The 55785-nt window shown below is 72.6% G+C and carries 56 protein-coding genes (2 of these 56 only partly in view); 18 read left to right on the top strand and 38 right to left on the bottom strand.

Annotated elements, in window-relative coordinates:
- Positions 1–1260: the start of an ATP-dependent Clp protease ATP-binding subunit gene (locus ESG85_RS30815; RefSeq protein WP_128984447.1), read on the bottom strand. It extends 1260 nt beyond the left edge of the window; only the first 1260 of its 2520 coding nucleotides appear in the window; its start codon is at positions 1258–1260; its stop codon lies off the left edge, out of view.
- Between the two features lie 496 nt (positions 1261–1756).
- On the opposite strand from ESG85_RS30815, the gene ESG85_RS30805 reads away from it, so the two are divergent.
- A complete protein-coding gene (locus ESG85_RS30805; protein ID WP_128984446.1) occupies positions 1757–2389 on the top strand; it encodes an SCO3374 family protein in 633 nt (210 codons plus the stop codon).
- Here the strand turns inward: ESG85_RS30805 and ESG85_RS30800 are convergent.
- The 10 genes from ESG85_RS30800 to ESG85_RS30755 form a co-directional block, all read right to left on the bottom strand.
- On the bottom strand, positions 2368–2706 hold the full coding sequence (locus ESG85_RS30800) for a histone-like nucleoid-structuring protein Lsr2 (RefSeq protein WP_128984445.1): 339 nt from the start codon (positions 2704–2706) through the stop codon (positions 2368–2370). The two genes, ESG85_RS30805 and ESG85_RS30800, sit on opposite strands and share 22 nt — an antisense overlap.
- A gap of 144 nt (positions 2707–2850) precedes the next feature.
- Positions 2851–3417, bottom strand: coding sequence for an amino-acid N-acetyltransferase (locus tag ESG85_RS30795; protein ID WP_128984444.1), 567 nt, complete (start codon positions 3415–3417; stop codon positions 2851–2853).
- A gap of 9 nt (positions 3418–3426) precedes the next feature.
- Entirely contained in the window at positions 3427–3900 is a 474-nt protein-coding gene (locus ESG85_RS30790) for a BlaI/MecI/CopY family transcriptional regulator (protein WP_128984443.1), read from the bottom strand.
- A gap of 133 nt (positions 3901–4033) precedes the next feature.
- Complete coding sequence (locus tag ESG85_RS30785; RefSeq protein WP_128984442.1) at positions 4034–4213, bottom strand: hypothetical protein; 180 nt, start codon at positions 4211–4213, stop codon at positions 4034–4036.
- Positions 4214–4278: 65 nt separating this feature from the next.
- A complete protein-coding gene (locus ESG85_RS30780; protein ID WP_128984481.1) occupies positions 4279–4890 on the bottom strand; it encodes a hypothetical protein in 612 nt (203 codons plus the stop codon).
- Between the two features lie 395 nt (positions 4891–5285).
- Positions 5286–6092, bottom strand: coding sequence for a type III pantothenate kinase (locus ESG85_RS30775; RefSeq protein WP_128984441.1), 807 nt, complete (start codon positions 6090–6092; stop codon positions 5286–5288).
- Positions 6092–7111 (bottom strand): carboxylating nicotinate-nucleotide diphosphorylase, encoded by a 1020-nt coding sequence (gene nadC / locus ESG85_RS30770; protein ID WP_128984440.1) that lies wholly within the window; start codon positions 7109–7111, stop codon positions 6092–6094. The genes ESG85_RS30775 and nadC overlap by 1 nt, the downstream gene beginning before the upstream one ends.
- Positions 7108–8799: an L-aspartate oxidase gene (locus tag ESG85_RS30765; protein WP_128984439.1), complete on the bottom strand. Its 1692-nt coding sequence runs from the start codon at positions 8797–8799 to the stop codon at positions 7108–7110. The genes nadC and ESG85_RS30765 overlap by 4 nt, the downstream gene beginning before the upstream one ends.
- Before the next feature lie 19 nt (positions 8800–8818).
- Positions 8819–9883, bottom strand: coding sequence for a pantoate--beta-alanine ligase (gene panC, locus ESG85_RS30760; protein ID WP_128984438.1), 1065 nt, complete (start codon positions 9881–9883; stop codon positions 8819–8821).
- Positions 9880–10953, bottom strand: a complete 1074-nt coding sequence (locus ESG85_RS30755; RefSeq protein ID WP_246095432.1) for a Rossmann-like and DUF2520 domain-containing protein — start codon at positions 10951–10953, stop codon at positions 9880–9882. The genes panC and ESG85_RS30755 overlap by 4 nt, the downstream gene beginning before the upstream one ends.
- 127 nt (positions 10954–11080) lie before the next feature.
- Here ESG85_RS30755 and ESG85_RS30750 point away from each other — a divergent pair, with 127 nt between their 5' ends.
- The gene (locus ESG85_RS30750) at positions 11081–12340 is read left to right on the top strand and encodes a threonine aldolase family protein (protein ID WP_128984437.1); all 1260 of its coding nucleotides are present in this window, start codon (positions 11081–11083) and stop codon (positions 12338–12340) included.
- Between the two features lie 691 nt (positions 12341–13031).
- Here ESG85_RS30750 and ESG85_RS30745 read toward each other — a convergent pair.
- On the bottom strand, positions 13032–13238 hold the full coding sequence (locus ESG85_RS30745; RefSeq protein ID WP_128984436.1) for a hypothetical protein: 207 nt from the start codon (positions 13236–13238) through the stop codon (positions 13032–13034).
- Positions 13239–13338: 100 nt separating this feature from the next.
- Between ESG85_RS30745 and ESG85_RS30740 the strand changes: the two genes are divergently transcribed.
- The gene (locus ESG85_RS30740; protein ID WP_128984435.1) at positions 13339–14427 is read left to right on the top strand and encodes a DUF5937 family protein; all 1089 of its coding nucleotides are present in this window, start codon (positions 13339–13341) and stop codon (positions 14425–14427) included.
- Positions 14428–14487: 60 nt separating this feature from the next.
- Here ESG85_RS30740 and ESG85_RS30735 read toward each other — a convergent pair whose 3' ends face one another.
- The 3 genes from ESG85_RS30735 to ESG85_RS30725 form a co-directional block, all read right to left on the bottom strand.
- Positions 14488–15096 carry an AAA family ATPase gene (locus ESG85_RS30735; RefSeq protein WP_128984434.1) on the bottom strand — a complete coding sequence of 203 codons (609 nt, stop codon included), beginning with the start codon at positions 15094–15096 and terminating at the stop codon, positions 14488–14490.
- Between the two features lie 13 nt (positions 15097–15109).
- Positions 15110–15808, bottom strand: coding sequence for a response regulator transcription factor (locus tag ESG85_RS30730; RefSeq protein WP_128984433.1), 699 nt, complete (start codon positions 15806–15808; stop codon positions 15110–15112).
- Positions 15809–15889: 81 nt separating this feature from the next.
- Complete coding sequence (locus ESG85_RS30725) at positions 15890–17107, bottom strand: sensor histidine kinase (RefSeq protein WP_128984432.1); 1218 nt, start codon at positions 17105–17107, stop codon at positions 15890–15892.
- 148 nt (positions 17108–17255) lie between these two features.
- Here ESG85_RS30725 and ESG85_RS30720 point away from each other — a divergent pair, with 148 nt between their 5' ends.
- A complete protein-coding gene (locus ESG85_RS30720) occupies positions 17256–18206 on the top strand; it encodes an SAM-dependent methyltransferase (protein WP_128984479.1) in 951 nt (316 codons plus the stop codon).
- 5 nt (positions 18207–18211) lie between these two features.
- A complete protein-coding gene (locus tag ESG85_RS30715) occupies positions 18212–19354 on the top strand; it encodes an NADH-quinone oxidoreductase subunit D (protein ID WP_128984431.1) in 1143 nt (380 codons plus the stop codon).
- 97 nt (positions 19355–19451) lie between these two features.
- On the opposite strand, the gene ESG85_RS30710 is transcribed toward ESG85_RS30715, so the two are convergent.
- From ESG85_RS30710 to ESG85_RS30695, 4 genes are all read right to left on the bottom strand, one after another.
- Positions 19452–20501, bottom strand: coding sequence for a hypothetical protein (locus tag ESG85_RS30710; RefSeq protein WP_128984430.1), 1050 nt, complete (start codon positions 20499–20501; stop codon positions 19452–19454).
- A gap of 131 nt (positions 20502–20632) precedes the next feature.
- Positions 20633–21628, bottom strand: a complete 996-nt coding sequence (locus tag ESG85_RS30705) for an ABC transporter substrate-binding protein (protein ID WP_181019160.1) — start codon at positions 21626–21628, stop codon at positions 20633–20635.
- On the bottom strand, positions 21625–22299 hold the full coding sequence (locus tag ESG85_RS30700; protein ID WP_128984428.1) for an ABC transporter permease: 675 nt from the start codon (positions 22297–22299) through the stop codon (positions 21625–21627). Before ESG85_RS30700 ends, ESG85_RS30705 begins: the two co-directional genes overlap by 4 nt.
- Before the next feature lies 1 nt (position 22300).
- A complete protein-coding gene (locus ESG85_RS30695) occupies positions 22301–22990 on the bottom strand; it encodes an ABC transporter permease (RefSeq protein WP_128984427.1) in 690 nt (229 codons plus the stop codon).
- Between the two features lie 222 nt (positions 22991–23212).
- Between ESG85_RS30695 and ESG85_RS30690 the strand changes: the two genes are divergently transcribed.
- Positions 23213–24349, top strand: a complete 1137-nt coding sequence (locus ESG85_RS30690; RefSeq protein WP_128984426.1) for an ABC transporter ATP-binding protein — start codon at positions 23213–23215, stop codon at positions 24347–24349.
- Here ESG85_RS30690 and ESG85_RS30685 read toward each other — a convergent pair.
- Entirely contained in the window at positions 24336–25448 is a 1113-nt protein-coding gene (locus ESG85_RS30685; RefSeq protein ID WP_128984425.1) for an alpha/beta hydrolase, read from the bottom strand. The two genes, ESG85_RS30690 and ESG85_RS30685, sit on opposite strands and share 14 nt — an antisense overlap.
- Positions 25449–25623: 175 nt before the next feature.
- Between ESG85_RS30685 and ESG85_RS30680 the strand changes: the two genes are divergently transcribed.
- From ESG85_RS30680 to ESG85_RS30655, 6 genes are all read left to right on the top strand, one after another.
- The gene (locus ESG85_RS30680; RefSeq protein ID WP_128984424.1) at positions 25624–27465 is read left to right on the top strand and encodes a phosphatidylglycerol lysyltransferase domain-containing protein; all 1842 of its coding nucleotides are present in this window, start codon (positions 25624–25626) and stop codon (positions 27463–27465) included.
- A gap of 165 nt (positions 27466–27630) precedes the next feature.
- Positions 27631–28491, top strand: coding sequence for a dihydropteroate synthase (gene folP, locus ESG85_RS30675; protein ID WP_128984423.1), 861 nt, complete (start codon positions 27631–27633; stop codon positions 28489–28491).
- A 62-nt stretch (positions 28492–28553) separates the two neighbouring features.
- Positions 28554–28964 (top strand): nuclear transport factor 2 family protein, encoded by a 411-nt coding sequence (locus ESG85_RS30670; protein ID WP_246095442.1) that lies wholly within the window; start codon positions 28554–28556, stop codon positions 28962–28964.
- A 121-nt stretch (positions 28965–29085) separates the two neighbouring features.
- Positions 29086–29445, top strand: a complete 360-nt coding sequence (gene folB, locus ESG85_RS30665) for a dihydroneopterin aldolase (protein WP_128984421.1) — start codon at positions 29086–29088, stop codon at positions 29443–29445.
- Positions 29442–30041 carry a 2-amino-4-hydroxy-6-hydroxymethyldihydropteridine diphosphokinase gene (folK, locus tag ESG85_RS30660; protein ID WP_128984420.1) on the top strand — a complete coding sequence of 200 codons (600 nt, stop codon included), beginning with the start codon at positions 29442–29444 and terminating at the stop codon, positions 30039–30041. The genes folB and folK overlap by 4 nt, the downstream gene beginning before the upstream one ends.
- Positions 30042–30108: 67 nt before the next feature.
- Positions 30109–30594 carry a DUF3180 domain-containing protein gene (locus tag ESG85_RS30655; RefSeq protein WP_128984419.1) on the top strand — a complete coding sequence of 162 codons (486 nt, stop codon included), beginning with the start codon at positions 30109–30111 and terminating at the stop codon, positions 30592–30594.
- 16 nt (positions 30595–30610) lie between these two features.
- On the opposite strand, the gene ESG85_RS30650 is transcribed toward ESG85_RS30655, so the two are convergent.
- The 7 genes from ESG85_RS30650 to dacB all read right to left on the bottom strand — a co-directional run bounded on the left by ESG85_RS30650 (position 30611) and on the right by dacB (position 39238).
- Positions 30611–31600: a hypothetical protein gene (locus ESG85_RS30650; RefSeq protein ID WP_246095430.1), complete on the bottom strand. Its 990-nt coding sequence runs from the start codon at positions 31598–31600 to the stop codon at positions 30611–30613.
- Between the two features lie 70 nt (positions 31601–31670).
- Positions 31671–32276, bottom strand: coding sequence for a GTP cyclohydrolase I FolE (gene folE / locus ESG85_RS30645; protein ID WP_128984418.1), 606 nt, complete (start codon positions 32274–32276; stop codon positions 31671–31673).
- 99 nt (positions 32277–32375) lie between these two features.
- Entirely contained in the window at positions 32376–34400 is a 2025-nt protein-coding gene (ftsH, locus tag ESG85_RS30640) for an ATP-dependent zinc metalloprotease FtsH (RefSeq protein WP_128984417.1), read from the bottom strand.
- Between the two features lie 189 nt (positions 34401–34589).
- Positions 34590–35129 carry a hypoxanthine phosphoribosyltransferase gene (gene hpt / locus ESG85_RS30635; protein WP_128984477.1) on the bottom strand — a complete coding sequence of 180 codons (540 nt, stop codon included), beginning with the start codon at positions 35127–35129 and terminating at the stop codon, positions 34590–34592.
- 42 nt (positions 35130–35171) lie between these two features.
- Positions 35172–36212, bottom strand: a complete 1041-nt coding sequence (gene tilS / locus ESG85_RS30630; protein ID WP_128984416.1) for a tRNA lysidine(34) synthetase TilS — start codon at positions 36210–36212, stop codon at positions 35172–35174.
- Positions 36213–36409: 197 nt separating this feature from the next.
- Positions 36410–37549, bottom strand: a complete 1140-nt coding sequence (locus ESG85_RS30625; protein WP_128984415.1) for a zinc-dependent metalloprotease — start codon at positions 37547–37549, stop codon at positions 36410–36412.
- A gap of 120 nt (positions 37550–37669) precedes the next feature.
- Positions 37670–39238: a D-alanyl-D-alanine carboxypeptidase/D-alanyl-D-alanine endopeptidase gene (dacB, locus tag ESG85_RS30620; protein WP_128984414.1), complete on the bottom strand. Its 1569-nt coding sequence runs from the start codon at positions 39236–39238 to the stop codon at positions 37670–37672.
- 105 nt (positions 39239–39343) lie between these two features.
- On the opposite strand from dacB, the gene ESG85_RS30615 reads away from it, so the two are divergent.
- Together ESG85_RS30615 and ESG85_RS30610 are read left to right on the top strand one after the other, a co-directional pair.
- On the top strand, positions 39344–39835 hold the full coding sequence (locus ESG85_RS30615; RefSeq protein WP_128984413.1) for an inorganic diphosphatase: 492 nt from the start codon (positions 39344–39346) through the stop codon (positions 39833–39835).
- A 156-nt stretch (positions 39836–39991) separates the two neighbouring features.
- Positions 39992–41647: a threonine/serine exporter family protein gene (locus ESG85_RS30610; RefSeq protein ID WP_246095428.1), complete on the top strand. Its 1656-nt coding sequence runs from the start codon at positions 39992–39994 to the stop codon at positions 41645–41647.
- 332 nt (positions 41648–41979) lie between these two features.
- On the opposite strand, the gene ESG85_RS30605 is transcribed toward ESG85_RS30610, so the two are convergent.
- Positions 41980–42711 (bottom strand): DedA family protein, encoded by a 732-nt coding sequence (locus ESG85_RS30605; RefSeq protein WP_128984411.1) that lies wholly within the window; start codon positions 42709–42711, stop codon positions 41980–41982.
- Positions 42712–42983: 272 nt separating this feature from the next.
- Here ESG85_RS30605 and ESG85_RS30600 point away from each other — a divergent pair, with 272 nt between their 5' ends.
- The 3 genes from ESG85_RS30600 (at position 42984) to gad (ending at position 46239) form a co-directional block, all read left to right on the top strand.
- On the top strand, positions 42984–43352 hold the full coding sequence (locus ESG85_RS30600; protein WP_128984410.1) for a YbjQ family protein: 369 nt from the start codon (positions 42984–42986) through the stop codon (positions 43350–43352).
- A gap of 104 nt (positions 43353–43456) precedes the next feature.
- Positions 43457–44764 carry an ion channel protein gene (locus ESG85_RS30595; protein ID WP_128984409.1) on the top strand — a complete coding sequence of 436 codons (1308 nt, stop codon included), beginning with the start codon at positions 43457–43459 and terminating at the stop codon, positions 44762–44764.
- A gap of 59 nt (positions 44765–44823) precedes the next feature.
- Positions 44824–46239 (top strand): glutamate decarboxylase, encoded by a 1416-nt coding sequence (gad, locus tag ESG85_RS30590; protein WP_128984408.1) that lies wholly within the window; start codon positions 44824–44826, stop codon positions 46237–46239.
- A gap of 116 nt (positions 46240–46355) precedes the next feature.
- Here the strand turns inward: gad and ESG85_RS30585 are convergent, their stop codons facing one another.
- The 5 genes from ESG85_RS30585 to ESG85_RS30565 form a co-directional block, all read right to left on the bottom strand.
- Positions 46356–47600, bottom strand: a complete 1245-nt coding sequence (locus ESG85_RS30585) for an exo-alpha-sialidase (protein ID WP_246095426.1) — start codon at positions 47598–47600, stop codon at positions 46356–46358.
- A gap of 213 nt (positions 47601–47813) precedes the next feature.
- Complete coding sequence (locus ESG85_RS30580; RefSeq protein WP_128984407.1) at positions 47814–48467, bottom strand: PadR family transcriptional regulator; 654 nt, start codon at positions 48465–48467, stop codon at positions 47814–47816.
- A gap of 83 nt (positions 48468–48550) precedes the next feature.
- On the bottom strand, positions 48551–49096 hold the full coding sequence (locus ESG85_RS30575) for a DinB family protein (protein WP_128984406.1): 546 nt from the start codon (positions 49094–49096) through the stop codon (positions 48551–48553).
- 278 nt (positions 49097–49374) lie between these two features.
- Complete coding sequence (locus tag ESG85_RS30570) at positions 49375–50871, bottom strand: aldehyde dehydrogenase family protein (protein ID WP_128984405.1); 1497 nt, start codon at positions 50869–50871, stop codon at positions 49375–49377.
- Between the two features lie 93 nt (positions 50872–50964).
- Positions 50965–51837 carry a helix-turn-helix domain-containing protein gene (locus ESG85_RS30565; protein ID WP_128984404.1) on the bottom strand — a complete coding sequence of 291 codons (873 nt, stop codon included), beginning with the start codon at positions 51835–51837 and terminating at the stop codon, positions 50965–50967.
- A gap of 324 nt (positions 51838–52161) precedes the next feature.
- Here ESG85_RS30565 and ESG85_RS30560 point away from each other — a divergent pair, with 324 nt between their 5' ends.
- The gene (locus ESG85_RS30560; RefSeq protein WP_128984403.1) at positions 52162–52677 is read left to right on the top strand and encodes an ATP-binding protein; all 516 of its coding nucleotides are present in this window, start codon (positions 52162–52164) and stop codon (positions 52675–52677) included.
- Between the two features lie 147 nt (positions 52678–52824).
- On the opposite strand, the gene ESG85_RS30555 is transcribed toward ESG85_RS30560, so the two are convergent.
- From ESG85_RS30555 to ESG85_RS30535, 5 genes are all read right to left on the bottom strand, one after another.
- Positions 52825–53037: a DUF397 domain-containing protein gene (locus ESG85_RS30555; RefSeq protein ID WP_164986359.1), complete on the bottom strand. Its 213-nt coding sequence runs from the start codon at positions 53035–53037 to the stop codon at positions 52825–52827.
- A gap of 238 nt (positions 53038–53275) precedes the next feature.
- Positions 53276–54073 (bottom strand): hypothetical protein, encoded by a 798-nt coding sequence (locus tag ESG85_RS30550; RefSeq protein ID WP_128984401.1) that lies wholly within the window; start codon positions 54071–54073, stop codon positions 53276–53278.
- On the bottom strand, positions 54070–54966 hold the full coding sequence (locus ESG85_RS37075) for a SigE family RNA polymerase sigma factor (RefSeq protein WP_425471299.1): 897 nt from the start codon (positions 54964–54966) through the stop codon (positions 54070–54072). The genes ESG85_RS30550 and ESG85_RS37075 overlap by 4 nt, the downstream gene beginning before the upstream one ends.
- A gap of 62 nt (positions 54967–55028) precedes the next feature.
- A complete protein-coding gene (locus ESG85_RS35195; RefSeq protein WP_164986356.1) occupies positions 55029–55631 on the bottom strand; it encodes a hypothetical protein in 603 nt (200 codons plus the stop codon).
- Between the two features lie 88 nt (positions 55632–55719).
- Positions 55720–55785 carry the final stretch of a DUF2786 domain-containing protein gene (locus tag ESG85_RS30535; RefSeq protein WP_246095424.1) on the bottom strand. It continues 1194 nt past the right edge of the window, so 66 of the gene's 1260 nt are visible here — the last part of the coding sequence; its start codon lies off the right edge, out of view; it ends in the stop codon at positions 55720–55722.

Genomic DNA, 55785 nt, shown 5'->3' with positions numbered 1-55785 from the left:
GAACTCGCGGAGGTCCGGCGGCGCGGTCATCCGGCGGATGCGCATCCGGGAGCCGGCCTCGTCGATCAGGTCGATCGCCTTGTCCGGCAGGAAGCGGTCCGAGATGTACCGGTCGGCCAGGGTCGCGGCCTGGACGAGGGCCTCGTCCGTGATGGAGACCCGGTGGTGGGCCTCGTAGCGGTCGCGCAGACCCTTGAGGATCTCGATGGTGTGCGGCAGCGACGGCTCGGCGACCTGGATGGGCTGGAAGCGGCGCTCGAGGGCCGCGTCCTTCTCCAGGTACTTCCGGTACTCGTCGAGCGTGGTGGCACCGATGGTCTGGAGCTCGCCGCGGGCCAGCATCGGCTTGAGGATGCTGGCGGCGTCGATCGCGCCCTCGGCGGCACCCGCACCCACCAGGGTGTGGAGCTCGTCGATGAACAGGATGATGTCGCCGCGGGTGCGGATCTCCTTGAGGACCTTCTTCAGGCGCTCCTCGAAGTCACCGCGGTAGCGGGAGCCGGCGACCAGGGCGCCGAGGTCCAGCGTGTAGAGGTGCTTGTCCTTGAGCGTCTCGGGCACCTCGCCCTTGACGATGGCCTGGGCCAGGCCCTCGACGACCGCCGTCTTGCCGACGCCGGGCTCGCCGATGAGGACCGGGTTGTTCTTGGTCCGGCGGGACAGCACCTGCATGACCCGCTCGATCTCCTTCTCGCGCCCGATGACCGGGTCGAGCTTGGACTCGCGGGCCGCCTGGGTGAGGTTGCGGCCGAACTGGTCGAGGACCAGGGACGTCGAGGGGGTGCCCTCGGCAGGACCGCCGGCGGTGGCGGCTTCCTTGCCCTGGTAGCCGGAGAGCAGCTGGATGACCTGCTGCCGGACCCGGTTGAGATCGGCGCCCAGCTTCACGAGGACCTGGGCGGCGACGCCCTCGCCCTCGCGGATCAGGCCGAGCAGGATGTGCTCGGTGCCGATGTAGTTGTGGCCGAGCTGGAGGGCCTCCCGGAGCGACAGCTCCAGGACCTTCTTGGCACGAGGGGTGAAGGGGATGTGCCCGGACGGGGCCTGCTGGCCCTGGCCGATGATCTCCTCCACCTGCTGGCGGACCGCCTCGAGCGAAATCCCGAGGCTCTCCAGGGCCTTAGCGGCGACACCCTCACCCTCGTGGATAAGGCCCAGGAGGATGTGCTCGGTGCCGATGTAGTTGTGGTTGAGCATCCGGGCTTCTTCCTGAGCCAGGACGACAACCCGCCGCGCGCGGTCGGTGAACCTCTCGAACATCGTTAATCGCTCCTCAGAGCGGTCAGTCAGTTAGGGGTCGATCCCCTCCCTGTCCTTCCGCAGCTTAGTCCCGCAAGCGGGGACCGCTCATTCCAACTGCCGACATCCGTCCGGATCACCCCCTTACTTCTTGGGGAGACCTGCTGCCGAACAGCCGACAAATGCTCCAACTCGATGGTGCGAGACGATGTTCCCGCAGGCCAAGCTGTTACCCGCGCCTCCAGTACGCCGTTGGCGAACGTGAGACGCTCCGGCCCGACTTCTGCCCGCGAGACGCCCCTCCTCACATGGAATGTCTTACCCGTAAGCACGGACACTCCATGCGGCACACCCCGGTTCCCTCCGCTACGGGCGAACAACCTTGCGCGCTCGAATGCACCCGTACGCCCCCATCCCGGACACTCTGCGCACCGGATCGAGGACCCTGGGTGACCGCGCGCGGGAAGGGTCGGGTTCCGGGGCGTAACCCGCGGCCCTCCGGAGGCGTTCCCCCGGCATGGCCCTCACCGTCCCGCCTCCCCGTTCACCGCTCGACGGCGGCCCGGCGCTGGCGCGGTGGTACGAGCACGAGCTCGGCTGGGCGACGTCGGCCGGGCCTCCGGTGCAGCTGGTCACCGGGCTGCGCTTCGACGTCCTGGAGCTGCCGGCGACGGCCGGCCGCCGGGTGCTGCGCCGGCTGGGCACCGAGGTGGGTCCGGTGGCCCTGATGGGGCGCCGGATGCGGCTGCTCGTCGCGGCGGGAGCCGCGGAGGAGCTTCCCGGGCTGCTCGACTGGCTGGAATGGGGCGGGATCTCGCTGGATCTGGCGATGCTGGGCGCCGACGGCCGGATGACCGCTCCGGTGCCTCCCGGCTGGCGGCCGACCGGACGGAGCCCGTCCGGCACGCCGGGTGCCTCGGTGTGGCTGAGGGCCCCGGAGCCGGGGCGCGAGGTCGAGTCCCGGCTACCGGCCCTGCGGCCCTCGCGGGGCGGTGCGGACGCCCCCTGTCTGGCGCGGCTGGTGGCCGCGGCCGCGGCCGAGTGCCATCGGGCGCGGCTGCTGAGTGCTGCCCGGGTCCACCGGCCGGAGCCGGCGGCGGGGGCGGCCGCTCAGCAGCGGCCGACGGCTCAGCGGTTCGCGTCCTCGTAGGCGGCCTTGATGTCGGCGGGCACGCGGCCGCGGTCGTTCACGTTGTAACCGTTCTCCTTGGCCCACGCGCGGATCTTCGCGGTGTCCGGGCTGCCGGCGGACGCGGCGACGCGGCCCTTGCCACGAGTGCCGGTGCCGCGGCCACCGGTGCGGCGGCCGCTCTTGGTGTACGGCTCGAGCAGGCCGCGGAGCTTGTCCGCGTTGGCGGTGGTGAGGTCGATCTCGTAGGACTTGCCGTCCAGCGCGAACGTCACGGTCTCGTCCGCCTCGCCGCCGTCGAGGTCGTCGACAAGAAGGACCTGAACCTTCTGTGCCACCGGATTTCCTTTCATCGAAAATGCAGTACGCGGAAAGGAAACCGCTTTTCCCGGAAAAACACAAACCCCCGGCAGAGGTTCAGAAGCCCGGCAACGCGGGAAACGTGCGCGATTCGGACATAGGCACTCCGATCCGCACCTCCCTCACAGGTGCAGAAGCATGCGGCTGTTGCCCAGGGTGTTCGGCTTCACTCGTTCGAGACCGAGGAACTCCGCGACACCCTCGTCATAGGAACGCAGGAGCTCGCTGTAGACATCTCCGTCGACCGGAGTCTCGCCGATCTCGACGAAGCCGTGCTTCGCGAAGAAGTCCACTTCGAAGGTGAGGCAGAAAACCCGGCGGATGCCGAGCCAGCGTGCGGTGTGCAACAACTTGTCGAGCACCTGATGTCCCACTCCGGCGCCCTTGAAGTCGGGATCGACGGCGAGAGTGCGTACTTCGGCGAGGTCTTCCCACATCACGTGCAGGGCGCCGCAGCCGACCACCGTGGCGTCCTCGTCGCGTTCGGCGACCCAGAACTCCTGGATGTCCTCGTAAAGGGTCACGGTCGCCTTGTCGAGGAGGATGCCGCGGCGCACGAAGGGATCGACGAGCCGGCGGACCGCCGCGACATCGGACGTGCGGGCCCGGCGCACGGTGACGGCATGGGCGGAAGCGGAACTCGCCGACGACGCTGACGACGCTGACGACGTGGATGACGCGGATGACATGGGGGGACGTTATCGCCCCGGGACCCCGGGCCCCCCGGTGCCCTCGGAAGATTCTCCGGATTCGGCGGATTCCGCGGTTTCGGCGGCAGGAGGCGGCGTGGGGGCCGGGGCGGGCTCGGGGGCGTCCCGCTGAGCGATGCGGATGGCGTCGTTCAGCGCCTCGCGCTGTTCGGGCGACATCATGCCGAAGAAGGCGATGAGGGCCGCGGCGGGGTTGTCGCTCTGCGCCCAGGCCTCGTTCATCAGGGCCGCGGAGTAGGCGGCGCGGGTGGAGACCGCCGTATATCGATAGGCGCGGCCTTCGACTTCCCGGCGCACCCAACCCTTCTGATGGAGATTGTCCAATACGGTCATGACGGTGGTGTAGGCGATGGACCGTTCCTGCTGGAGATCCTCCAGGACTTCCCGGACGGTCACCGGCCGGTTCCATTGCCAGACGCGCGTCATGACGGCGTCTTCCAGGTCTCCCAATTGACGGGGCACGGCGCCACCTTAGTGCGAGATCTCCTCGTATACCTCCTTTTGCGGTGAAAACGCCTCGGGAGGTGACAAAAAGGACGTACGGCCTGGTGTGGTCGTACGTCCTCGGTGTGCCGGCACCGCCGCCGGGAACCGCTTACGGGGCGGAGGTGCCGCCCTGCTGCTGGGCGGACTCGGCGCGGGCGAGGGCGGCGTCCACGGCGGCGTCCTCCTTGGCCTTGTTCGGCCCGCCCTGGGTCTTGACGATCGTGACGACGAGAGCGATGAAGAACGCGGCCATCGTGATGGGGGGAACGAGCGCGGATACGTAGTCCATGGCGTCCAGGGTAGCCAGGCCCCGTCCCGGATCTCGGCCGGGTCCGCCCGACCGGAGGACGCGGCCTATCCCACCGCCCGTTCCTCGGGCGGGGGCGGCGGCACCGGGCGCCGGCGCGGCGGGAAGACCTCGGACGGCTTGGGCACCGGACGCTCGCCGGGCGCGGGCGGTTTGGGGCCCGGTCCGGTCGGACCGCTGGGCGCGGGCGGCTTGGGGCCTTCCTCGGAGGCCCGGCCGCCGGGCAGGGCGAGCAGCAGCGCGCGGGGCCGGCCGATCTGCCGGGGCTGCGGCGCCCTGGCCTGGGCGACCTTGGCGAGGCGGGTCCTGACGGATCGTTCCGCCAGGACCTGGCAGCGGGCGAGCAGGGCGGCGGCCGCGGGGTTGCCGCGCAGCGCCCGCAGCGCGGCGAGGTCGTCGGCGCCGGGGTCGTAACCGGCGGCGAGGGCGTCCTCGAGGAGCTCCAGGTAGCCGGCGAGGGAGCCGGGCAGGGCCTGGCGGTAGCGGACCAGGTCGGCGAGGAGGAAGGCGCGCAGCCGCCCGGCCTCGCGCACGGCCTCGTCCACGGAGTCGGCCAGGCGCAGGCAGTCCTGGACGTCGTCGTCCTGAAGGGGGGCAGGGTTGAGCGCGGTGGCGAGGGCGCGTCGGAGCACACGCAGCTCGTCCGCGCTGAACGCCATGCCGCCGCGGGATCCGTAGGGCGTGGGCATGGATCGACGATACGCGCTAATCGGACAATTCCGCCTCTTGTCGATCTTCGCGCCGCCCGGATCCCCACCGTACGGCCCAACCCCGCTCCACCGGACGGCGCACGGCACCACCCGCCGTCACGGCGACGGCCGCTCCCTCGACGACGGCGCGGGCTCCCGCACGGCGGCGCCCGACGTCCGGCGGCCCGAGGTGACAGCAGCGCACGGCGGCGGCCGACGTCACACAGCGCACGGCGGCGGCCGACGTCACACAGCGCACGGCGGCGCCCATCGTCACCCAGCGTACGGCGGCGTCCGTCGTCACAGCAGCACACGGCGGCGCCCTACGTCACAGCAGCGCCCGCTCCCGCACGGCCGCGCACGCGCTACATGCGGGCCACGTTGCGCTCGTAGACCATGCGGAGGCCGATCAGGGTCAGCCAGGGTTCGTGGGCGTCGATCTCCTTCGAGTCGGCGAGGACCATCGGCGCCAGGCCGCCGGTCGCTATCACCGTCACGTCCGACGGGTCGCCGCCCGCGCCGACCAGCTCGCGCTTCATCCGCGCGACCACGCCGTCCACCTGGCCCGCGTAACCGAACACGATGCCCGACTGCATCGCCTCGACCGTGTTCTTGCCGATCACGCTGCGCGGGCGGGCCAGCTCGATCTTGCGGAGCATCGCGCCCTTCACGCCCAGCGCCTCGACCGAGATCTCGATGCCCGGCGCGATCGCGCCGCCCGCGTACTCGCCGCGCGCCGTGACCGCGTCGTACGTCGTCGCCGTGCCGAAGTCGACCACGATCGCCGGGCCGCCGTACAGCTCGACCGCCGCCACCGCGTTGATGATGCGGTCGGCGCCGACCTCCTTCGGGTTGTCCGTGAGGATCGGGACGCCCGTCTTCACGCCCGGCTCCACCAGGACCGCGGGGACGTCGCCGTAGTAGCGGCGGGTCACCTCGCGCAGCTCGTGCAGCACCGAGGGGACCGTCGCGCAGATCGCGATCCCCCCGATGCCGTCGCTCAGCTCGACACCGAGCAGCGGATGCATGCCCATCAGCCCCTGCAGCAGGACCGCCCACTCGTCGGCGGTGCGCCGCGGGTCGGTGGAGATGCGCCAGTGCTCCACGATCTCGTCGCCGTCGAAGAGACCGAGGACCGTCTGGGTGTTGCCGACGTCGATCGTGAGCAGCATCAGACGGCCGCCTCGCGCAGGTCGAGTCCGATGTCGAGGATCGGGGAGGAGTGGGTGAGGCCGCCCACCGCCAGGTAGTCCACGCCGGTCGCCGCGTACGCCGCCGCGTTGTCCAGGGTGAGCCGGCCGGAGGACTCCAGGAACGCCCGGCCGTCGACCAGGGCGACCGCCTCCTCGGTCTCGATCGGCGTGAAGTTGTCCAGCAGGATCAGGTCGGCGCCCGCGTCCAGGACCTCTCGGACCTGGTGCATGGTGTCGACCTCGACCTCGATCGGCACGTCCGGGAACTGCTCGCGGACCGCCTCGAAGGCCTCCTTCACGCCGCCGGCGGCGACCACGTGGTTGTCCTTCACCAGGGCCGCGTCCGACAGCGACATGCGGTGGTTGACGCCGCCGCCGCAGCGCACCGCGTACTTCTCCAGGGCGCGCAGGCCCGGCGTCGTCTTTCGGGTGTCGCGGACCTTCGCCTTGGTGCCCTCCAGGGCGTCGGCCCAGCGGCGGGTGGCGGTCGCGATGCCGGACAGCCGGCACAGGATGTTCAGGGCGCTGCGCTCGCCGGTCAGCAGGTCACGGGTGCGGGCGGTGACGCTGAGCAGCTTGTCGCCGGCCTCGACCCGCGCACCGTCCTCGACGTGCCGCTCGACCTCGAACTCCTCGGTGCAGACGATCGACAGGACCGCCTCGGCGACCCGCAGACCGGCCACCACACCGGCCTCGCGGGCGGTGAAGTCGGCGGTCGCGACGGCGTCCTCGGGGACGGTCGCGACGGTCGTCACGTCCACGCCGCCGTCGAGGTCCTCGGCGATGGCGAGGTGCGCGATGTCCTCGACCTGCACCGGGTCCAGGCCGGCGTCGGCGAGGAGCTGGGCGAGCGCGGGGTCGAGCCCGCACTCGAACTCGTCGGCCCCGCCGCAGCCGCAGCCGTCGCCGCAGCCGCCGGCGGACTCGGCCGGGGCGGCGTTGATGTGGATCAGGGGGACGTCCACGGGCTGCGGACGTGCTTCCTCGGGCGTGCTCACGACAGCGGCTCCAGGGGTGCGTCGGGGGTTACGGGCGGAAAGTCTGCGCCGTCGGTACGGCGGACCACCGGTCGGCGGTCGGGCGTCAGGCGGACGACCAGGTGGCGGCCCCAGTCACGGTCGTCGCGGTCGGGGAAGTCCTCGCGCCAGTGGCAGCCGCGGGTCTCCTCGCGCTCCCCCGCGGCGGCGACGAGGACCCGGGCCACGCACAGCAGGTTGGTGGTCTCCCAGGCGTCGACGCCCGGCTCGGCGGCCTTGCGCTCCTCCTCGGCGTCGAGCCGCAGCCCCTCCAGGGCGTCGGCCGCGGCCGAGAGGCTCGCGGCGGAACGCAGCACGCCCGCGCCGCCGGTCATGATCCGCTGGATCTCCCGGCGGGCCTCGGGCCCGATCAGCGGGAGCACGGTCGGCTCGGCCGCCAGGACCGGCGGGCCGGAGCGGCGCGGGCCGTGGGCGGTGATGTCCGCGGCGATCCGCTCGGCGAAGACCAGACCCTCCAGGAGCGAGTTCGAGGCGAGCCGGTTCGCGCCGTGCACGCCGGTGCAGGCGACCTCGCCGCACGCGTACAGACCGGGCACCGTGGTGCGGCCGTGCAGGTCGGTGCGGACGCCGCCGGAGGCGTAGTGGGCGGCCGGGGCGACCGGGACCGGCTCGGTGACCGGGTCGATGCCGTGGGCCCGGCACGCCGCCAGGATCGTCGGGAAGCGCTGCTCCCACATCGCGGCGCCGAAGTGCCGCGCGTCGAGGTACATGCTCTCGGCGCCCTGCTCCAGCATCCGGCGCGTGATCGCCTTGGCGACGATGTCCCGGGGCGCGAGCTCGGCCAGCTCGTGCTGCCCGAGCATGAAGCGGACCCCGTCGGCGTCGACGAGATGGGCGCCCTCGCCCCGTACCGCCTCGGAGACCAGCGGCTGCTGGCCCTCGGCGCCGGCGCCGAGGAACAGCACCGTCGGGTGGAACTGGACGAACTCCAGGTCGGAGACCTCGGCGCCGGCGCGCAGCGCGAGCGCGACGCCGTCGCCGGTGGAGACGGGCGGGTTGGTGGTGGCGGAGAACACCTGGCCCATGCCGCCGGTGGCGAGCACCACGGCGGGCGCGTGGACGGCTCCGACGCCGTCGTGCTGGCCCTCGCCCATCACGTGCAGGGTGACGCCCGCGGTGCGGCCCTCGGCGTCCTTGAGGAGGTCGAGGACGAGGGCGTGCTCGATGAAGCGGACGCCCCGGTCCCTGATCGCCTCGACGAGGGCGCGGGAGATCTCGGCGCCGGTCGCGTCGCCGCCGGCGTGCGCGATCCGGCGGCGGTGGTGGCCGCCCTCGCGGGTCAGGGCGATCTCGCCGTCGTCGGCGCGGTCGAAGTCGGCGCCGGTGGCGATGAGCCGGCGGACGGCGTCGGGACCCTCGGTGACGAGGGCGCGCACCGCGTGCTCGTCGCAGAGTCCGGCGCCCGCGACGAGCGTGTCGTCGAGGTGCTGCTCGGGCGTGTCGCCCTCGCCGAGCGCTGCGGCGATGCCGCCCTGCGCCCAGCGGGTGGAGCCGTCGTCCAGGTTGGCCTTGGTGACGACGACCGTGCGCAGCCCGGCGGAGGTGCAGCGCAGGGCCGCGGTCAGGCCCGCGACGCCCGAGCCGACCACGACGACGTCGGCGTCGACGGTCCAGCCGGGGGCGGGCGCGTGCAGCCGTATTCCGGTCACTTCGTGGCTCCGATTCCGGTCACTTCGTGGCTCCGAAGGTGAGGGGGATGTTGTCGATGAGCCGCGTGGTCCCCACCCGCGCGGCGACGGCGAGGATCGCCTCGCCGTCGTGGTCGTCGGCGACCTCGGTGAAGTCGGCCGGGTCGACCAGGGCCAGATAGTCCAGGTCGAGCGGCGGCTCGGCCTTCCCCGCGTCGTCCAGTACGGCGCGGGCGGCGGCCCGTACGGCCTCGGCGCCCCCGCCCTCGGCGGCCTGGGCGACCGCGTGGGCGTCGGCGGCGGCACGGGCCTCGCCGAGCCGGGACAGGGCCTCGGCGCGGGTCTCGGCGCGGCCCTGGGCGCCGGGCAGCGCGTCGGCGCGGGCGCGCAGCGCCGCCTGGGCGGCGAGCCGGTCGCGGGCGGCGAACAGCGCCCGGGACAGCGCGAGGGCCGTGCGGCGCTCCTCGGCCGACAGATAGCGGTTGCGGCTGGACAGGGCCAGGCCGTCGTCCTCGCGGACGGTGGGCACGCCGACGATCTCGACCGGGAAGTTCAGGTCGCGGACCATGCGGCGGATCAGGGCCAGCTGCTGGGCGTCCTTCTGGCCGAAGAAGGCCAGGTCGGGCGAGGTGAGGTGGAGGAGCTTGGCGACGACGGTGAGCATGCCGTCGAAGTGGCCGGGCCGGGAGGCGCCTTCCAGGCGCTCGCCCATGGGGCCCGCGGTGATCCGCACCTGCGGCTCGCCGCCGGGGTAGACCTCGTCGGCGCCGGGGGCGAAGACCACGCTCGCGCCCGCGTCGAAGGCGAGCCGCAGGTCGGCGTCGAGGGTGCGCGGGTAGCGGTCGAGGTCCTCGCCCGCGCCGAACTGGAGCGGGTTCACGAAGACGGTGACGACGACGAAGCCCTCGTCGCCGACGCGCTCGCGGGCGGCGCGGATCAGGGTGGCGTGGCCTTCGTGGAGGGCGCCCATGGTCATGACGACGGCGTTGCGGCCGGGGGCGGCGCCGAAACGGGCCCGCGCGTCGGCGAGGTCCGCGACCGTGGGCACCAGCTCGGCCGGCTGGTGGCGGGCGTCCCCGGCGGTCTTGCGGGCGAGCAGGCTCATCGGTCGTCTCCTTGCGGCCCGTCGGCGGGGCCGGTGCCGCCGGTTCCGCCGTGGGGGCCGGGGTTGCCCGGGTCGCCGGGCGTGCCGGGGTGGCCGGGGTGGCCGGGGGTGCCGGGGTGGCCGGGGGTACCAGGGGTGCCGGGGGTCTGCGCCGTTCCGGCGAGGACGCCCAGCAGGTCCTCGGCCAGCTCGGGCTTGAGCAGGCCGTGCGCGAGCGCCCGGTCGGCGGTGGCGCGGGCCATCGCGAGATAGCCGGCGACGGTGCCGGGCGCGTGCTTGTGGAGCTCCGCCACGTGGGCGGCGACGGTGCCCGCGTCGCCGCGGGCGACGGGTCCGGTCAGGGCCGCGTCGCCCGATCGCAGCGCGTTGTCCAGCGCGGCGCCGAGCAGCGGCCCGAGCATCCGGTCGGGCGCGGCGACGCCGGCCGCACGCAGCAGCTCCATGGCCTGGGCGACCAGGGTGACCAGGTGGTTCGCGCCGAGGGCGAGAGCCGCGTGGTACAGCGGGCGGTTCTCCTCGGCGATCCACTCGGGCTCGCCGCCCATCTCGATGACCAGGGCCTCGGCGGCGAGCCGCAGCTCCTCGGGCGCGGTGACGCCGAACGAGCAGCCGGCGAGCCGCTGGACGTCCACGGAGGTGCCGGTGAAGGTCATGGCCGGGTGCAGCGCGAGCGGCAGCGCGCCGGCGCGGCGGGCCGGGTCGAGGACCCGTACCCCGTAGCGCCCGGAGGTGTGCACCAGGAGCTGCCCTGGCCGTACGGCGCCGGTGTCGGCCAGGCCCTCGACGAGGCCGGGCAGGGCGTCGTCGGGCACGGTGAGGAGGACCAGGTCGGCGAGGGCGAGCACCCGGGCGGGCTCCACGACCGGCACGTCCGGCAGCAGCGCGGCGGCGCGGCGGCGGGAGGCGTCGGACACGGCGGAGACGGCGACGGGACGGTGTCCGGCGAGCTGGAGGGCGGCGGCGAGGGCGGGTCCCACCCGGCCGGCGCCGACGACTCCGACGGTGAGCCTGGCGGGTCGGTCCTCGGCCCGGTCCACCTGGGGGTGCCGGGGTTCTGGTGGTGCGTTCACGGTTTCGGGTCGGCCTTCCGTTCCAGTCCTCGCTGGGTACCGGACGATTCCCGGCCATGCTACGCCAGCGTTTCGTGCCTGCTCGTGGCTGTCCACAGGGTGTGGGCGGCGGTGTGATGATCTCCTCATGGAGCATCAGAGCGACGATCGCGGCGGGGACGGGCTCGGGGGACGGGACGGCGGGGCGGCCGGCGGCCCGGACGGTGGCCGCCCGGACGGTGGCCGCCCGGACGGCGGCGGCCCGGACGGCGAGCCGGAGCGGGTGCGCCGGGCGCGGGTGTGGGGCGGTGCGCCGCGCAAGCTGTGGGAAGCGTCGATGGACGGCGGCGTGGGCACGCGGCTGCGCGAGCTGGCGGACTGGGCGTCCGGCTCCCCGTACGGCGACGGACCCGTCGACATGTACGGCGACGCGGTGGTGGAGGAGCTGGAGCGGCGAGTGGCCGAGGAGCTGGGCTTCCCGGCAGCGGCGTTCTTCCCGACCGGGACCATGGCCCAGCAGGTCGCGATGCGCTGCTGGGCCGGACGGACCGGCGACCCGGTGGTCGCCCTGCACCCGCTGGCGCACCCGGAGGTGCACGAGAACGGCGCCTTCGGCACCGTCAGCGGTCTGCGCACGGTCCACCCGACCGACGAGCCGCGGCTGCCGACGGCGGACGAGGTGCGCGAGCACCCGGAGCCGTTCGGGGCCCTGATGCTGGAGCTGCCGCTGCGCGACGCCGGCTTCGTGCTGCCCGCCTGGGACGAGCTCGTCGACGTCGTGGACGCGGCCCGGGAGCGGGACGCCGTGGTCCACTTCGACGGCGCGCGGCTGTGGGACTGCCCGACGCACTTCGGCCGTCCGCTGGCGGAGATCGCGGGGCTCGCGGACAGCGTGTACGTGTCGTTCTACAAGTCCCTCGGCGGCATGTCGGGCGCGGCGCTGGCCGGCCCGGAGGACCTGGTGGAGGAGGCGCGGCTGTGGCGCCACCGGTACGGCGGCCAGGTCTTCCAGCAGTACCCGGCGGCCCTGTCGGCGCTGCGCGGCCTGGAGACGGAGCTGCCCCGGCTGCCCTCCTACGTGGCGCACGCGCGCGTGGTGGCCGGGGCGCTGCGGGAGGCCTTCGCGGAGGAGGGCGTCGGGTGGTTCCGGGTCCACCCGGAGGTCCCGCACACCCACCAGTTCCAGGTCTGGCTGCCGTACGACCCCGAGGTCCTGACCTCGGCGTCCCTCGCCCAGGCGGAGGAGACCGGCACCGCCCTGACCCGCCGCTGGTTCCCCGCCCCGGCGGGCGGCCCGCCGGGGGTGGCGGCGACGGAGCTGACGGTGAACGGGCCGGGGCTGGAGTGGACGCCGGCGGATGTGAAGGGGGCGGTACGGGACTTCTTGGGGCGGGTGCGGGGGGCGTAGGGGGGCGCGGTGGGTTTCGCGGCGCGGTCGGTTCCGCGGCGCGGTCGGTTCCGCGGCGCGGTCGGTTCCGCGGCGCCCCGGGTGGCGGCGCCCCCCGTTGGTGCGGCGCCCGGGTGTACGGCGCCCGCCGCTCGGGCGCGGGTGCGCCGGGCTCGGGCTGGTGCGGCGTCCGGGTGGTGCGGGCAGGTGCAGGGGCGGAAGCGCCCGCCAAGGGCGCCGTCCCGTGTGCCCACCCGTCCCGCCCTGCGGGACGAATGCCCACACGGAGGTGCGACGACGGCACCGCCCCACCGGGCGCGGGCCCACACGGACACCCCACGGCGCACCGCCCTGCCGGGCACGGACCCCACACGGACACCCCACGGCGCGCCCTCCCGCCGAGCGGGGGTCCTGGCCCCCACGGCGGCCCCACAGCGCACCCTCCCGCCAAGCGGAGGTCCAGGCCCCCACAGCGGCCCCACAGCGCGCCCTCCCGCCAAGCGGGAGTCCTGGCCCCCACGGCGGCCCCACAGCGCACCCTCCCGCCAAGCGGAGGTCCAGGCCCCCACAGCGGCCCCACAGCGCGCCCTCCCGCCAAGCGGAGGTCCAGGCCCCCACAGCGGCCCCACAGCGCGCCCTCCCGCCGAGCGGGAGTCCTGGCCCCCACGGCGGCCCCACAGCGCGCCCTCCCGTCAAGCGGGGCCTGGTTCGGCTAGTGCGTGTTCTGGTGGAGCCATTTGTGGAGGGTCCGGCGGAGGCGGGTGGTGGCCGGGCGGGCGGCCGGTACGGAGGTGATGCGGTGGGCGTCGCGGGCCGTGCGGAGGGCGGTGACGTCGTGGGCGCCGGGCACCGGTGGGGCGGGTTCTCCGTGCCGGGCGGCGCGGTAGCTGTCCAGAAGGTGCTGGTGGAGCGCGTTCATGGGCCCACCGTGCGCCCCGCGCCCGCCGGCCCGCCCGCCGATTGACGGGCCTCGTCAAACGGCGCGACGCCTCCCCCGCCCCACCCCGCACCATAGGGACGTGAGCGTGACGATCGACATCACCGGACTGCCGCCCGAGCGGATCACCTTCTGCCCCTCGCCCCTCGCCGAGCTCGGCAACGCCCTGCACGCCCTCGCCGAGCCCGCGCACCACGCCCGGCTGCACGCCTGGACGACCGCGACGGCCGCCGCGCTCAAGCCCGAGCTCGCCGACCGGCTCCACGAGGCCGACTTCATGTGGCGGTCCACCCGCTCCGACTTCCTGCTCCCGGCGCAGCCCCGCGAGACCCTGGCCGAGGAGCTGGACGACCTCGACCGCATGGACGACGAGAAGTTCGTCGGCGCGGCCCTGGAGATCTCCTGCAGCAGCCGCTACTCCGACGGCATCCCCTCCCCGCTCGTCGACGAGCGGTCGCGGCGCCGCGCCCTCGACCTCGCCGCCGCCCGCGGCCCCCGCCAGTCCGCGTTCGTGGAGCGGATGCTGGCCGAACCCACCGCCACGCGCGCGTGGATCCGCCGCCTCCTGGAGGACTGCGACCAGGCGTTCTTCGCCGACACCTGGCGCCGGGTCCGCGTCCAGCTCACCGCCGACGCACGGCACAAGACCGAGCTGCTGCGCCGCAAGGGCCTGGCCGAGGCCCTGACGGCCGCGTCGCCCGCGCTCTCCCTGGAGGAGGACGCGCGCGGCTCCCGGATCGTCGTCGACAAGCTGGTGCACGCCCGCACCGAGGCCCACGGCGGGGCCGTGACGATGATGCCGACGGCCTTCGGCTGGCCGCACCTGATGGCGGTGTGCGCGCCCGGCTGGCAGCCGGTGATCCTGTATCCGGCTGCCGCCCGCGAGATCGGCGGCGCCGAGCCGGTCGAGACGGTCAAGCTGCGCCTGGAGGCCATCGCCCACCCGATGCGGATGCGGCTGTGCCGCAGTCTGGCCCGCGGCCCGTACTCGACGAGCGAGCTGGCCGACGCGCACGGGATCACCGCCCCGGAGGTCTCCCGGCACCTCTCCGTCCTGAAGAAGGCGGGCATGCTCACCACCCAGCGCCGCGGCCGGTACGTGCTGCACCAGCTGGACTTCTCGGTGGTGGCCCGCGTCGGCAGCGACTTCCTGGAGTCCGTGCTGCGTTAGGGCGTGGGTCCCGCGGGAACCGTCCAGGGCGCCGACCCGGATCCGAAGGAAGCGACCGACCTAGTCGAAGCGGATGTGGGAGAGGCCCACCCTCATCCGGCGCAGCCGGTGTCGCAGCCGCCCGTCCGTGTTCGGTGCCGGCCGCAGGCCCGCCAGTTCCGCGACCCGGTCGGCGACCTGCGGGACGGTGAGCTCGTCCGTACGGATGTGGTGCGCGAACTCGGGGGCCGCGAGGCGTTCCAGGCAGCCGTCCAGCTTCCGTACGGCGAAGCTCTCGCGCTTCAGGCCGCGGCCGAGGCCGCGTTCCGTGAGCCGCTTCAGGACGGTGTCGCGCTCGGCCAGCAGCGCGACGTGCCGCACGCGCTCGTCGCCGTGCGTCTCCCGCAGCCGCCCGACGGTCTCGGCGAAGTACGCCGGTTCGACGACCGTCATCGGGACGATCACGGGCCCGTCGTGGCGCCGCAGCGCCAGGTCGAGGACCTCGTACACGCCCTGCCGCCACGCCGGCAGGTCCTGGAAGTCGCCCCGCAGTCCCGGCGGCAGCGCGCGGTGCAGGCCGAAGCCCACGTGCTCGGGGTCGCAGACGACACCGCCCGGCAGGCGCCGCCGCAGCTCGTGCGCCGTCTGCGTCTTGCCTCCGCCGAACGGCCCGTTGATCCAGAGGAGCACGCCGGTTCCGTCCTCAGCGTCCGGCCGGGCCGCCGCCGGCCGGGCCGCCGCCCGCGCGGACCAGGCCCGTCTCGTACGCGAGGACGACGACCTGGACGCGGTCGCGCAGGCCCAGCTTGGTGAGGATGCGGCCCACGTGGGTCTTCACGGTCGCCTCGGACAGCACGAGCCTGGCCGCGATCTCGCCGTTCGACAGGCCCTGTGCCACCAGCATCATGACCTCCCGCTCCCGCTCGGTGAGCTTCTCCAGCTCCTTGTGGCCGGGCTCCCTGCCGGTGGTCGACGGCAGCATCGGCGAGAAGCGGTCCAGGAGGCGGCGGGTGGTGGACGGGGCGACCACCGCGTCACCGCTGTGCACCGAGCGGATCGCGCCCAGCAGCTCGCCCGGCGGCACGTCCTTCAGCATGAAGCCGCTCGCCCCCGCCTTCAGCCCGGAGAAGGCGTACTCGTCGAGGTCGAAGGTGGTGAGGATCAGCACCTTCGGCGCGTCCGGCTCCGAGCAGATCCGCCGGGTCGTCTCGACGCCGTCCAGCTTGGGCATGCGCACGTCCATCAGGACGACGTCGACCCGGGTGTTCCGCAGGGCCTCCAGGGCCTCCACGCCGTCGCCCGCCTCGGCGACGACCTCCATGTCCGGCTGGGCGGCGAGCACCATGCGGAAACCGGTACGCAGCAGCACCTGGTCGTCGACGAGCATCACGCGGATGGACATGGGGATGATCCTTAGGGGTCGTCGGGGGCCGACCGTCGGCGGGCGGTCCCGAGGGGACGTCAGTGGGGGCTCGGGGGGACGTCAGTGGACGGGCTTGAGGGGGAGCAGGGCGCTGATGCGGAAGCCTCCCCCGGGGCGCGGGCCGGCGTCCAGGGTGCCTCCGACCATGCCGACGCGCTCGCGCATGCCGATCAGGCCGTGGCCGCGCCCGTCGGCGCCGCCGTCCTCGTACATCTCCTGCGGCGCCCCGCGCCCGTCGTCCTCGACGAGCAGTCCGAGACCGTCGTCGAAGTAGACGAGGCGGACGCTGGCGCCGACGTCGGGGCCGCCGTGCTTGCGGGTGTTGGTGAGGGCTTCCTGGACGATCCGGTACGCGGTGAGCTCGACGCCGCTGGGCAGCGGCCGCGGCGTGCCCTCGATCTTGAAGTCGACGGCGAGCCCGGCGCCCCGCACCTGCTCGACCAGGTCCTCGATCTGCTCCACATCGGGCTGGGGCACGTACTCCCCGGCCTCCTGGTGTTCGCCGGTGCGCAGGATGCCGAGCAGCCGGCGCATCTCGGCGAGCGCCTGGCGGCCGGTGGAGGAGATGGTCTCCAGCGCCTGCCGGGCCGTCTCGGGCGAGGAGTCCATGACGTACGCGGCGCCGTCGGCCTGCACCACCATCACGGAGACGTTGTGGGCGACGACGTCGTGCAGTTCGCGGGCGATCCGGGCGCGCTCGGCGGCGACCGCGACCTTGGCCTGTGCCTCGCGCTCCTTCTCCAGCCGGGAGGCGCGCTCCTCCAGCTGGGCGAAGTAGGCGCGGCGGGTGCGCAGGGAGTCGCCGAGGACCCAGGCGAGGGCGAAGGGCACGGTCATGATCACCGTGAAGAAGACCTTGGCCGCGGAGGACTCGTTGCCGCCCTCGAGCGGCCAGCGCAGCTGGGAGAGGGTGGCGGCGCTCAGACCGCCGGCGAGCGCGAGCCGCGAGGCCCAGCGGGGGCCGTCGTGCGCGGCGACGGTGTAGATGATCACCAGCATGGCGAAGTCGGCCATGAACGGCAGCAGCCCGAACGCGAGCTGGGCGACGCCCAGGGCCACCGAGAGCAGCAGCATCTTCTCCGGCATGCGCCGGCGCAGCGCCACGACCAGCGAGAACAGGACGGCGACCGCGGTGTACGCGAGGGGCGAGCCCTCGCCCTCCTCGCTCCCCGCGGGGGCCGACGCCACCCACAGCAGGGAGAGACCCAGCAGGACGAACGCCCAGAAGGTGTCGACGCCCGTCGGGTGTCTGCGGATGAAGTCGTAGAGGCGCTGCACGTGACCCAGCGTAGGGAAAGGGGATAGGTGCAGGGGTCAACCGTGGGGTCGATCCTTCCCGCGAGGCCCGTACTCCCCAAGGTGGAGACTGGGGCTCGTGACGGATGAGACGTGTCAGTGGGACGGGTGGCTGGGGTGGCGGGCGGCCATGGAACGGGCGCTGTACGGCCCCGGGGGCTTCTTCCTGCGCCCCGAGGGGCCGGCCGGGCACTTCCGCACCTCGGTGCACGCCTCTCCGCTGTTCGCGGGCGCCGTGGCCCGGCTCCTGGCGGAGGTCGCGGAGGAGCTGGGCACGGACGAGCTCGCGTTCGTGGACGTCGGCGCGGGACGGGGCGAGCTCCTCACCGGTGTGCTCGCGGCGGTCCCCGAGGGTCTGCGGGTCCGCCCGTACGGGGTGGAGCGCGCGGCCCGGCCGGAGGGCCTGGACCCGTCGATCACCTGGACGGGGCAGGTCCCGCGGGGCGAGCGGGGCCTGCTCTTCGCGAACGAGTGGCTGGACAACGTGCCGGTGGACGTGGCGCAGACCGACGACGACGGGACCGTCCGCTACGTCGAGGTGCGCGTCGACGGCACCGAGCGGCTGGGCGGCGAGGTGACCGGTCCGGACGCGGAGTGGCTGGAGCGCTGGTGGCCGCTGCGGGAGCCGGGCGACCGCGCGGAGATCGGCCGGCCGCGCGACGAGGCCTGGGCGGCGGCCGTGTCCGCCCTGGTGGCGGGCACGGCGGTCGCCGTCGACTACGCCCACCTGGGGACCGGCCGCCCGCCGTTCGGCACCCTGACCGCCTTCCGCCACGGCCGGGAGACCACGCCGGTCCCGGACGGGAGCCGCGACCTGACGGCCCACGTGGCACTGGACGCGTGCGCGGCGGCGGGCGAGGCGGCCGCCGCCCGGCCGGCCGTCATCCGTGGCCAGCGGGAGGTTCTCCGCGGCCTCGGGGTGGCGGGCCCGCGGCCTCCGCTCGCCCTCGCCTCCGCCGACCCCGCCGGCTACGTCCGTGCCCTCGCGAGCGCCGGCGAGGCGGCGGAACTGACCGCCCGGGGAGGTCTCGGCGACTTCCTGTGGCTGCTGCAGCGCGTCCGGGACGACAGGGGATACTGACGGGCATGACGGAGACGACGGTCGGAATCGGCGGGGCGGCGGAGAGCACCGACATGGTGCTGAACATCGGGCCGCAGCATCCCTCCACGCACGGCGTGCTCCGGCTGCGGCTGGTGCTGGACGGCGAGGTGGTGCGGGAGGCCGAGCCGGTCATCGGGTACATGCACCGCGGGGCGGAGAAGCTGTTCGAGGCCCGCGACTACCGGCAGATCATCATGCTGGCCAACCGGCACGACTGGCTCTCCGCGTTCTCCAACGAGCTCGGTGTCGTCATGGCGGTCGAGCGGATGCTCGGCATGGAGGTGCCGGAGCGGGCCGTGTGGACGCGGACGCTGCTCGCCGAGCTGAACCGGGTGCTCAACCACCTGATGTTCCTCGGCTCGTACCCCCTGGAGCTGGGCGGCATCACCCCGGTCTTCCACGCCTTCCGCGAGCGCGAGGAGCTCCAGGCCGTCATGGAGGAGGTCTCCGGCGGCCGGATGCACTACATGTTCAACCGGGTCGGCGGCCTCAAGGAGGACCTGCCCGCCGGCTGGCTCGCCCGGGCCCGGCAGGCGGTCGCGGACGTGCGGTCGCGGATGGACGTGTACGACCGGCTGGTGCTCGGCAACGAGATCTTCCGCGGCCGGACGCGCGGGGTGGGGGTGCTGCGGGCCGAGACCGTGCACGCGTACGGGGTGTCCGGGCCGATCGCCCGTGCCTCGGGCGTCGACTTCGACCTGCGCCGGGACGAGCCGTACCTCGCGTACGGGGAGCTGCGGGACACGTTGCGGGTGGTGACCCGGACCGAGGGCGACTGCCTGGCCCGCTTCGAGTGCCTGCTGGAGCAGACCCACAACTCGCTGGAGCTGGCCGACGCCTGTCTGGACCGGCTGGAGCGGCTGCCGCAGGGGCCGATCAACCAGCGGCTGCCGAAGGTCCTCAAGGCGCCGGAGGGCCACACCTACGCGTGGACCGAGAACCCGCTCGGCATCAACGGCTACTACCTGGTTTCCAAGGGCGAGAAGACGCCGTACCGGCTCAAGCTGCGCTCGGCGTCGTACAACAACATCCAGGCGCTGACGGAGCTGCTGCCGGGGACGCTGGTGGCCGACATGGTGGCGATCCTGGGCTCGCTGTTCTTCGTCGTCGGCGACATCGACAAGTAGCGGCGGACCGCGGCCGACGGCGGCGGACCGCGGCTTACGGCGGCGGACCGCGGCCGGGGTGCGGACCGCGGCCGGGTACGGGCCGGCCCCGGCCTCGTTACGAGCTGACCGCGCCGCGCAGCTCCGCCACGTCGAGCTGCTCGGTCTCGTCGTGCGCGGTGAGGTCGATGACCTGGCCGACCGCCTGACGGTCCGCCGGGCGCGCGGCGGACGCCAGGACCTCCTCGCCGACGACGTCGGCGAGGTCGGTGTTCTGCACGGCCTCGATGGCCGCGGCCGCCTTCTTCGCGCCCAGCGTGCCGAAGTAGTCGAACCCGCCCGTCGGGCGCGGGGCCGGGCGGCGCGCGGCGTACGGGACGATCGCGGCCGCGGCCGGGACGTGGCGCATCGCGGGCGCCTTGGTGTGGGCGTCGTGGGCGTCGCCCGCGTCGTGGGCGCCCTGGGCGCCGGCCGCGTCCTGGGCGTGCCGGCCGTCCGGCGCGCCGGACGTGGCCGCGTCCGGCGCGGGTGCCGCCTCCGGCGCGGAAGCCGTCGTCGGCTCCGGCGCCGGGGCCGTCTCCGGGGCCGCCTGCGGGTCCGGGTCCGGCTCGGAGCAGGACGCCAGCTTCCGCAGGGCCTCGGCGGCGCGGCGGTAGGCCTCCGGCGTCGGCGTGGACCCGGCGGCGGGCAGGGCCTTGGCCTGTGTGGTGGCGGAGCTCTCCAGGGCGAGCACCCGGCGGCCCTCCAGCGCGCTCGCCCGCTCGGTCTCGGCCGTGGCGTACCGGCGCAGCAGGTCGGCGTGCTCGGTGCGCAGACCGGCCAGCTCGACGCGCTTGGCGCGCAGCTTGGCGTCGAGGCGGGTGCGCAGCTCGCGCGACTCCTCCAGGTCGGACTCCAGTTCGGCGATCCGCTCCTCGTGCTTCCACTGGTCCGCGGTGCGGGCCCGGGTCAGCTCGGCGACCTGGCGCCCGGCGCCGCGGTCCCAACTGCGCATGAGGACGGCGCCGGTGACCGTGGCCGCCGCCGCGGCCGCGACGAGCAGCCGCAGCACCACGGGGTCACCGAAGAGCCAGGCGACCGCGGCACAGACGACCGAAGCCCCGGCGACCGCGGAGGGCGGCAGGAGCTTGTGCAGAGGCGGGGAATGGCGGTGGCGTCCACGTGGCATGGCCTGAAATTTACCGTGCGTAGGCGCCGTGTGGGGTGTCGGCCCGGCAATCTCTTGGCGAGTTCTCGCCGTAGCCGGTCCGGCCCCTCGCCATTCCCGCCCGGGACCGGCCGACTCCCCTTACCCGGTGCCTACTTCTTGAGCAGCCCCTTCGACTCCAGATAGGCCTGGGCGACGTCCTCGGGCTTCGCCCGCTCCGCGTCCACCTTGCGGTTGAGTTCGGCGAGATCCGCGGTGGTCAGCACCTTGGTGATCTTGTCGAGGGCGGCGGCGATCTCCGGCGAACCGGCGTCCCTGGCATTGACGACGGGCAGCACGTTGTCGGCGTTCTGCAGCTTCTTGTCGTCCTGGAGGAAGACCAGTCCGAAGGACTCGACGGTGGCGTCCGTCGTGGTGGTGAGCACCAGCTGGTCGATGCCGTCCTTCACGGCCTGCTTTGCCTGCGGGGTGCCGACTCCCTTGGGGTCGACGCCCGTCACGTCGATGCCGTAGGTCGTCTTCAGGCCGGGTGCGCAGAAGGGCCGGACCTCGCATTCGTCACCGGCCGCGATCTTCACCTTCAGCTTGGCCGCGCCGAGATCGGAAAGCGTGCTCAGCTTGTTCTTCTCCGCGAATTCCCTGCTCACGGCGAAGGCGTTCTGGTCGACGGCCGTGCCGAACGCGAGCACCTTCAGTCCGCGCGGTTCGGCGAGCTTCCTGAGGGCTTCCGTGGTGGCCGCCGGGTCGCCGGAGGCGACCGGCTTCTCTTCGGGCGCCTTCGGCCCGTTCACCTTGGCGTTGAGGAATTCCGCGAGCGTCGCCGCGTATTCCGGTACGACGTCGATCTCGCCCTTCTCCAGGGAGGGTTCGTACAGCTCGCGATTGTTCACGGTGGTGACGCTCGCGGAGTAACCGGCGTCGTCGAGCACCTGGGCGTACAGCTCGGCGAGGATCTTCGACTCGGTGAACGCGGCGGCGCCGACGACGAGCGTCCCCTTGCCACCGCCGCTTCCGCTCCCGCCGTCCCCGGCGCCCGGCCGGGACTTCTCCAGGCTGTCCCCGCCGCCGCACGCGGCGAGCGACACGGCCAGCACCGCCGCGCCGGTCACGGCCCCCGTCCTGCGCAACGCCCTGGTCACAAAGATCATCCCTTCGGTCGTGCGGCGCGGCGGCCGAGAAGCCGGTCCGCTGCCACGAGCAGCGCCTCCACGAGGAGGGCGAGCAGGGCCACGAGCACGGCGCCCGCGACCACCTGCGGTGTGTCGTACGTGTGGAACCCGGCGGTGATGATCCGGCCGAGGCCGCCCTGGCCGACCATGGCGGCGACGGTCGCCGTCGCGACCACCTGCACGGCCGCGGAGCGCAGTCCGGTCATCAGCATCGGGCGGGCGAGGGGCAGTTCGACGCCGCGGAACAACTGGCCGCCGGACATGCCCATGCCGCGCGCGGCCTCCACGACCGCGCGGTCGACCTCCCGCACGCCCACGTAGGCGTGGGTGAGCAGCGGAGGTATCGCGAACAGGACGAGCGCGACGACCGTCGGCACGTAGCCGGCGTTGCGCAGCGGCGAGACCATGAACAGCGCGAGCACCGCGAACACGGGCACGGCCCGGCCCGCGTTGGAGACGTTCACCGCGACCGTGCCGCCCCTGCCGAGGTGGCCGAGCCACAGGCCGAGCGGCAGGGCGAGGGCGCAGGCGAGCAGCAGCGCGGTCCCGCTCACGTACAGGTGCTCGGCGAGCCGGTGCCCCGCCCCGCTCTCGCCCGACCAGTTGGCGCCGGTGGTGAGCCAGGTCCAGGTGTCCGCGAGGATCCCCATCTCACGCACCCCCCGCCCGGCCGGCCCGCATCCGCGTCCAGGGCGTGAGGAGCCGCTGGAGCCCGAGGAGCAGCAGGTCGGCGGCGACCGCGAGCAGCACGCACAGCACGGAGGCGGCGAGCACCTGGGCCTTGAAGAAGGTCGGCAGCGCCTCCTCGATGAGGTTGCCGAGGCCACCGCGGCCGACGAGGGAACCGACCGTGGTGAGCGCGATCGTGGAGACCGTCGCCATCCGTATCCCGGCCATCAGCGCGGGCAGCGCGAGCGGGAGTTCGACCTCCCAGAGCAGCCGCCCCGACCCGTAGCCCATGCCCCGGGCGGCCTCGCGGGTCTCGGCGGGCACGGCCGCGAGCCCGGCCAGGACGCCGCGCACCAGGATGGTCAGCGAGTACAGCACGAGGCCGGTCACGACGAGCGCGGAGGACAGCCCGAGGAACGGCAGCAGCAGCGAGAACATCGCGAGCGAAGGGATCGTGTAGAGCAGGGTGGTGAGCCCGAGGACCGGGCCCGCGAACCTCGGCCGCGCCCGCACGAGCAGCGCGAGCGGGAAGGCGACGAGCAGCCCGAGCAGCACCGACGCCACGGTGATCCCCACATGCTGGAGGGTGGCGTCGGTCAGCTCCTGGGAGCGCGTGCGCAGGTACGCGCCGCAGATCCAGTCGTTCGTCACCAGACAGTTCGCCGCGGCCATGCGTCCACCTCCCCGTCGCCGAGCACGTCCCGACGTCCGCACACCCGCACGCCCGTGCGGCGTACACCCGTATGCCCGCACACCCGTGTGCCATACGCTCGTGCGTCCTCCGGCGACCCTAACCCCCGCCACCGACAATCTCCGGGGATCACGGCGGACCGCCACGATGAGGAAATACTTCCTTCACACCATGCGGGCCGCGACGGGTCAGAATGGGGAACCATGATCCGGTTCGAGCAGGTCACCAAGCGCTACGCGGACGGCACGACCGCCGTCGACGGACTGTCCTTCGACGTCGCCGAGGGCGAACTCGTCACGCTCGTCGGCCCGTCCGGCTGCGGCAAGACCACCACCATGAAGATGGTGAACCGGCTCGTCGAGCCGACCTCGGGCCGCATCCTGCTCGGCGGCGAGGACATCGCGACCGTCGACCCGGTCCGCCTCCGCCGCACCATCGGCTACGTCATCCAGCAGGTCGGCCTCTTCCCGCACCGCACCGTCCTCGACAACACGGCCACCGTCCCCGCCCTGCTCGGCTGGAAGAAGGCCAGGGCCCGCGAGCGCGCCGCCGAACTCCTCGACCTGGTGGGCCTCGACCCCGGCACGTACGGCCACCGCTATCCCGAGCAGCTCTCCGGCGGCCAGCGCCAGCGCGTCGGCGTGGCCCGCGCGCTCGCCGCCGACCCGCCGGTGCTGCTCATGGACGAGCCGTTCGGCGCGGTCGACCCGGTGGTGCGCGAGCGGCTGCAGACCGAGTTCCTGAAACTCCAGGCCACCGTCCGCAAGACGGTGCTGCTCGTCACTCACGACCTGGAGGAGGCGATCCGGCTCGGCGACCGCATCGCCGTCTACGGACAGGGCCGCATCGAGCAGTTCGACACCCCGGCCACCGTCCTCGCGGCCCCCGCCACCCCGTACGTCGCCGACTTCGTCGGCGCGGACCGCGGCCTCAAGCGCCTCGCGGTCACCCCGCTCACCGAGGCCGACCTGGAACAGCCGGCCGGAATCCCTGCCGCGGGCACGACGGGCGACCCGGCGGCCGGCACCACCCCGGACGCGGCCGGCCGCGCGGTGACCGGCGGCACCCCGGACGCGAGCCCCGCCCCCGCCCCCGGCTCCGACGCCGGCGCGACCACCGGCTCCGATTCCGGCGCGACCACCGGTTCCGACTCCGCCCCCGCCGTCCCCCTCGGCGCCTCCCTCAAGGACGCGCTCGCCGCGCTCCTCCAGCACGACGCCGGGCGGGTCGCCGTGCACGCCCCCGGCGAGCCCGGCCGGGTGCTCGGCTCGCTCACCGCGGCCGGCGTCCACCGCGCCCTGCGCCGTACCGCCGCGACCACGGAGGTCAGCTCGCGCTGAGCCGCCCGCTCATCCACACCAGACCCGGCGGGATCTCCCGGTTCCAGGTGTTGAAGTTGTGGCCGCCGCTGTCCAGCGTGATGGAGGAGACCCGCGCCGGGGCCTTCACCTTCCGGATGAACTCCCGCGTCCCCTTCAGGTTGCCCTCGCCCCGCCTCGACGTCGTCACCAGGAACGACGAATCGCCCTGCGGCCGGTGCTCCAGGCTCCACAGCAGGTCGGCCCGGTTGCGCGCCGCCTCGTCACCGTGGAACAGGTCGCCGGTCGTCACGTCCTCGGCCGCCTTGTAGTACGCGGAGAAGCCCGCGCCCGCAGCGAACCGGTCCGGGTGGTGCAGCGCGATCTTCAGGGCGCAGTAGCCGCCGGTCGAGTTCCCCATGAAACCCCAGTTCCGGGCCTTCGTCCCGACCCGGTAGGTCTCGGAGATCGCCTTCGGCAGGTCCTCCGCGAAGAAGGTCTCGGTCTGCGGACCGCCCGGCACGTCCACGCACTCGGTGTCACGCGGCGGCGCCACCGTCGGCCGCAGCATCACCAGGATCATCGGCCGCATCTTCCCGTCCTTGGCCTGCTGGTAGGCCGTCTTCGGGTACTTCAGGCCCTTCAGCAGGTTCTCGGCCGTGCCCGGGTAGCCGGTCAGCACCACCGAGGCCGGAAACGTCGCCTTCGCGTACCGGTCCTGGAAGTACTCCGGCGGCAGGTACACGTACGCCGACGAGTCGATCTTCGACTTCTCGCCCGCTATGACGATCTTCTGTATCTGTCCCCCGACCGCGGGACGCCCGCCGCCCGGCACGTCCATCGCCTGGGTCGACACGACCTTCACGTCCTTCGAACCGGCCGAGTGGTCCACGACCACGCCCATGTCCTGCTCCTGACCGAACAGGTCCGCCCACGAGCCGTAGAAGAGGAAGGAGTTGTTCGCCGCGAGACCCACCGAGGCGAACAGCGCCAGCTGGGTGGCGAGCAGCAGTCCGACCCGCCCCAGGACGGACTTCCAGCCACCGCGCGCAAGCCGCGGCCAGAACCAGACCGTGGCGACGAACAGCACCACGGCCAGCGCGACCGCCAGCGCGAGAACTTTGTTGCTGGTGAGACCCATGAGACGTCCGAGCTTCCTTCCTGAATTTTCCCTGAGATTTCCCCGGCGGCGAGTGAACCCGCCCCACCGCCGCCCCGTCCTAGAAGGCGCAAACCTCCAGAACGGCCCGCCCGACCAACGCGGCCGCGGAGGGACCAAGGATCTCTCGCGAAACCACGGGAAAGCACGGGAAGCGATGTCTGTCACGGTAGATGGGGACAAATCCGGATCGGTTCCGGATCGGGTACGCCGGATTCTGCGCGGCCCCCGGCCGGAGAAGGTCCCGGCACTCGTCGGCACGGCCTGCACCCTGATCGGCCTGATCGACATCGCCGCGGGCGTCTTCCCACGGTTCCGCACCAGCCGCATGCACGCCGTCGCCGAGGTCCTCCCCGGCACCCTCGGCCCGCTCTCCGCGGCCCTCTCCCTCAGCGCCGGCGTCCTGCTCCTGCTCCTCGCCCACGGCCTCAAGCGCCACAAGCGCCGCGCCTGGCGAGCCGCCGTCGTCCTGCTGCCCCTCGGCGCCGCCGCCCAGTTCGTCTGGCGCCACTCCGTCACCGGCGCCCTGCTCTCCCTGGCACTCCTCGCGCTCCTGGTCCGCCACCGCGACCAGTTCGCCGCCCTGCCCGACCCCCGCAGCCGCTGGCGCGCCCTCACCAACTTCGTCCTCATGGGCGCCGGATCCCTCGCCCTCGGCCTCGTCATCGTCAGCGCCCACCCCCGCCGCGTCATCGGCAACCCCAGCCTCACCGACCGCCTCGAACACGTCCTCTACGGACTCTTCGGCGTCGAAGGCCCCATCGCCTACACCGGCGGCAGCGACTGGACCGTCGGCTACTCCCTCGGCGCCCTCGGCATGCTCACCGCCCTCACCACCATCTACCTCGCCTTCCGGCCCGAACACCCCGCAGCCCGGCTCACCGACGACGACGAGACCCGCCTCCGCGCCCTCCTCGACAAGCACGGCGCCCGCGACTCCCTCGGCCACTTCGCCCTCCGCCGCGACAAGGGCGTCGTCTTCTCCCCCAGCGGCAAGGCCGCCGTCTGCTACCGCGTCGTCTCCGGCGTCATGCTCGCCAGCGGCGACCCCATCGGCGACGTCGAAGCCTGGCCCGGCGCCATCGAACGCTTCATGGACGAAGCCAAAGCCCACTCCTGGACCCCCGCCGTCATGGGCTGCTCCGAGACCGGCGGCCAGGTCTGGACCCGCGAGACCGGACTCGACGCCCTCGAACTCGGCGACGAGGCCATCGTCGACGTCGCCGACTTCTCCCTCTCCGGCCGCGCCATGCGCAACGTCCGCCAGATGGTCAAGCGCATCGAACGCAACGGCTACACCACCAAGGTCCGCCGCGTCGCCGACCTCACCGACGGCGAACTCGCCCGCGTCCGCCGCGCCGCCGAAGACTGGCGCGGCACCGACAACGAACGCGGCTTCTCCATGGCCCTCGGCCGCATCGGCGACCCCGGCGACGGCGACGCGGTCATAGCCACCGCCCACAAAGAAGACCCCGAAGGCACCGAGACCCCCTACGGCGACCTGAAAGCCATCATCCACTTCGTGCCCTGGGGCCCCGACGGCATGTCCCTCGAACTCATGCGCCGCGACCGCAGCGCCGACCCCGGCATGAACGAGCTCCTCATCGTCGCCGCCCTCCAGAACTCCCCCCGCCTCGGCATCCAGCGCGTCTCCCTCAACTTCGCCATGTTCCGCGCCGCCCTCGCCCGCGGCGAGAAGATCGGCGCCGGCCCCGTCCTCCGCCTCTGGCGCGGACTCCTCGTCTTCCTCTCCCGCTGGTTCCAGATCGAGTCCCTCTACAAGTTCAACGCCAAGTTCCAGCCCCGCTGGGAACCCCGCTTCGTCGTCTACCGCAAAAGCCGCGACCTCCCCCGCATCGGCTTCGCCGCCATGCAGGCCGAAGGCTTCGTGGACGTCACCCTCCCCCGGCCGTTCCGCCGCCGCTCCCACACCCCCGCACCCCGCCCCTGCGCCCACATCGTCCCCACCCAGACCGAGCACGACGTCCGCGCCGCCTGAACCCACCCCCGGGCCCGCACCGGCCCAGGGCAACCCACCCCCGTACCGAGCCCGGCACAACCCACCCCCGTACCGGGCCCAGGGCAACCCACCCCCGTACCGGGCCCAGGGCAACCCACCCCCGGCCCCCCGGGCGAAACGCCCGACACCCCCTACGCTGGACGCATGAGTACGACGATCGACCGAGGCACGGCACTCGGCCTGCCGGAGTGGGACCGCTGCGCGGTCATGGGCGTGGTCAACGTGACCCCCGACTCCTTCTCCGACGGCGGCCGCTGGTTCGACACCACGGCCGCCGTCAAACACGGCCTCGACCTCGTCGCCGAAGGCGCCGACCTCGTCGACGTCGGCGGCGAATCCACCCGCCCCGGCGCCAGCCGCGTCGACGAGGAAGAAGAACTCCGCCGCGTCATCCCCGTCGTCCGCGGCCTCGCCGCCGAAGGCGTCACCGTCTCCGTCGACACCATGCGCGCCACCGTCGCCGCCCGCGCCGTCACCGCCGGCGCCGTACTCGTCAACGACGTCAGCGGCGGCCTCGCCGACCCCGGCATGGTCCCCGCCGTCGCCGCCGCCGAAGTCCCCTTCGTCGTCATGCACTGGCGCGGCTTCAGCGACAACATGAACAGCCTCGCCGTCTACGACGACGTCGTCACCGAAGTCGTCACCGAACTCCGCACCCGCATGGAAGCCGTCATCGACGGCGGCATCGCCCCCGAACGCATCGTCGTCGACCCCGGCCTCGGCTTCGCCAAACACGCCCCCCACGACCTCGCCCTCGTCGCCCACCTCGCCGAGCTCCGCACCTTCGGCCGCCCCCTCCTCGTCGCCGCCTCCCGCAAACGCTTCCTCGGCCACGTCCTCGCCCACGAAGGCGCCGCCCCACCCCCCGCCCGCGAACGCGACGCCGCCACCGCCGCCGTCTCCGCCATCGCCGCCCACGAAGGCGCCTGGGCCGTCCGCGTCCACGAGGTCCGCGCCACCGCCGACGCCGTACGCGTCGCCAGAGCCGTCGAAGGAGCCAGGTGACCCGCACCCGCGAAGCCGACCGGGCCGCCGTCGAAGCCGCCAACACCGCCTTCTACGAAGCGATGGAACAAGGCGACTTCGACACCGTCACCGACCTCTGGCTCGACGACGGCGCCACCGAGATCTCCTGCGTCCACCCCGGCTGGCCCGTCCTCACCGGCCGCGGCGACGTCCTCCGCTCGTACGCGCTGATCATGGCCAACACCGACTACATCCAGTTCTTCCTCACCGACGTCGAGATCTCCCTCACCACCGACGTGGCGGTCGTCACGTGCACCGAGAACATCCTCAGCGGCGGACCCCCCGAGGACGGCGCCGAGCTCGGCCCCCTCGTCGGCCAGCTCGTCGTCGCCACCAACGTCTTCCGCCGCACGTCGGAGGGGTGGAAGGTGTGGTCGCACCACGGCTCACCCGTCATCCCCGAGACCGACCCCGACGACCCCGGCGACACCCCCGGCCGACCCACCGACTGAGCCGCCGTTCAGGAGCCCCTGACACCACCGTCGGCCCCCGCGGGTAGATTCGATGGTGGACACCCGGCCGTCCGCACCCGGCTGCGTGGCCACCGGAACTACGACAGCAGGAGTGATTCGCGTGGATCGTGTCGCGCTGCGCGGCCTCAAGGCCCGAGGACACCACGGCGTCTTCCCCAAGGAGCGCGAAGAGGGCCAGACCTTCATCGTCGACCTCACCCTCGGCATCGACACCCGCGCCGCGGCCGCCGACGACGACCTGACGAAGACCGTCCACTACGGCATCGTCGCCGAAGAAGTCGTCGACGTCGTCCAGGGCGAACCCGTGGACCTCATCGAGACGCTCGCCGAACGCATCGCCCAGCAGTGCCTCAAGCACGCCGGCGTCCAGGAAGTCGAGGTCGTCGTCCACAAGCCGGACGCACCGATCACCGTCCCCTTCGACGACGTCACCATCACCATCACCCGGAGCCGCGCATGAAGCCCCAGCACAGCGATCCCACCGTGCAGCCCGTCCCCGCGGCCGTCACCGCCGCCGTCGACGCCGCCGACCACACCCTCTCCAACCCCAAATGGGCCGTCCTCGCCCTCGGCGCCAACCTCGGCAACCGCCTGGAAACCCTCCAAGGCGCCGTCGACGCCCTCGAAGACACCCCCGGCCTCCGGGTCAAGGCCGTCTCCCCCGTCTACGAGACCGAGCCCTGGGGCGTCGAGCCCGGCACCCAGCCCGCCTACTTCAACGCCGTCGTCCTCGTGAAGACCACCCTGCCGCCCAGCTCCCTCCTGGAACGCGCCCACGCCGTCGAAGAGGCCTTCCACCGCGTCCGCGAAGAGCGCTGGGGCTCCCGCACCATCGACGTCGACATCATCACCTACGCCGACGTGATCTCCGACGACCCGGTCCTCACCCTCCCGCACCCCCGCGCCCACCAGCGCGCCTTCGTCCTCGCCCCCTGGCACGACGTCGACCCCGACGCCCAGCTCCCCGGCCACGGCCCCGTCGCCGACCTCCTCACCACCCTGGGCCACGAGGGCGTCGCGGCACGGACCGATCTGGAACTCCGACTCCCGGAGTAGTCGTTAGGCTCCTCGGAGACACAGGACGCGGCGCAAGCCACCCGGCACACACGAAGGACGACACCCGGTGAAACAACTGCGGCTCAAGGTGCTCGCCGGACTGTTCCTCGCCGCCGGAATCGTCTCCTGGGGCGCCGCCCGCCTGTGGAACTCGGTCGGCACGCTCCCCAGCGTGCCGCTCGCCGCCCCCATCGTCCTCGCCGCCATCGCGGCCGTCCTCTTCGCCACGGCCCTCTCGCTGCGCGCCCGCCTCAAGGCCCAGCGCGAGCGCCGTCCCGACGCCAAGGGCGTCGAACCCCTGATGGCCGCCCGCGCCGTCGTCTTCGGCCAGGCCAGCGCCCTCGTCGCCGCCCTCGTCGCCGGCATGTACGCCGGCACGGGCATCGTCCTCCTCGAGTCCCTGGACGTCCCCGCCCGCCGCGACCAGGCCATCTACGCCGCCTGCGCGGTCCTGGCCGGCCTCGCGGTCATCGCCGCGGCCCTCTTCCTGGAACGCGTCTGCAAGCTCCCGGAAGACGACAACCACAACGACCCGGGCAAGGCCCGAGCCTGAGCCCGGCGGGGCGCCCTCACCAGGGCTCCCGCACGAGGTGCCCGTTCACCAGGAAGGTGGGGTGCGGGGAGAGCCGGTAGCTGTAGAAGGTGAAGGGCTTGGTGCCGGAGGCGGGGCGGGGGCGGACCTCGTGGACCTGGACCCAGGTGGATTCGGGCGGGTCGAGGCGGTGGTGCTCGGGGGCGAAGGTGCCGCGGCTCTGCCAGCGGTCGGAGATGCAGAGCTGTGAGGCGCCTTTCGTAGCCGGGGTGAACCGCGCGCCGATGATGGGAGCGATCGCGGCCAGGAACGGCACATTGGCGCTCGCGATGATGCGCGCATCCCAGTGCTTGGCGCGATGGCCATCGCCGTCGACATATCCGTCGAGGAACCCGTTGAAGGTATCGATGTCACGAAGCACCACTCGCGGGAAGCGCTGCCGCATGTGGTGAGGATCCCCGCCCACGTAGTGCCTGAGTGCGTCGGAGAGGTACGAGGAGACCACCCGGACCCGGAAGCCGGCCACGTCCCGCTTCAGGTACCCCGATGGCCGTGTGACCGCCTCCAGCCGCGCGGGAAGGCCTGTGCAGGCTGTCAGGGCGGCCGCGTACTGTGCCGCGAAGCCCTGGTCGTTGACGATCAAGGACACGTAGTTCTTGTAGACGGTCCCGTCGGCGCAGGTGGCTCCGACGAAGTACCCGAACTCGTGCCCCGGCCTGATGGCGAACCGCTCCCGCCGCAGCTTCCGCGCCGGCGTCCAAGCGACCGTGGCCCCCGCCGCGTCCCGGGCGTGCGTCCACCCGTCCGGCGTGGCCAGCAGCAAGTCCGGGCTCGCCGTGAAGGTCGTGTGGTCAGTGACCACGTCGACAGCGTCCCGCCCCTTGACCGCAATCACCCCAGTGACCGTGGTCTGCAACGTCCGGTCACCGTCCAGCGTCCACAGCACGTCGCCGGGAACCACGTTCTTCGCCTGAGCCCAGCCACTCACCAGGTTCACCAGCATCTTGCTGGAAAGCCCGTACCCCATACCGATCCCCCTTGATCAGCGATCAACTCCACTGATCGGGACGGTATGGAGCAAGGCGGGCAGCTCGCTACTAACGTGCCAATATCAGGGACATAGCCTCGGCCCGTGTAGTAGCGTCACGAAGTTGACCACGAACCGCCGAGGTCGTCGTCTTCGCACCCGGCTTACGGACTCCTCGCAGCGCCATACACATGTGCTCGGCCTCGATCACGACGATGACGCCGCGCGCCTCCAGGATCTCCATCAGCGAGTCGGCGATCTGCGTCGTCAGGCGCTCCTGCACCTGGGGACGGCGAGCAAAGACATCCACCAATCGCGCCAGCTTCGACAGGCCGGTAATCTTGCCCGTTTCAGCCGGAATGTAACCAATGTGAGCTACGCCATGAAATGGGAGGAGATGGTGTTCACAGGTGGCTGTCATTTCGATGTCCTTCACGAGGACCATCTCGTCGTGCCCCAGGTCGAAAGTGGTCGTGAGTACTTCCTCGGGCGTCTGCCACAGCCCAGAAAAGAGCTCCTTGTACGCCCGCGCCACGCGTCCGGGCGTATCCCTCAGGCCCTCGCGGTCCGGGTCCTCGCCGACCGCGATCAGCAGCTCCCGTACGGCGTTCTCGGCGCGCTTCTCGTCGAACTCGCCGATCGTGCCCTCGCCGTCCAGCGTCACCGGGTCGGTCATCTGTGCCTCGTTCCGTCTGTCTGACTTGGCGCGAAAAGAGCCGCGCCCCCACAGGCTAGAACCTGCGGGGGCGCGGCTTCCATTCCGGGCCCGTGGAGCCTACGGCTCCGGGGTGTCCTCCGGGGCGATGTCGATCGACTTGGTGGTGTCGACCGGGGTGGTCGCCGCCGAGGAGCCGTTGGCGCTGTTGGTCAGGGCCAGCTCCTTCGGGGAGAGGACGGGCGGGCGGGTGGACGGCGTGCGGCGGGCCGAGCCGGTCCAGGCCGGGCGGGCCGGGCGCTTGACGATGGGGGCGAAGATCTCGGCGATCTCCTCCTTGCCCAGCGTCTCCTTCTCGAGCAGCGCGAGGACCAGGTTGTCGAGGACGTCGCGGTTCTCGACGAGGATCTCCCAGGCCTCGTTGTGCGCGGTCTCGATGAGCTTCTTGACCTCTTCGTCGACCAGCGCGGCGACCTCTTCCGAGTAGTCGCGCTGGTGCGCCATCTCGCGGCCGAGGAAGGGCTCGGTGTTGTCGCCGCCGAACTTGATGGCGCCGAGCCGCTCGGTCATGCCGTACTGGGTGACCATCGCGCGGGCCGTGGCGGTGGCCTTCTCGATGTCGTTCGCGGCGCCGGTGGTCGGGTCGTGGAAGACCAGTTCCTCGGCGGCGCGTCCGCCCAGCATGTAGGCGAGCTGGTCGAGCATCTCGTTGCGGGTGGTCGAGTACTTGTCCTCGTCCGGGAGGACCATGGTGTAGCCCAGGGCCCGGCCGCGGGACAGGATGGTGATCTTGTGGACGGGGTCGGAGTTGGGTGAGGCCGCCGCGACGAGGGCGTGGCCGCCCTCGTGGTACGCGGTGATCTTCTTCTCCTTGTCCGACATGATGCGGGTCCGCTTCTGCGGGCCCGCGACCACGCGGTCGATCGCCTCGTCGAGTGCCTTGTTGTCGATGAGCTTCTTGTCCGAGCGGGCGGTCAGGAGCGCCGCCTCGTTCAGGACGTTGGAGAGGTCCGCGCCGGTGAAGCCGGGGGTGCGGCGGGCGACGGCGCCGAGGTCGACGTCCGGGGCGACCGGCTTGCCCTTCTGGTGGACCTTGAGGATCTCCAGGCGGCCCTGCATGTCCGGGCGGTCGACGGCGATCTGCCGGTCGAAGCGGCCGGGGCGCAGGAGGGCGGGGTCGAGGATGTCGGGGCGGTTGGTGGCGGCGATCAGGATGACGCCGCCCTTGACGTCGAAGCCGTCCATCTCGACGAGCAGCTGGTTGAGGGTCTGCTCGCGTTCGTCGTGGCCGCCGCCGAGGCCGGCGCCGCGGTGGCGTCCGACGGCGTCGATCTCGTCGACGAAGACGATGGCGGGGGCGTTGGCCTTGGCCTGTTCGAAGAGGTCGCGGACGCGGCTGGCGCCGACGCCGACGAACATCTCGACGAAGTCGGAGCCGGAGATCGAGTAGAACGGCACGCCGGCCTCGCCCGCGACGGCGCGTGCGAGGAGGGTCTTGCCGGTTCCGGGCGGGCCGTAGAGCAGTACGCCCTTGGGGATCTTGGCGCCGACGGCCTGGAACTTGGCGGGTTCCTGGAGGAATTCCTTGATCTCGTGGAGTTCCTCGACCGCCTCGTCGGAGCCCGCGACGTCCGCGAAGGTCGTCTTGGGCGTGTCCTTGGTGATGAGCTTGGCCTTGGACTTCCCGAAGTTCATGACGCGGGAGCCGCCGCCCTGCATCTGGTTCATCAGGAAGAGGAAGACGACCACGATGAGGACGAAGGGCAGCAGGGAGAAGAGGACCGAGAGGAAGGGCGACTGCTTCTCGGGGGAGACGGTGTAGCCGTCCTTGATCTGCCCGGCCTCGAACTTCTCCTGGAGCTTTTCGGCGAGGTCGGCGCCCTGGGTGCCGATGTAGGGGGCCTGGACCTTGCTGCTCTTGTCGATCTTCTGGCCGTCGACGAGCGTGATCTTGATGTTCTGCTCGTCACCGGTGGTGAGCCTTGCGGATTTGACCTGGTTCTTGTCGATCGCCTGGACGACCTTGCCGGTGTCCACCGTCTTGTAGCCCTCGGACGAGCCGACGACCTGCATCAGCACGACCACGGCGAGGACGGCCAGCACGATCCACATGACCGGCCCGCGGAAGTATCGCTTCACGTCCATCCATACGGGGCGCGCTCGGCGCCCCGTCCCTCCTGCCCGTAGGTGAATGCTGCTGAGTAGCTGCGGTTGTTTGGAGCTGCGGTATGAAAAAGCTGTTCTTCGGACGGTACCCCAGCATTGTCACCCGCGACCGTCTTCCCTTGCTTCAACGGAGGGAAGACGGTGCGGGTTCCCGTGGGGCGGGTTTCCTCAGCCGCCGTAGACGTGCGGGGCGAGGGTGCCGACGAACGGGAGATTGCGGTACTTCTCGGCGTAGTCGAGGCCGTATCCGACGACGAACTCGTTGGGGATGTCGAAGCCGATCCACTTGACGTCGATCGCGACCTTGGCGGCGTCCGGCTTGCGCAGGAGGGTGCAGACCTCCAGGGAGGCCGGCTCGCGGGAGCCGAGGTTGGACAGGAGCCAGGACAGGGTCAGGCCCGAGTCGATGATGTCCTCGACGATCAGGACGTGCTTGCCCTTGATGTCGGTGTCGAGGTCCTTGAGGATGCGGACGACGCCGGAGGACTGGGTGCCGGCTCCGTAGGAGGAGACGGCCATCCAGTCCATGGTGACGGGGGTGGACAGGGCGCGTGCCAGGTCCGCCATCACCATGACGGCGCCCTTGAGGACGCCGACGATGAGCAGGTCCTTGCCCGCGTACTCCGTGTCGATCTTCGCGGCCAGCTCGGCCAGCTTCGCGTCGATCTCTTCCTTGGTGATGAGGACCGACTTGAGGTCGGCACCCATGTCCTTCTCGTTCACCCGGGTCACTTTCGTTGCAGCGTTGCGTCAGCCTTGCCGAATGACCAGTCTGCCACCCTGGCGGCGTGCCTCGACGCGGCCGGGCAGGTTGATGGCTCCCTGGCCGCGCCATCCGGTGATGAGCCGGTCGATTTCCTCGATGTGGCGGGCGAAGAGGGATCCGGCGGGTGCGCCTTCGGCGATCACGGCGCGGCGGAGGACGCGGCGGCGGACGGCGGGCGGCAGGCCGAAGAGTTTGGCGCATTCGAGGCGGCCGGCTTCGTCGCGTACGGAGGCTTCGGCGTCGGCGGCCCAGGAGTCGAGGGCGTCGGCGTCGTCGCGGGAGAGCTGGGCCGTTCGGGCGAGTGCTTCGACGACTCCCTTGCCGAGGGCCTTTTCGAGGGCGGGGAGGCCTTCGTGGCGGAGGCGGGAGCGGGTGTAGGCGGGGTCGCTGTTGTGGGGGTCGTCCCATACGGCGAGTTCCTGGGCGATGCAGGCCTTGCGTACGGTCTGTCGGTCGAGCTCCAGGAAGGGGCGGCGGTAGCGGCGGGCGGTGCCGGAGACGGCGGCCATGCCGGAGAGGGAGCGGATGCCGGAGCCGCGGGCGAGGCCGAGGAGGACGGTTTCGGCCTGGTCGTCGCGGGTGTGTCCGAGCAGGACGGCGGTGGCGTGGTGGCGTTGTGCGGCGGCGTCGAGGGCGGCGTAGCGGGCGTCGCGGGCGGCGGCTTCGGGTCCGCCGTCGCGGCCGACGGTGACGGTGATGGCTTCGACGGGGTCGAGGCCGAGGGCGGTCATGCGGTCGGCGACTTCGCGGGCGCGTTGGTCGGAGCCGTCCTGGAGGCCGTGGTCGACGGTGATGCCGCCGGCGCGGATGTCGAGTTTGCGGGCTTCGAAGGCGAGTGCGGAGGCGAGTGCCATGGAGTCGGCGCCTCCGGAGCAGGCCACCAGGACGAGTGGTGCGGGCTGTTCCTGGGTGGGGTGCTCGGTGGGGTGCTGTGTGGGGTGTGGGGTGGTGTGTTCGGTGAGGACGTCGTGGAGTACGCGGCGGACCGCCAGGCGTATCGCCGCGACCGCAGGATGGGGACCCATGTCCGGTGCCCTTCGTGGTGGGTGTGCAGTGCCTCGGTCGGAGTCTTAACGGTCGGAAGTGGGGGTTCGGTCACTCAGAGTGCGTCGATGGTGACAGAACCTGGCCGTCAGCCGAGCATTGCACGCCTTACCCGCCGTCTAGGGTCCCTCGGACGGGTGATGGGTGTGGTGGTGTTCCGCCATCCGACGCACCTGTCTCACGAGTCTGCCTTACGGTGCACCCTCGCCACCCAGTCGGCGGGTCGGGCGATCTCGGTTTTGGTGGGGAGCGTGTTGGGTGAGGTCCAGACGCGGTTGAAGCCGTCCATGCCGACCTGGTCGACGACGGCGCGGACGAAGCGTTCGCCGTCGCGGTACTGGCGGAGTTTGGCGTCGAGGCCGAGGAGCTTGCGCAGGGCGAGGTCGAGGCGGGAGGCGCCGCGGGCGCGGCGTTGCTGGAACTTCTCGCGGATCTCGGCGACGGAGGGCACGACGTCGGGTCCGACGCCGTCCATGACGTAGTCGGCGTGGCCTTCGAGGAGGGACATGACGGCGGTGAGGCGGCCGAGGATCTCGCGTTGTTCGGGGGTCTGGACGAGTTCGACGAGGGAGGGTGAGGGTTCGCCGTTCTCGCCTTCGGGGCGGCCTCCGGCGAGGGCCTGGGCGGCTTCGCGGAGGCGTTCGACGACGGTGCCGGGGTCGACGTCGGTGGCGGCGAGGAATGACTGGATCTCGCCTTGGAGGTGGTCGCGGAGCCAGGGGACGCCGGTGAACTGGGTGCGGTGGGTCTCTTCGTGGAGGCAGACCCAGAGCCGGAAGTCGTGGGGGTCGGCGTCGAGTTCGCGTTCGACGTGGACGATGTTGGGGGCGACGAGCAGGAGGCGGCCGCCGCCGTCGGTGCCGGCGGGCAGTTCGCGGGTGGCGGGGGCGAAGGTCTCGTACTGGCCGAGGATGCGGGAGGCGAGGAAGGACAGCAGCATGCCGAGTTCGACGCCGGTGACCTTGCCGCCGACGGCGTTGAGGACGGTGCCGCCGGGGCCGGTGGAGCGGCGTTCCTTCATCTTGTCGAGGAGGGGGGAGAGCAGTTCCCGGAAGCCGGCGACGTTGGCCTTGATCCAGCCGGTCCGGTCGACGACGAGGACGGGTGTGTCCTCGGGTGTGTGGCCTTCGGGGATCATGCGGGTGTAGCCGCGGACGTGTTCCTCGGCGGCCCGGGCGTGGCGGCGGAGTTCGGCGACGACGTCGCGGGCCTCCTCGCGGCTCACTTCCGGGCCGGGACGCACCAGTCGGGTCGCCGTCGCGACGGCGAGGTTCCAGTCGACCATCCCCGATGTGCCTGCACCACCGATGCTCGTCATGCGTCAACCGTACGTTCTCGTCGCCGGTCTGGTGAGGGTTCGGGCGGGAGTGGGCGGTGCGGGTCGGGGGTGGGTGCGCGGTGTGGGGGTGCGGGGGCGTGTGGGTGTGGGGGTGGGGGGTCAGCGGGGTGTGGCGAGGGCGGCGGAGAGGCGGTCGAGGGCGGGCTGGGCGGTGTACGGGGAGTTGGTGCGGCCGGCGAGGAAGGCGAAGGCGAGGAGGCGTCCGTCGGGGGTGACGACGGTGCCGGCGAGGGTGTTGACGCCGGTGAGGGTGCCGGTCTTGGCGCGGACGAGGCCGGCGCCGGAGGCGGCGGGGCCGGTGTCGTAGCGTCCGGCGAGGGTGCCGCTGAAGCCGCCGACGGGCAGTCCGGTGAGGACGGGTCGGAGGGCGGGGCGGTGGGGGTCGGCGGCGCGGGTGAGGATGCCGGTGAGCAGGGCGGCGGTGACGCGGTCGTTGCGGTCGAGTCCGCTGCCGTCGGCGAAGTGGGTGCCGGTGAGCGGGAGGCCGAGTCGGGCGAGTTCGTCGTGGACGGCCCGGCCGGCGCCGGTGAAGCTCGCGGGTTGTCGGTGGGCGAGGGCGGTCTGCCGGGCGAGGGCTTCGGCGAGGTCGTTGTCGCTGGTGGTGAGGGTGCGTTCGACGAGGTCGGCGAGGGGTGCGGATTCGGTGCGGGCGAGGAGCGCGGCGCCGTTGCGGTTGCTGTTGCGGTTGCGGGGGGTGGTGGCCGTGGGGGCCTTGCCGTCGGTGTGGGGGGCGGTGGCGGCGGGGGCTCCGGCGGGCTTGGGGGCCTTGTCGTCGGCGGTGCCGTCGGGTGCGGTGGGCTTGGGGGCTTTGCCGGGTGTGGGGGTGCCGTGGACGGTGATGCCGGCCGTGCGGAGGAGGTCGGCGAAGGCGGTGGCGGTGTCGCCCGCCGGGTCGGCGGTGCGGGGTGCGGGGCCGCTGCGGCTGTCGTCGAGGCGGCCTTCGTCGGTCATGAGGGCGGTGACGGGGGCGAGGTTCTCGTTGGGGCCGATCGGGTGGTGGGTGGGGCCCTTGTAGAGGCTCGTGTCGTAGGTGAGGCGGATGGGTGCGGTGGTGCCGCGGGCCTTGAGGGCGCGGGCGGTGGCGTCGGCGAGGGCCTTGAGCCGGTTGCGGTCGAGGGTGGGGTCGCCGCCGCCGACGAGGGTGACGGTGCGGCCGTCGGCCGTGGCGACGGTGGTGGTGGCGATCCGGTGGTCGGGGCCGAGGGCGGAGAGCGCGGCGGCGGTGGTGGCGATCTTGATGGTGGACGCCGGGGTCATCGGGGTGGTGGCGCCTTCGCCGTACAGCCGGCGGCCGGTGGCGGTGTCGACGACGGAGGCGGTGCGCAGCGGTCCGAGGCCGGGGTCGGCGAGGAGGGGGACGAGGACGGCGGCGAGGTCGCCCGTCCGGGTGGCCTTGGTGCCGCCGGGTGCGGCGGGCCGGGCGCCGGCGTCGAGGGCGCGCAGGACGCCGGGGGCGCTGGGCGCGGGGGCGGGGTGGTGCGGGGCGGCGGCGGGCAGCGGGCCGGCGTGATGTGCGCCACCTCGGGCGTCGGCGAGGGCCGCCCGGGCGCGCTCGGCCTTACGCTGACCGGAGTCCCACGGGCCGGCCGCGCCGGCGGCGGCGGCGGCCAGGGCGAGACCGAGCACGGCGGAGCCCGCCGCGAGCTGCCAGGTTCTCGGCTCCGGCATGTGATGACCAGCCCCTTTCGCGATCAAGAGCGTGCGTGAGGGACACTTAACCACCGCGCGTCGTCGCGAGCATTGACATGTGTTGATTCAGGAGGAGATCCACCCGTGGAGTTCGACGTCACCATCGAGATCCCCAAGGGGTCGCGGAACAAGTACGAGGTCGACCACGAGACCGGTCGGATCCGCCTGGACCGCCGCCTCTTCACCTCGACCGCCTACCCGACGGACTACGGCTTCGTCGAGAACACCCTCGGTGAGGACGGCGACCCGCTGGACGCGCTCGTCATCCTCGACGAGCCGACGTTCCCGGGCTGCCTGATCAAGTGCCGTGCCATCGGCATGTTCCGCATGACGGACGAGGCCGGCGGCGACGACAAGCTGCTGTGCGTCCCGGCGACGGACCCGCGCATGGAGCACCTGCGCGACATCCACCACGTGGCGGAGTTCGACCGTCTCGAGATCCAGCACTTCTTCGAGGTCTACAAGGACCTGGAGCCGGGCAAGTCGGTCGAGGGCGCCGACTGGGTCGGTCGCGCCGAGGCCGAGGCCGAGATCGAGAAGTCGTACAAGCGCTTCAAGGAGTCGGGCGGCCACTGAGCCGGTCTGACTCGGGGACCGGCTTGATCCGGTCTTGTGCGAGGGCGGTGCACCTGCTGAGGTGCGCCGCCCTTCGCGCGTTCATACTGGGCTTCAGCCGGCCCGTATGAGGGCTGGTGATGCGGGTACCAGGCCGGGATGAGGGTGAGGAGAGCGGTGGCGAAGCCGGACGGGCCGGAGGAGGTTCCGGAGGACCGGAAGCCGCCTTCCGACGAGGCGCGCAGTGCGTTCGTGCCGCCTGCCGGGGTGGAGCCGCCGGAGCCGCCCGAGGAGGAGCACCCGACTTCCGAGTTCGCCCTTCCGGAGGGTCTGGCGCCGGAGCCGCAGGTCGAGCAGGAAGGTTCCGCCTTCGCTCCGCCGGCGGCGTACTCGCCGCAGGACGCGCCGCCGGCGTTCACCCCGGCGTACGGGATACCGCTGGCGAAGCTGCCGCAGGACGCGCCGTGGCAGGACCGGATGCGGACGATGCTGCGGCTGCCGGTCGGTGAGCGGCCGGTGCCGGAGGCGTTGCGGAAGGCGGACGAGGCCGGGCCGCCGGTGCCGCGTGTGCTGGACCTGGCGCTGCGCATCGGCGAGCTGCTGCTGGCGGGTGGTGAGGGTGCGGAGGACGTCGAGGCGGCGATGTTCGCGATCTGCCGCTCGTACGGTCTGGACCGCTGCGAGCCGACGGTGACGTTCACGCTGTTGTCGGTCACGTACCAGCCGTCGCTGGTGGACGACCCGGTGACGGCGAACCGTACGGTGCGGCGGCGGGGCACCGACTACACGCGGCTGGCCGCGGTCTATCTGCTGCTGGCCGACATCAACGACCCGGACCACGACGTGTCGCCGGAGGAGGCGTACCGGCGGCTCGCGGAGATCCGGCGCAACCGGCATCCGTATCCGGGCTGGGTGCTGACGGCGGCGGCGGGCGTCCTGGCGGGCGCGGCGTCGGTGCTGCTGGGCGGTGGGCCGACGGTGTTCTTCGTGGCGGCGCTGGGCGCGATGCTGGGTGACCGGCTGGCGTGGCTGTTCGCGGGGCGCGGGCTGCCGGAGTTCTACCAGTTCCTGGTGGCGGCGATGCCGCCGGCGGCGCTGGGGGTGGCGCTGACGCTGCTGCACGCGGATCTGCGGCCCTCGGCGGTGATCACGGGTGGCCTGTTCGCGCTGATTCCGGGGCGGGCGCTGGTGGCGGCCGTGCAGGACGGTCTCACGGGCTTCTACATCACGGCGTCGGCCCGGCTGCTGGAGGTCGGGTACTTCTTCGTGGCGATCGTGGTGGGCGTGCTGTCGGTGCTGTACCTGGCGGTGCAGTTCGGTGCGGAGCTGAACCCGGAGGGCGTGCTGAGCCCGGTGGAGCGGCCGTGGGTGCAGATCGCGGCGTCGATGGTGCTGTGTGCGACCTTCGCGATCCTGCTGCAGCAGTCGCGGTCGACGGTGCTGTTCGCGACGCTGAACGGCGGCGTGGCGTGGGTGGTCTTCGCGTCGATCGCGGTCACGGCGGACGGTTCCGCGGTGATGGCGACGGCGGTGGCGGCGGGTCTGGTGGGTCTTTTCGGCCAGTTGGCGGCGCGCTACCACCACACGTCGTCGCTGCCGTACGTGACGGCGGCGATCGGCCCGCTGCTGCCGGGTTCCGCGACGTACTTCGGTGTGCTGGCGATCGCGCAGCACAACCTCGAGGACGGTTTCGGCTCGCTGGCGAAGGCGGCGGCGCTGGCCCTGGCGATCGCGATCGGCGTGAACCTGGGTGGTGAGCTGGCGCGGCTGTTCATGCAGGCCCCGGGCGCGGCGGCGGCGCGGCGCGCGGCGAAGCGCACGAGGGGCTTCTGAGCCTGGGGGCCGGGCCGGGGCTTCGGGGCCGGGGCCGGTCCCGGGGGCTTCGGGGCATGGGGGCTTCTCGGCCTGGGGGCTTCTCGGCCTGGGGCGGTCCCGAGGGCGGTCCCGGGGGCTTCTCGGCCTGGGGGCTTCTCGGCCTGGGGCGGTCCCGAGGGCTTCTCGGCCTGGGGCGGTCCCGGGGGCTTCTCGCCCCGACGGCATCGGGCCCCGGGGTCCCGGCCGTCCTTGCGGCAGACATCAGGCCCCGGCCCTCGTGACGAGGGCCGGGGCCTGTGCGGTGGGGTCGGCCGGGGCGGCCGAAGCCGTCCTGGAGGGCCGGGATGCGGTCAGCGCTTGGCGTGGCGGCCGCGCTCGGCCGGCGGGTTCGGGGTGCCGGGGCCGTCGTGGCCCTCGTGGCCGTCGTCGTGGCCCTGGCCGCCGGTGGGGCCGGGGTTCTTCCTGGACTGGGCGCGGGCCCGCAGGTACTCGATCACGATCGGGACGACCGAGATGAGCACGATGCCGACGAGGATCATCTCGATGTGCCGGTGCACGAAGTCGATCTTGCCGAGGGAGGCGCCGAGCAGCGTCACGCCCGCGCCCCACAGCACGCCGCCGATGATGTTGAACGTGATGAAGGAGCGGTAGTTCATCCGGCTGACACCGGCGATGATCGGCGTGAAGGTGCGCACGATCGGCACGAAGCGGGCCAGGACCAGCGACTTCGGGCCGTGCTTCTCGAAGAACTCGTGGGCCTTCTCGACGTTCTCCTGCTTGAAGAGCCGGGAGTCCGGGCGCTTGAAGAGCGCCGGGCCGACCTTGCGGCCGAAGAGGTAGCCCACCTGGTCGCCGAGGATCGCCGCGGCGACCACCAGGGTGCACACCGCCCACAGGGGGGTGTCGAGCTTCCCGGTGGTGACGAGGAGGCCGGTCGTGAAGAGCAGGGAGTCGCCGGGCAGGAAGAAGCCGATGAGGAGTCCGGACTCGGCGAAGACGATGACGAGGACGCCGATCAGACCGAAGGTTCCGATCAGATTGTCCGGGTCCAGCCAGCTCGGTCCGAGGGCAAGCGTGTTCACGGGTTCCGGGCTCCTGCGGTCTGGGGGTGGGAGGGGCGTGAAGGGGGATTGTCGTACAGGACTGCCGCCCCAAGCTATCAACGCGAAGTGAACCCTCCGGGTTCCACCCGCGTCCACCCGGCGCCCGCCGCGTCCACCCGGCGCCCGCTGCCCGCAGCGCCCGCCCGCCCCGGCGTGCGCCCGGCGCCCTTCCCGCGTGCGCCCGCCCGGCCCCGTACCGGATGCGGCCGGTCGGGGGCGCCGCCAGGCTGGGGGCCAGGAGGTGGATGCGCATGGGCATCGACGAGTACGGCGGCGGGCAGCCGGCGCAGGGTGATGTGCTGGTCGTCACGACGAACGACGTGCCCGGCTACCAGGTACGGCAGGTGATCGGCGAGGTCTTCGGCCTCACCGTGCGGTCGCGCCACCTGGGCAGCCAGATCGGCGCCGGTCTGAAGTCGATGATCGGCGGGGAGCTGAAGGGGCTGACGAAGACGCTGGTAGAGACCCGCAACCAGGCCATGGAGCGCCTGGTGGAGCAGGCCAGGGCGCGCGGCGCGAACGCGGTCCTGATGTTCCGCTTCGACGTCACGGAGGCCGCCGACGTGGGCACGGAGGTGTGCGCGTACGGCACGGCCGTGGTGATCGAGCCGCTCGGCTGACCCGGTCGCGGGCCGGCCGGGCCGGGTCCCGGTGCTGACGGTTCGTGAGCTGAAGGGCCGAATGTCGGGATGTTGTGCGGCATTTGCTCACTTATGGTGAGCCGGTGGCCACCGAGAGACCCCCGACGCCGGAGACACCCCCGACGCCGTCCGCGACACCCGCGCCCGAAACGCCCCTGAGGGTCCTGCTGCCCCAGATCCTTCCCGCACTCGTGGTCGGAGTGGGCTCGGGTCTGCTGTTCCTGGGGATCAGCGAGCTGGCGGACCAGCTGCAGGAGCTGATGTGGAACGACCTGCCGGACGCGCTCGGCGTCGGCCACTACTCGTCGCTCTGGATGATCGCCGTGCTCACCGCGACCGGCATCGCGGTGGGCCTGATCGTCTGGAAGGCGCCCGGGCACGCCGGCCCGGACCCGGCCACCGAGGGGCTCGGCGGCCCGCCGCTGCCGCCCGTCGTGGTGCCCGGTCTGCTCGCCGCCAGCGCCCTGGCCCTCGCCGGCGGCGTCAGCCTCGGCCCGGAGAGCCCGACGATCGGCAGCGCCGTCGCCCTCGCCTTCTGGCTTGGCCACCGGGCCTTCCCGGCCGTGCCCGGCGCGTTCTGGGTGGCCCTGGGCGTCGCCGGGACGCTCGGCGCCCTGTTCGGCACCCCGATCGCCGCCGCCCTCGTCATCTCGGAGGCGCTGGCGTCCAAGCCGAGCCGGGGCTCGCTGTGGGACCAGATCTTCGCCCCGCTGGTCGCCGCAGGCGCCGGCGCCATGACCACCCAGCTGGCGTCGAGCCCCAGCTTCGACATGGGCCTGCCGCCGCTGAACAACCCCGGATACGAGGACGTGCTCGCCGCCCTCGTCCTCGCCACCCTGGCCGCCGTGTTCGGCCTGCTCGCCTGCTACGTCTACCCCCATCTGCACCGGGCCTTCACCCGTCTGGGCCATCCGATGCTGGTCCTTCCGCTCGGCGGCCTCGTCCTCGGACTCCTCGGCGCGCTCGGCGGGCACCTCACGCTGTTCAAGGGCCTCCACGAGACCCAGGAGATCGTCGCCGGGATCGGCACGCTCGGCTCCGGTGAGCTCGCCAAGCTCGCCGTGGTGAAGCTGGCCGCCCTGCTCGTCGCCGGCTCCTGCGGCTTCCGCGGCGGCCGGGTCTTCCCCGCCGTCTTCGTCGGCGCCGCGTTCGGACTCTGCGCCCAGGCTCTCGTCACCGAGATCAACCCGACCGTCGCCGTCTCCGCCGCCGTCCTCGGCGTGCTCCTCGCCACCACCCGGCAGGGCTGGGTGAGCCTCTTCGTCGCCGCCGTGGTCGCCGCCTCGCCCGCGATGATCGCCGTGCTCTGCCTCGCGTCCCTGCCCGCCTGGCTGGTCGTCACCGGCCGCCCGTTCCTGCAACTCGACGAGGACGGCCGCGCCCTGCGCTGAGCCGCCGGCCCCGCCGTCCCGCCGTCCCGCCGTCCACCGTACGTACGGAAGGAAACCCCGTGGCACTGCACAAAGGTCCCCACGAGCAGGAGTCCGCGCCCGCCCGGCGCCTCGCCTTCAACCCCTTCTACGGCGAGGCCAACCCGGTCGGCGGCATGACCGAGGCGCCGCCGCGGCACCGCCTGCCGGACGGGCCGCTGCCGCCGATGAGCGCCTACCAGATCGTCCACGACGAGCTGATGCTCGACGGCAACTCCCGCCTCAACCTGGCCACCTTCGTCACCACCTGGATGGAGCCGCAGGCCGGGGTGCTCATGGCCGAGTGCCGCGACAAGAACATGATCGACAAGGACGAGTACCCGCGCACCGCCGAACTCGAACGCCGCTGCGTCGCCATGCTCGCCGACCTCTGGCACGCCCCCGACCCCACCGCCGCCGTCGGCTGCTCCACCACCGGCTCCAGCGAGGCCTGCATGCTCGCCGGCATGGCCCTCAAGCGCCGCTGGGCCGCGCGCAACGCCGACCGCTACCCCGGCGCCCGCCCCAACCTGGTGATGGGCGTCAACGTGCAGGTCTGCTGGGAGAAGTTCTGCAACTTCTGGGAGGTCGAGGCCCGCCTCGTCCCCATGCAGGGCGACCGCTTCCACCTCGACGCGGCCTCCGCCGCCGCGCTCTGCGACGAGAACACCATCGGCGTCGTCGCCGTCCTCGGCTCCACCTTCGACGGCTCCTACGAGCCCGTCGCCGACATCTGCGCCGCCCTCGACGACCTGCAGGAACGCACCAGCCTCGACATCCCCGTCCACGTGGACGGCGCCTCCGGCGCGATGATCGCCCCGTTCCTCGACGAGGACCTGGAGTGGGACTTCCGGCTCCCCCGCGTCTCCTCGATCAACACCTCGGGCCACAAGTACGGCCTCGTCTACCCGGGCGTCGGCTGGGCACTGTGGCGCTCGCCCGCCGAACTGCCCGAGGAGCTCGTCTTCCGGGTGAACTACCTCGGCGGCGACATGCCCACCTTCGCCCTCAACTTCTCCCGGCCCGGCGCCCAGGTCGTCGCCCAGTACTACACGTTCCTCCGGCTGGGCCGGGAGGGCTACCGGACCGTCCAGCAGACCAGCCGGGACGTCGCGCGCGGCCTCGCCGAACGCATCGAGGCCATGGGCGACTTCCGCCTGCTCACCCGGGGCGACCAGCTGCCCGTCTTCGCCTTCACCACCGCGCCCGACGTCACCGCCTTCGACGTCTTCGACGTCTCGCGCCGACTGCGCGAACGCGGCTGGCTCGTCCCCGCCTACACCTTCCCCGCCGACCGGGAGGACCTGTCGGTGCTGCGCGTGGTCTGCCGCAACGGCTTCTCCGCCGACCTGGCCGACCTCCTCATCGAGGACCTGAACCTGCTGCTCCCCGAACTCCGCCGCCAGCCCGGCCCGTTCACCCACGACAAGGCGGCGGCGACCTCCTTCCACCACTGACCCCCTTCCACCACTGCCCTCGTTCCACCACGGGGACGGCGCCGGGGAGGCGGCGCCGCGGAGGCGGGCCGGCAGAGGGCCGCACCCACCCGGCGCCTCCGTACGGCGCCGAGGGGTCAGCCGGCGTCGCCGACCGGGTCCACGCAGGCGAGCCGGAACTCCGACCAGCGCACCCCGTCCCGCGTCGACCGGAACAGACAGCGGTCGTCCTCCCGCAGCAGCCCGATCCCCGTGCGCCGCACCCAGGCGGTGCCGTGGGCGGAGGAGCGGAAGGTACGGCCGCCGTCCGTGCTCTCGTACGCCCGGAGGTCGCCCGGCACCCACACCCGGCCGCCCGGGCCCGGCACCGGCAGGCCCGACAGGCTGCGCGGCTCCCGCGCGGGGCCGGTGGTCCACGTCCGGGTCCAGGTGCGGCCGCCGTCGAGCGAGCGGTGCAGGGCCCGCAAGGGGTTCCTCACCGGCTCGCCGCCGCCCGGTTCGGCCGGGTCGCCCGGCTCGGCCGCGTAGACCGCGTCCGGGCCGACCACGACCGTCACGTGCCGCGCGGCGTTCCGGCCGCCGGGGCTCGGCAGCGGACCGGCGGTCCAGCTCCGGCCCGCGTCCCGGGACACGGCGACCGCGACCCGCCCCGAGGCCGGGTCGACGCCGGACACCCACCAGGAGCCGTCGGGCTCCGCCACGGGCGCCGGTGCCGGGTGCGCGCCGAGCTCCGGCGCCCCGGCCAGTGCCCGGCGCCGCCCGTCCTCCGGCGAGATCACCACCAGCCGCTCACGGGCGCACGCGTCGGGCCCGGCGCCCTCGGGCGCCGCGCACGCGGTGGTCAGGACCCCGCCGTCGGGAATCGCCGGCGTCCTGCCGGCCGTCCGCCGGTCGACCGCGCGCCAGGTCCGGCCGCCGTCCCGGGTGAACCAGGTCCGCTCCGGCTCGTCCCCGCCTCCGTCCTCGATGAGCGCCCGCCCGGAACCGAGGACCGTGAGCCCCGCCGTGACGCCGCGCGTCGCCGGTATCTCGGGCAGCGGGGTCGACCGCGGCATCCAGGACCGCGCGCCCCGGTCCAGCACGGCGACCTGCTGACGGCAGAAGCCGTTCGCCGGCCGGGCCTCGTCCGTCACGCACTGCACCAGCAGCACGAACCCGCTGCCGTCGGCGGCGAAGCCCACGCCGTGCGCCCAGCCGGGCAGCCCCGGCGCGGACGGTATCCGCGCCGGAGCCCCGAACGGGCCGTCCCCGGCCGGCGACGTGGACGGGGGCCGCTTCGGCGGCGGAGTCCGCGGGGCCGGCGAGTCCGTGCAGGCGGCGAGCAGCGGCGGAAGGAGCAGGGCGGCGCAGGCCGCCAAGGAGGCCGTTCGGGTACTCCGCATCGCAACTCCCCCTGCCTTGCGCCTGCTTCCGCGCGCCACCGCTCCGGTCCCGGGGCCGGGGCCTGGGCCTGTCACGGGGCCTTTCTCGGAGCTTGTCTCGGTCCCGGGTCCGGTCCCGGTCCCGGTCCCGGTCCCGGCTTCATGGTGGACCTGCGGCGGCGCAGGAGGCCATGCCCTTGCCGGCACCCGGTCGCGGGTGACGGCGTGTACGGATCACGAGCCCTGGCTCGTCCGCGCGTCGTCCGGGCGCGGGCCCGTCGCGTACGGGTTCTCCCGGCCCTCCGTGAGCACGCCCACGAAGGGCTCGCCCTCGCCCGCGAACACGTACGCCCCGCCCTCGATCCGCTCGATCAGACCCAGCGTCCACTCCCGGCCGGCGTCGGCCGAGTGCACCCAGAAGTGCATGATCTCGCCGATGTGGCCGAGCTGCCCCGGCCCGCCCTCCGGCGTGTAGTACTCGGTGACCGACGCCCGCCACTCGTCCAGGCCGCGTACCCGGGCCCGCAGCAGCTCCACGGCCTCCGCCCGCGGCAGGTCCACCATGAAGCCGAGGGCCGAGGACAGCACGTCCGTCTGCTGGTCGTACGTGGAGAGCGCCTCGCGCAGCAGCCGGAGGTACTCTTCGCGGCCCGCCTCCGTGATCTCGTACTCGACCCGCGGCGGACCGCCCGCCGTGCTCGGCGCGATCTCGTCCGCGGCCAGCAGTCCCTGCTTCGCCATCTGCTTGAGCGCGTGGTAGATCGAGCCGGGCTTGGCGTTGGACCACTCGTGCGCGCCCCAGTACTCCAGGTCGTTGCGCACCTGATAGCCGTGGGCGCGGCCGTGCATCTTGACGGCGCCCAGGACCAGAAGACGGATCGCTGACATGCCCCGAGTCTAGTGAGGCACTCGTCAAACTTGACCAGGCTCGACCCGGGGCACGGCGGGGTGCGGCAGGCACGGCTTTCCGACTAGGCCTGTGCGCGCTGCTCCAGCGCGATCAGCTCGAAGGAGCCCTTGCCGTCGAGCGACTCGCGGATGATGTCCGCGTGGCCCGCGTGCCGGCCCATCTCCTGGACGAGGTGCAGCAGCATCCAGCGCACCGACACGCGGCCGTCCTTCGGGAACCAGGGCGCCGGCGGCAGCGGGAAGGTGTCGTCCAGGCTGGGCACGTTCCGGACGAACTCCTCCGTCTCCTTCGCGACGCCCTGCCAGAAGGCCACGATCTCCGGGACGGACTCCCCGTCCAGGAGCCGGAAGGCCTCGGACCAGGTCTCCTGGGTCCGCTGCCGCTCGTTCGGCTGCTGCTGGGCCAGCCGCAGCCAGTTGAGCTCGACCTCGGCGACGTGCTTGACCAGGCCGGAGAGACTGAGCTCACTGGCGCTCGGGCGGCTCGCCGCCTGCTCCTCGGTGAGTCCGAAGGACGCCCGGACGACCGCGGCGCGCTGGGCCTCGATGAAGTTGAGGAACGCTCCGCGCTCGTCGCCGGGGTTCTCCGCGGGAACAAGAGCAACCATGACTGCCGCCTTCCGTAGCGTGCGTGCCCGCGCATCCGCGCGGGCACGGTGAGCATGTGCGTGTGCACGTGCGTCCCTTGTCAGGGACGGGCTTCCTTCTCGACCCGGATCACGCTACGGCCCCTTGCGGACAACCACGGTCCGCAATGCCGAGGCGATGCCGGGCGACGGCGGGCCGGCGGCGGGCCGACACCGGGGCGACGGCGGGCCGGCGGCTGGGCAACAGCCGGCCGGCGGCCGGCCGACACCGGGAGGACGGCGGAAGGCCCGCCCCGGCTCTAGAACGGGAAGCGGCTGCGGCCGTGCTGGATCGAGATCCACTTCCGCGTCGTGAACGCCTCGATCATCGCCTCGCCGTTCAGCCGGCCGATGCCCGAGTGCTTCTCGCCGCCGAACGGCACGATCGGCTCGTCGTGCACGGTGCCGTCGTTGATGTGGATCATGCCGGTGTGGATGCGCTTGGCGATCCTGACGCCCCGCTCGGTGTCTCCGGTGTGGACGGCGCCGCTCAGGCCGTACGGGGTGTCGTTGGCGATCCGTACGGCCTCGTCCTCGCCGTCGAACGGCACGATGAGGGCGACCGGGCCGAAGATCTCCTGGGAGAGGACCGGGGCGTCGGCCGCGATGCCGGTCAGGACGGTCGGGGAGACCAGGCTGCCCTCGACCGGGCCGCGCAGCAGGGCGGTCGCGCCGCCCGCCACCGTCTGCTCGACGACCGCCGAGACGGCCTCCGCCTGCTGGGAGTTGATGAGCGGGCCGATGTGGGTGGCCGGGTCGGCCGGGTCGCCGACCCGCAGCGTCTTCACCTTGGCGACGAACTTCTCGGTGAACTCCGCCTCCAGGGTGCGGTCCACCAGGATCCGGTTGGCGGCCATGCAGACCTGCCCCTGGTGCACGAAACGGCTGAAGACGGCGGCGTCCACCGCGTAGTCGACGTCGGCGTCGTCGAGGACGATCAGGGCGCTGTTGCCGCCGAGTTCGAGCACGGCGTGCTTGAAGTTCTGGGCACAGACGGTGGCGACGTGACGGCCGGTCCGGTCGGAGCCGGTGAAGGAGATCACCTTGGGGACCGGGTGGGTGAGGAGCGTGTCGCCGATCTCGGCGATGTCGGTGACGACGACGTTGAGCAGGCCGGCCGGGAGCCCGGCGTCCTCCAGGACCTTGGCGACCAGGGTGCCGCCGCAGACCGGGGTGTTCTGGTGGGGCTTGAGCACGACGGCGTTGCCGAGGGCGAGCGCCGGGGCCACCGACTTGATCGAGAGGAGGAAGGGGAAGTTGAACGGCGAGATGACGCCGACGACGCCGACCGGGACGCGGTAGACGCGGTTCTCCTTGCCGTCCACCGGCGAGGGCAGGATGCTGCCCTCGGGGCGCAGCGCCAGCTGGATCGCCTCGCGCAGGAACTCCTTGGCCAGGTGCAGCTCGAAGGCCGCCTTGAGGCGGGTGCCGCCGAGCTCGGCGACGATCGCCTCGGCGATCTCCTCCTCGCGCTCCTCGACGATCCGCAGCGCGCGCTCGAACACGAGCCGGCGGGTGTACGGGTTGGTCTCGGCCCAGGCCGCCTGGGCGCGCTCGGCGGCCCGGTAGGCGCGGTCCACCTCGGCGGCGGTGGCGACCGTGATGGCCGCCAGCTTCTCCCCGGTGTACGGGTTGAAGTCGATGATGTCCCACGAGCCGCTGCCGGGCTTCCACTCGCCGTCGATGTACTGGTGCGCCAGTTCGGTGAAGTAGTCCGAGGACGGCGAAGCCGAGGACGACGATGACGAGGAAGCCATGAACGAGACCCCTTACCCGCGGTGGCGGACGTCGGCACGGACGGCTGCCGCGTCACAGCCGTCACACTGATGTCCCGTCATCGTACTGACGTATCAGGAGAGTTGAAGGAGACCTCGGAGAAGATCACGGCTTTCCGCGGGATCGGGGCTGTCCTGCTGGAGCCTTTCCATCACCCGGACGTACTGCGCGACCTCCTCGCGCTTGTCGAGGTAGAGGGCGCCGGTCAGCTGCTCCAGGTACACGACGTCGGAGAGGTCGTCGTCGGGGAAGCTGAGCATCGAGAAGGCACCGCTCTCGCCGGCGTGGCCGCCGAAGCTGAACGGCATCACCTGGAGCGTGACGTTGGGGTGCTCGGACACCTCGATGAGATGCCTCAACTGGCCCCGCATGACGGCCCGGTCTCCGTACGGGCGGCGCAGCGCGGCCTCGTCGAGGACGGCGTGGAGATGCGGGGCGTTCTCCGAGACGAGGACCTTCTGGCGTTCCAGGCGGAGCGCGACGCGCCGCTCGATCTCGGCGTGCGAGGCGCCGGGCATGCCCCGGGTGACGACGGCGTGGGCGTAGGCCTCGGTCTGCAACAGGCCGTGGACGAACTGCACTTCGTAGATGCGGATGAGCGAGGCGGCGCCTTCCAGACCGATGTACGTCTGGAACCAGCCCGGCAGCACGTCGCCGTAACTGTGCCACCAGCCCGCGACGTTGGCCTCCCGGACCAGACGGAGCAGGGCACCGCGTTCGGCCTCGTCGTGCACGCCGTAGAGCGTCAGCAGGTCCTCGACGTCCCTGGCCTTGAAGCTCACCCTTCCCAACTCCATACGGCTGATCTTGGATTCGGACGCACGGATCGAATAGCCGGCGGCTTCCCGGGTGATGCCACGCGATTCGCGCAGTCGCCTCAACTGGGAGCCCAGCAGGATGCGGCGCACCACGCTCCCGCTCGCCCCGCTCGATTCGCCTGCCGTCACGGCTCCAGCCTCCCCTTCACGGTGCTGCTCTCACTGCTGGCCCCCGCCGAGCCCCGGATTCTGCCACCAAACGCTTCAGCGCGTACACATCCGATTACGGATAGAGGGCTGGTTCCGGCAACCTTCCACACGACCGGTGGACGACTTATGCACAGAATCGGGTCGCGGGCGGACAGGTCCGGCGCGTGCACGTGCATCTGCCCTTGCATCCCTCCGTTGCATTCGGAACCATGGTGCTCGCACAGCCGCGTACACACGCGTCTGCCGCGCCGTTGTCGCACCGCCTTTGTCGCACCACCGCCGCGATTCCCGGGAGTGCCTCGCATGGGACCGAATGGATCGACCATGCTCGAGCCGTTACGGCAGGGGCTTCCGCCGATCGACCCCGCGTCGGTGTCCAGCTCGGCCTCCTGCGCCCTCCCGCCCCGCTACGAAGCGGTGCGCGGCGCACGGAAGTTCACCAGTCAGACACTGGACAGCTGGGACCTCGCGGACCGCTTCGACGACGTCGCGCTCGTCGTCTCCGAACTCGTGACGAACGCCCTGCGGCACGCCGTGCCGGCGGGCGCGGATCCGGCCACGGCGACGGAGCACGAGGAAGGCCTGAATCCGCCCGTCCGCCTGCACCTCATGCGCTGGGCGTCGCGCCTGGTGTGCGCCGTGCGCGACCCCAGCCGGGAGAGCCCGGAGGTCCGCAAGGACGACGAGGACTTCGCCGCCGAGTCGGGCCGGGGCCTGTTCCTGGTGGAGTCGTTCAGCGACGGCTGGGGCTGGCACCCGCTCGCGGGCAGGCTCCAGGGCAAGGTGGTGTGGGCGCTGTTCCGGCTGGGTCCGGAGTAGCACGCGGTGCCGCGGTGACGCGCCGGCCGGTGATGCGGCGATGCGGTGATGCGCCGCCTGGTGACGCGGTGATGCGGTGATGCGGTGAGACAGGAGAAGGGCCCCGGTGGCGACGGCCGCCGGGGCCCTTCCGTTCGCGATCGCGGTTCACACCAGGTGGTCGAACTCCCCGTCCTTGATCCCCAGGAGCATGGCCTCGATCTCGGCGGGCGTGTAGACGAGCGCGGGCCCGTCGGGGTGGCGCGAGTTGCGCACGGCGACGTTCCCTCCCGGCAGCTTGGCGAACTCCACGCAGGCGCCCTGGGAGTTGCTGTGCCGGCTCTTCTGCCACACGACACCACGAAGCTCCGTGGCCGCCATGCCGTTGTACGCGTGATGCGCGTGATGCACTGGTAGCTCCCCGAGATGATTGGTGCAGGTGTCAACTTCCTCGGATCATAGCTGTGTTCACATGCGCCTGCATGAGCAGATGCACGTGCACGAGGGGTGGCGTAGCGGCTACGCGACTCAGCGTCTACTCGCGGGTAGGGGCCGGAGGGAACGCTCCCACCGTCGCCCTGCCGCGACCCTCCCCTGAACTCTGACGGTCGGTGAGGGGTCATCGGTTGCCACGGATGCCGGGGAGTTCGGCGATCCGTCCGCCCGCACGGTCGTAGAGGTTCAGGTCCGCGGTCCCCCGATCGGGGGATCCGGCGCCCGGGGCGGCCGGCGTGTACACGTACCAGACGCCCCAGCCGGGGCGGCCCGGAAGCTCCAGGAGCTCCGCGGGGACCGTCCGGCCGTCCTCCTCGCGCAGCTCCACCCGGCCCACGGAACGCGTGCCGTAGTACAGCCCCGAGTGGAAGGTGCCCGTGCCGTCGCCCTCGCTCTGGTACGAGATGCCCGGCACGGCGGTGTCGATGTTGCCGTCCGTCACGCTGCGGGAGTTCTCGTAACCGTCCGCGCCGGTCCAGTGCTTGCCCTCGGCGGTCAGCCACACCGTCCAGCCCCGTCCCGCGTCCACCCGCTGCCCCGGCCGCACCACCCGGACCTCGGTCACCGGAGGGGCGCCGGCCCGGCCGGTCACCGCGGTGGCGGGTGTGGCGGGCGTGGCCGGGAGCGACGTGGACGGTCCGGGCGGCGCGGGCGCGGCCCGGTCGTCCGTACGGGGCGCCGACAGCGACAGCTCCGCCACCGTCGCCGCCCCGGACACCGACAGCACGGCCAGGGCCGCGAGGGTCACGGCCCGCCGGCGCCGGTGCGCCCGGCCCCGCCGGCGTACGGCCGCGAGTGGCAGCGGGTTCGGCGTGATGTCGTGCGCGGCCTCGGCGAAGACGGCCCGGAGGCGGCCGTCGACGTCGGAGACGGCGGCGGAGCTCGGTTCGCTGGTGGGTTCGGAGTCTGATGCGGGGGTCATCGTCGGGCTCCGGCGGAGGTCGGGGAGTGCGAGGAAGTCGGGGAGGTCGGGGAGGTGGGGGAGGTGGGAGAAGTCGGGGAGGTCGAGGAAGTCGGAGAAGTCGGGAGGTGCCGGGAAGTCGGGAGGTGCCGGGAAGTCGGGAGGTGCCGGGAGGTCGGGAGGTGCCGGGAGGTCGGGAGGTGCCGGGAGGTCGGGAGGTTCGGGGAGGTCGGAGGGTTCGGGGAGGTCGGGGGCGCCGGGGAGGTCGTGGGCGCCGGGGAAGGCGCCGCGGTCGCGGCGGCGGCGGCGGTCTTCCGTCCGGTGGGACGGGACGGGTCCGGCGACGGCGCGGAATCGGGCAGGGCGAGGCCCGGATGGGAGCGCAGGGCGATGAGGCCGCGCCGGGCGTGCGTCTTGACCGTACCGATCGAGCAGTCCAGCACCGCGGCGATCTCCGTCTCGCTCAGGTCCTCCCAGTACCGCAGCACCATCACGGCGCGCTGCCGGGCGGGCAGGTCGGCGAGGGCCGCGAGGAGCGCGGTGCGCTGCTCCACCGCCTCCGCGTGGCACGCGGAGGCGTGCCGTAACGACTCCGGGAGCACCGGTGTCAGGAGATGGACCACGCGCTTGCGGCGCAGTCGGCTGAGGTTGTTGTTGATCAGCGCGCGGCGCACGTACAGGTCGATCTCCCCGCGCGGCACGCGGTGCCAGCGGCCGTACACCTTGGCCAGGGTCGTCTGCACCAGGTCCTCGGCCTCGTGGAAGTCGCCGGTGAGGAGCTGGGCCGTGCGCACCAGACGCGGCCAGGCGCCGACGGCGAACGCGGCGAATCCGTCGTCCTCGCCGGCGGACTCCTGCGCCCCGGCGGACTCGGAGGGCTCGTACGACGACACGGTGACCGACCTCGGGCTCACGGAGGGGGAGGTGCAGGGCCCGCCCCGTGCCGGGCCCTGCAAAGGAACACGCACGACGGGGATTAGGCGTTCCAGCCCGGAAGCCCGGCCAGCAGCCTCCCCTTCCGGTCGTAGAGCGCGACGGCGGCGCCGCCGTCGTTCTCCGGCCCGGTGTGCGCGTACCAGACGCCCCAGCCGGGACGGCCGGGCAGTTCGAGCAGGACCGCCGTGGTCTTCGTGCCGTCGGTGCCGGTCAGGACGACCTTCCCGGCCTTCTTCGTGCCGTAGTAGAGGCCGGAGTGGAACACGCCGGCCCCGGCGGAGCCCTCCGACTGGTGGCTGACGCCCGGGCGGGACGGGTCGACGTTGCCGTCGACGACGCTGCGGAAGTTCTCGTAACCGTCCGGGCCCGTCCAGTACTTGCCCTCCTCGGTCAGCCACACGGTGAAGCCGCCGCCGGCGTCCACGCGCTCGCCGGAGGCGACGACGCGGGCGGAGGGCCGGGGCGCGGAGGGGGACGGGGCGACCGCGGAGGAGTCGGTGGGCGCGGATGCGGCGGAGGCGGACGAGGGTGCGGCGGAGGCGGACGAGGGTGCGGCGGCGGGTGCCGCGAGGGTCGCGGGCGCGGCCGCGAGTACGGCCACGACGGCGGCTGCGGCGGTCGCGGCGGGCAGGTACTTCTTCATGCGCGTGCTCCTGGCGTTCGGTGAGCGGTCCTCACTCCTCTCAACTCCGCCCGGGCGGCGGCCGGATGACACGCGGCACGGAGAAGTCTCAGCGCTCGATCCCGCCCTTCGGGCGGGGGCCGAGGCCCGCGCGGTTCGCCGCGGTGGTGCCGTG

Source organism: Streptomyces roseicoloratus (assembly GCF_004117935.1).
Lineage (GTDB): Bacteria > Actinomycetota > Actinomycetes > Streptomycetales > Streptomycetaceae > Streptomyces > Streptomyces roseicoloratus.
Note: the sequence above shows the minus strand (reverse complement) of the source record. Positions and strands in the feature narration are given on the sequence as shown.

Bases quoted from the DNA above. Each gene is read 5' to 3' on its own strand.
- ESG85_RS30805 (WP_128984446.1), top strand. From the start codon at position 1,757: ATGGCCCTCACCGTCCCGCCTCCCCGTTCACCGCTCGACGGCGGCCCG.
- ESG85_RS30795 (WP_128984444.1), bottom strand. From the start codon at position 3,417: ATGTCATCCGCGTCATCCACGTCGTCAGCGTCGTCAGCGTCGTCGGCG.
- ESG85_RS30785 (WP_128984442.1), bottom strand. From the start codon at position 4,213: ATGGACTACGTATCCGCGCTCGTTCCCCCCATCACGATGGCCGCGTTC.
- ESG85_RS30780 (WP_128984481.1), bottom strand. From the start codon at position 4,890: ATGGCGTTCAGCGCGGACGAGCTGCGTGTGCTCCGACGCGCCCTCGCC.
- ESG85_RS30775 (WP_128984441.1), bottom strand. From the start codon at position 6,092: ATGCTGCTCACGATCGACGTCGGCAACACCCAGACGGTCCTCGGTCTC.
- panC (WP_128984438.1), bottom strand. From the start codon at position 9,883: ATGAGCCTGCTCGCCCGCAAGACCGCCGGGGACGCCCGCCACCAGCCG.
- ESG85_RS30750 (WP_128984437.1), top strand. From the start codon at position 11,081: ATGGAGCATCAGAGCGACGATCGCGGCGGGGACGGGCTCGGGGGACGG.
- ESG85_RS30745 (WP_128984436.1), bottom strand. From the start codon at position 13,238: ATGAACGCGCTCCACCAGCACCTTCTGGACAGCTACCGCGCCGCCCGG.
- ESG85_RS30730 (WP_128984433.1), bottom strand. From the start codon at position 15,808: ATGTCCATCCGCGTGATGCTCGTCGACGACCAGGTGCTGCTGCGTACC.
- ESG85_RS30720 (WP_128984479.1), top strand. From the start codon at position 17,256: ATGGAACGGGCGCTGTACGGCCCCGGGGGCTTCTTCCTGCGCCCCGAG.
- ESG85_RS30715 (WP_128984431.1), top strand. From the start codon at position 18,212: ATGACGGAGACGACGGTCGGAATCGGCGGGGCGGCGGAGAGCACCGAC.
- ESG85_RS30710 (WP_128984430.1), bottom strand. From the start codon at position 20,501: ATGCCACGTGGACGCCACCGCCATTCCCCGCCTCTGCACAAGCTCCTG.
- ESG85_RS30705 (WP_181019160.1), bottom strand. From the start codon at position 21,628: ATGATCTTTGTGACCAGGGCGTTGCGCAGGACGGGGGCCGTGACCGGC.
- ESG85_RS30700 (WP_128984428.1), bottom strand. From the start codon at position 22,299: ATGGGGATCCTCGCGGACACCTGGACCTGGCTCACCACCGGCGCCAAC.
- ESG85_RS30695 (WP_128984427.1), bottom strand. From the start codon at position 22,990: ATGGCCGCGGCGAACTGTCTGGTGACGAACGACTGGATCTGCGGCGCG.
- ESG85_RS30690 (WP_128984426.1), top strand. From the start codon at position 23,213: ATGATCCGGTTCGAGCAGGTCACCAAGCGCTACGCGGACGGCACGACC.
- ESG85_RS30685 (WP_128984425.1), bottom strand. From the start codon at position 25,448: ATGGGTCTCACCAGCAACAAAGTTCTCGCGCTGGCGGTCGCGCTGGCC.
- ESG85_RS30680 (WP_128984424.1), top strand. From the start codon at position 25,624: ATGTCTGTCACGGTAGATGGGGACAAATCCGGATCGGTTCCGGATCGG.
- folP (WP_128984423.1), top strand. From the start codon at position 27,631: ATGAGTACGACGATCGACCGAGGCACGGCACTCGGCCTGCCGGAGTGG.
- ESG85_RS30670 (WP_246095442.1), top strand. From the start codon at position 28,554: ATGGAACAAGGCGACTTCGACACCGTCACCGACCTCTGGCTCGACGAC.
- folK (WP_128984420.1), top strand. From the start codon at position 29,442: ATGAAGCCCCAGCACAGCGATCCCACCGTGCAGCCCGTCCCCGCGGCC.
- ESG85_RS30650 (WP_246095430.1), bottom strand. From the start codon at position 31,600: ATGGGGTACGGGCTTTCCAGCAAGATGCTGGTGAACCTGGTGAGTGGC.
- folE (WP_128984418.1), bottom strand. From the start codon at position 32,276: ATGACCGACCCGGTGACGCTGGACGGCGAGGGCACGATCGGCGAGTTC.
- ftsH (WP_128984417.1), bottom strand. From the start codon at position 34,400: ATGGACGTGAAGCGATACTTCCGCGGGCCGGTCATGTGGATCGTGCTG.
- hpt (WP_128984477.1), bottom strand. From the start codon at position 35,129: ATGGGTGCCGACCTCAAGTCGGTCCTCATCACCAAGGAAGAGATCGAC.
- tilS (WP_128984416.1), bottom strand. From the start codon at position 36,212: ATGGGTCCCCATCCTGCGGTCGCGGCGATACGCCTGGCGGTCCGCCGC.
- ESG85_RS30625 (WP_128984415.1), bottom strand. From the start codon at position 37,549: ATGACGAGCATCGGTGGTGCAGGCACATCGGGGATGGTCGACTGGAAC.
- dacB (WP_128984414.1), bottom strand. From the start codon at position 39,238: ATGCCGGAGCCGAGAACCTGGCAGCTCGCGGCGGGCTCCGCCGTGCTC.
- ESG85_RS30600 (WP_128984410.1), top strand. From the start codon at position 42,984: ATGGGCATCGACGAGTACGGCGGCGGGCAGCCGGCGCAGGGTGATGTG.
- ESG85_RS30585 (WP_246095426.1), bottom strand. From the start codon at position 47,600: ATGCGGAGTACCCGAACGGCCTCCTTGGCGGCCTGCGCCGCCCTGCTC.
- ESG85_RS30580 (WP_128984407.1), bottom strand. From the start codon at position 48,467: ATGTCAGCGATCCGTCTTCTGGTCCTGGGCGCCGTCAAGATGCACGGC.
- ESG85_RS30575 (WP_128984406.1), bottom strand. From the start codon at position 49,096: ATGGTTGCTCTTGTTCCCGCGGAGAACCCCGGCGACGAGCGCGGAGCG.
- ESG85_RS30570 (WP_128984405.1), bottom strand. From the start codon at position 50,871: ATGGCTTCCTCGTCATCGTCGTCCTCGGCTTCGCCGTCCTCGGACTAC.
- ESG85_RS30560 (WP_128984403.1), top strand. From the start codon at position 52,162: ATGGGACCGAATGGATCGACCATGCTCGAGCCGTTACGGCAGGGGCTT.
- ESG85_RS30555 (WP_164986359.1), bottom strand. From the start codon at position 53,037: ATGGCGGCCACGGAGCTTCGTGGTGTCGTGTGGCAGAAGAGCCGGCAC.
- ESG85_RS30550 (WP_128984401.1), bottom strand. From the start codon at position 54,073: ATGACCCCCGCATCAGACTCCGAACCCACCAGCGAACCGAGCTCCGCC.
- ESG85_RS35195 (WP_164986356.1), bottom strand. From the start codon at position 55,631: ATGAAGAAGTACCTGCCCGCCGCGACCGCCGCAGCCGCCGTCGTGGCC.